This window comes from Clostridium frigoris (genome assembly GCF_018861865.1).
GTDB lineage: Bacteria > Bacillota > Clostridia > Clostridiales > Clostridiaceae > Clostridium_AD > Clostridium_AD frigoris.
Genome location: NZ_JAHLDV010000007.1, coordinates 57672 through 115342, shown reverse-complemented (window position 1 = coordinate 115342; position 57671 = coordinate 57672). Strand labels below are relative to the sequence as shown.

At 28.9% G+C, this 57671-nt stretch carries 49 protein-coding genes and 2 pseudogenes (2 of these 51 cut by a window edge); 45 read left to right on the top strand and 6 right to left on the bottom strand.

Annotation, left to right across the window (positions count from 1 at the left end; genetic code table 11):
- The 21 genes and pseudogenes from infB to msrA form a co-directional block, all read left to right on the top strand.
- Positions 1–2007: the 3' portion of a translation initiation factor IF-2 gene (gene infB, locus KPL37_RS05640; RefSeq protein ID WP_216146438.1), read on the top strand. It extends 69 nt beyond the left edge of the window; the window shows 2007 of its 2076 coding nt (coding positions 70–2076); the start codon falls outside the window, past its left edge; it ends in the stop codon at positions 2005–2007.
- 20 nt (positions 2008–2027) lie between these two features.
- A pseudogene (gene rbfA, locus KPL37_RS05635) lies at positions 2028–2387 on the top strand (30S ribosome-binding factor RbfA); the annotation flags it as partial.
- 161 nt (positions 2388–2548) lie between these two features.
- On the top strand, positions 2549–3418 hold the full coding sequence (truB, locus tag KPL37_RS05630; protein ID WP_216146436.1) for a tRNA pseudouridine(55) synthase TruB: 870 nt from the start codon (positions 2549–2551) through the stop codon (positions 3416–3418).
- A 12-nt stretch (positions 3419–3430) separates the two neighbouring features.
- Positions 3431–4354 carry a bifunctional riboflavin kinase/FAD synthetase gene (locus tag KPL37_RS05625; protein WP_216146435.1) on the top strand — a complete coding sequence of 308 codons (924 nt, stop codon included), beginning with the start codon at positions 3431–3433 and terminating at the stop codon, positions 4352–4354.
- A 131-nt stretch (positions 4355–4485) separates the two neighbouring features.
- Positions 4486–4749: a 30S ribosomal protein S15 gene (gene rpsO / locus KPL37_RS05620; protein ID WP_071613203.1), complete on the top strand. Its 264-nt coding sequence runs from the start codon at positions 4486–4488 to the stop codon at positions 4747–4749.
- 124 nt (positions 4750–4873) lie between these two features.
- Positions 4874–7000, top strand: a complete 2127-nt coding sequence (locus KPL37_RS05615) for a polyribonucleotide nucleotidyltransferase (RefSeq protein ID WP_216146434.1) — start codon at positions 4874–4876, stop codon at positions 6998–7000.
- Positions 7001–7098: 98 nt separating this feature from the next.
- On the top strand, positions 7099–8373 hold the full coding sequence (locus KPL37_RS05610) for a M16 family metallopeptidase (RefSeq protein WP_216146433.1): 1275 nt from the start codon (positions 7099–7101) through the stop codon (positions 8371–8373).
- An 85-nt stretch (positions 8374–8458) separates the two neighbouring features.
- Positions 8459–8734 (top strand): YlmC/YmxH family sporulation protein, encoded by a 276-nt coding sequence (locus KPL37_RS05605; RefSeq protein WP_216146432.1) that lies wholly within the window; start codon positions 8459–8461, stop codon positions 8732–8734.
- Between the two features lie 61 nt (positions 8735–8795).
- On the top strand, positions 8796–9986 hold the full coding sequence (gene dapG / locus KPL37_RS05600) for an aspartate kinase (protein WP_216146431.1): 1191 nt from the start codon (positions 8796–8798) through the stop codon (positions 9984–9986).
- A 151-nt stretch (positions 9987–10137) separates the two neighbouring features.
- Positions 10138–10821, top strand: a complete 684-nt coding sequence (locus tag KPL37_RS05595) for a ClpP family protease (RefSeq protein WP_425514026.1) — start codon at positions 10138–10140, stop codon at positions 10819–10821.
- A 194-nt stretch (positions 10822–11015) separates the two neighbouring features.
- Positions 11016–13313, top strand: coding sequence for an FtsK/SpoIIIE family DNA translocase (locus tag KPL37_RS05590; protein WP_216146429.1), 2298 nt, complete (start codon positions 11016–11018; stop codon positions 13311–13313).
- A gap of 190 nt (positions 13314–13503) precedes the next feature.
- Entirely contained in the window at positions 13504–14841 is a 1338-nt protein-coding gene (gene rimO / locus KPL37_RS05585) for a 30S ribosomal protein S12 methylthiotransferase RimO (RefSeq protein WP_216146428.1), read from the top strand.
- Positions 14825–15400, top strand: a complete 576-nt coding sequence (pgsA, locus tag KPL37_RS05580) for a CDP-diacylglycerol--glycerol-3-phosphate 3-phosphatidyltransferase (RefSeq protein WP_216146427.1) — start codon at positions 14825–14827, stop codon at positions 15398–15400. Before rimO ends, pgsA begins: the two co-directional genes overlap by 17 nt.
- A gap of 161 nt (positions 15401–15561) precedes the next feature.
- Positions 15562–16617 carry a recombinase RecA gene (recA, locus tag KPL37_RS05575; protein ID WP_216146426.1) on the top strand — a complete coding sequence of 352 codons (1056 nt, stop codon included), beginning with the start codon at positions 15562–15564 and terminating at the stop codon, positions 16615–16617.
- Between the two features lie 297 nt (positions 16618–16914).
- Positions 16915–18468 carry a ribonuclease Y gene (rny, locus tag KPL37_RS05570; protein WP_216146425.1) on the top strand — a complete coding sequence of 518 codons (1554 nt, stop codon included), beginning with the start codon at positions 16915–16917 and terminating at the stop codon, positions 18466–18468.
- 242 nt (positions 18469–18710) lie between these two features.
- Positions 18711–19901, top strand: a complete 1191-nt coding sequence (locus KPL37_RS05565; RefSeq protein ID WP_216146424.1) for a pyridoxal phosphate-dependent aminotransferase — start codon at positions 18711–18713, stop codon at positions 19899–19901.
- Positions 19902–20003: 102 nt separating this feature from the next.
- A complete protein-coding gene (locus tag KPL37_RS05560; protein WP_216146423.1) occupies positions 20004–20264 on the top strand; it encodes an HPr family phosphocarrier protein in 261 nt (86 codons plus the stop codon).
- A 91-nt stretch (positions 20265–20355) separates the two neighbouring features.
- Positions 20356–21333 (top strand): tyrosine-type recombinase/integrase, encoded by a 978-nt coding sequence (locus KPL37_RS05555; RefSeq protein ID WP_216146422.1) that lies wholly within the window; start codon positions 20356–20358, stop codon positions 21331–21333.
- Between the two features lie 265 nt (positions 21334–21598).
- Positions 21599–22861 carry a UV DNA damage repair endonuclease UvsE gene (uvsE, locus tag KPL37_RS05550; protein ID WP_216146421.1) on the top strand — a complete coding sequence of 421 codons (1263 nt, stop codon included), beginning with the start codon at positions 21599–21601 and terminating at the stop codon, positions 22859–22861.
- A gap of 393 nt (positions 22862–23254) precedes the next feature.
- A complete protein-coding gene (locus tag KPL37_RS05545; protein WP_216146420.1) occupies positions 23255–23584 on the top strand; it encodes a single-stranded DNA-binding protein in 330 nt (109 codons plus the stop codon).
- Positions 23585–23649: 65 nt separating this feature from the next.
- On the top strand, positions 23650–24129 hold the full coding sequence (msrA, locus tag KPL37_RS05540) for a peptide-methionine (S)-S-oxide reductase MsrA (protein WP_216146419.1): 480 nt from the start codon (positions 23650–23652) through the stop codon (positions 24127–24129).
- Positions 24130–24218: 89 nt separating this feature from the next.
- Here msrA and KPL37_RS05535 read toward each other — a convergent pair whose 3' ends face one another.
- Entirely contained in the window at positions 24219–25319 is a 1101-nt protein-coding gene (locus KPL37_RS05535) for an iron-containing alcohol dehydrogenase family protein (RefSeq protein WP_216146418.1), read from the bottom strand.
- Between the two features lie 412 nt (positions 25320–25731).
- On the opposite strand from KPL37_RS05535, the gene KPL37_RS05530 reads away from it, so the two are divergent.
- From KPL37_RS05530 to KPL37_RS05505, 6 genes and pseudogenes are all read left to right on the top strand, one after another.
- Positions 25732–26442 (top strand): pseudouridine synthase, encoded by a 711-nt coding sequence (locus tag KPL37_RS05530; protein WP_216146417.1) that lies wholly within the window; start codon positions 25732–25734, stop codon positions 26440–26442.
- A 255-nt stretch (positions 26443–26697) separates the two neighbouring features.
- A complete protein-coding gene (locus KPL37_RS05525; RefSeq protein ID WP_216146416.1) occupies positions 26698–27576 on the top strand; it encodes a MurR/RpiR family transcriptional regulator in 879 nt (292 codons plus the stop codon).
- 141 nt (positions 27577–27717) lie between these two features.
- On the top strand, positions 27718–28944 hold the full coding sequence (locus KPL37_RS05520) for a BaiN/RdsA family NAD(P)/FAD-dependent oxidoreductase (RefSeq protein ID WP_216146415.1): 1227 nt from the start codon (positions 27718–27720) through the stop codon (positions 28942–28944).
- Between the two features lie 43 nt (positions 28945–28987).
- Positions 28988–29641 carry a (d)CMP kinase gene (gene cmk, locus KPL37_RS05515; RefSeq protein ID WP_216146414.1) on the top strand — a complete coding sequence of 218 codons (654 nt, stop codon included), beginning with the start codon at positions 28988–28990 and terminating at the stop codon, positions 29639–29641.
- 47 nt (positions 29642–29688) lie between these two features.
- Positions 29689–30525 (top strand): annotated as a pseudogene (locus KPL37_RS05510) (4-hydroxy-3-methylbut-2-enyl diphosphate reductase); the annotation flags it as partial.
- Positions 30526–30759: 234 nt separating this feature from the next.
- Positions 30760–31650 (top strand): GNAT family N-acetyltransferase, encoded by an 891-nt coding sequence (locus KPL37_RS05505; protein WP_216146412.1) that lies wholly within the window; start codon positions 30760–30762, stop codon positions 31648–31650.
- Positions 31651–31682: 32 nt separating this feature from the next.
- Here KPL37_RS05505 and KPL37_RS05500 read toward each other — a convergent pair whose 3' ends face one another.
- The gene (locus KPL37_RS05500) at positions 31683–32876 is read right to left on the bottom strand and encodes a pyridoxal phosphate-dependent aminotransferase (protein WP_216146411.1); all 1194 of its coding nucleotides are present in this window, start codon (positions 32874–32876) and stop codon (positions 31683–31685) included.
- A 29-nt stretch (positions 32877–32905) separates the two neighbouring features.
- Positions 32906–33067: a hypothetical protein gene (locus tag KPL37_RS05495; protein WP_216146410.1), complete on the bottom strand. Its 162-nt coding sequence runs from the start codon at positions 33065–33067 to the stop codon at positions 32906–32908.
- Positions 33068–33359: 292 nt separating this feature from the next.
- Between KPL37_RS05495 and miaB the strand changes: the two genes are divergently transcribed.
- The 15 genes from miaB (at position 33360) to KPL37_RS05420 (ending at position 50760) form a co-directional block, all read left to right on the top strand.
- Positions 33360–34685, top strand: coding sequence for a tRNA (N6-isopentenyl adenosine(37)-C2)-methylthiotransferase MiaB (gene miaB, locus KPL37_RS05490; protein ID WP_216146409.1), 1326 nt, complete (start codon positions 33360–33362; stop codon positions 34683–34685).
- A 113-nt stretch (positions 34686–34798) separates the two neighbouring features.
- The gene (gene mutS, locus KPL37_RS05485; RefSeq protein ID WP_216146408.1) at positions 34799–37492 is read left to right on the top strand and encodes a DNA mismatch repair protein MutS; all 2694 of its coding nucleotides are present in this window, start codon (positions 34799–34801) and stop codon (positions 37490–37492) included.
- Positions 37493–37533: 41 nt separating this feature from the next.
- Positions 37534–39483 carry a DNA mismatch repair endonuclease MutL gene (gene mutL / locus KPL37_RS05480; protein ID WP_216146407.1) on the top strand — a complete coding sequence of 650 codons (1950 nt, stop codon included), beginning with the start codon at positions 37534–37536 and terminating at the stop codon, positions 39481–39483.
- 13 nt (positions 39484–39496) lie between these two features.
- The gene (miaA, locus tag KPL37_RS05475) at positions 39497–40435 is read left to right on the top strand and encodes a tRNA (adenosine(37)-N6)-dimethylallyltransferase MiaA (RefSeq protein ID WP_216146406.1); all 939 of its coding nucleotides are present in this window, start codon (positions 39497–39499) and stop codon (positions 40433–40435) included.
- Between the two features lie 46 nt (positions 40436–40481).
- Complete coding sequence (hfq, locus tag KPL37_RS05470) at positions 40482–40715, top strand: RNA chaperone Hfq (RefSeq protein WP_216146405.1); 234 nt, start codon at positions 40482–40484, stop codon at positions 40713–40715.
- 101 nt (positions 40716–40816) lie between these two features.
- Positions 40817–41710 (top strand): MYG1 family protein, encoded by an 894-nt coding sequence (locus tag KPL37_RS05465; RefSeq protein WP_216146404.1) that lies wholly within the window; start codon positions 40817–40819, stop codon positions 41708–41710.
- Between the two features lie 345 nt (positions 41711–42055).
- On the top strand, positions 42056–42220 hold the full coding sequence (locus KPL37_RS05460; RefSeq protein ID WP_216146403.1) for a hypothetical protein: 165 nt from the start codon (positions 42056–42058) through the stop codon (positions 42218–42220).
- Between the two features lie 278 nt (positions 42221–42498).
- Positions 42499–44001, top strand: coding sequence for an NAD(P)H-hydrate dehydratase (locus tag KPL37_RS05455; RefSeq protein WP_216146402.1), 1503 nt, complete (start codon positions 42499–42501; stop codon positions 43999–44001).
- A 221-nt stretch (positions 44002–44222) separates the two neighbouring features.
- Positions 44223–45104, top strand: coding sequence for a L,D-transpeptidase family protein (locus KPL37_RS05450; RefSeq protein ID WP_216146401.1), 882 nt, complete (start codon positions 44223–44225; stop codon positions 45102–45104).
- A 152-nt stretch (positions 45105–45256) separates the two neighbouring features.
- Positions 45257–46522: a hypothetical protein gene (locus tag KPL37_RS05445; RefSeq protein ID WP_216146400.1), complete on the top strand. Its 1266-nt coding sequence runs from the start codon at positions 45257–45259 to the stop codon at positions 46520–46522.
- A 331-nt stretch (positions 46523–46853) separates the two neighbouring features.
- Positions 46854–47504, top strand: coding sequence for a hypothetical protein (locus tag KPL37_RS05440; protein WP_216146399.1), 651 nt, complete (start codon positions 46854–46856; stop codon positions 47502–47504).
- Positions 47505–47934: 430 nt separating this feature from the next.
- Entirely contained in the window at positions 47935–48615 is a 681-nt protein-coding gene (locus KPL37_RS05435; protein WP_216146398.1) for a YczE/YyaS/YitT family protein, read from the top strand.
- A gap of 47 nt (positions 48616–48662) precedes the next feature.
- Positions 48663–49619 carry a carbohydrate kinase family protein gene (locus KPL37_RS05430; protein ID WP_216146397.1) on the top strand — a complete coding sequence of 319 codons (957 nt, stop codon included), beginning with the start codon at positions 48663–48665 and terminating at the stop codon, positions 49617–49619.
- Positions 49620–49910: 291 nt separating this feature from the next.
- Complete coding sequence (locus KPL37_RS05425; RefSeq protein WP_216146396.1) at positions 49911–50432, top strand: flavodoxin domain-containing protein; 522 nt, start codon at positions 49911–49913, stop codon at positions 50430–50432.
- 121 nt (positions 50433–50553) lie between these two features.
- Positions 50554–50760, top strand: a complete 207-nt coding sequence (locus tag KPL37_RS05420; protein WP_216146395.1) for a DUF1737 domain-containing protein — start codon at positions 50554–50556, stop codon at positions 50758–50760.
- A 104-nt stretch (positions 50761–50864) separates the two neighbouring features.
- Here KPL37_RS05420 and KPL37_RS05415 read toward each other — a convergent pair whose 3' ends face one another.
- Complete coding sequence (locus KPL37_RS05415) at positions 50865–51287, bottom strand: universal stress protein (RefSeq protein ID WP_216146394.1); 423 nt, start codon at positions 51285–51287, stop codon at positions 50865–50867.
- Positions 51288–51450: 163 nt separating this feature from the next.
- Here KPL37_RS05415 and KPL37_RS05410 point away from each other — a divergent pair, with 163 nt between their 5' ends.
- A complete protein-coding gene (locus tag KPL37_RS05410) occupies positions 51451–53208 on the top strand; it encodes a helicase-related protein (protein ID WP_216146393.1) in 1758 nt (585 codons plus the stop codon).
- A gap of 153 nt (positions 53209–53361) precedes the next feature.
- Here KPL37_RS05410 and KPL37_RS05405 read toward each other — a convergent pair whose 3' ends face one another.
- Positions 53362–54261, bottom strand: coding sequence for a flavodoxin family protein (locus KPL37_RS05405; RefSeq protein WP_343216216.1), 900 nt, complete (start codon positions 54259–54261; stop codon positions 53362–53364).
- A 238-nt stretch (positions 54262–54499) separates the two neighbouring features.
- On the opposite strand from KPL37_RS05405, the gene KPL37_RS05400 reads away from it, so the two are divergent.
- Complete coding sequence (locus KPL37_RS05400; protein WP_246578139.1) at positions 54500–56038, top strand: PucR family transcriptional regulator; 1539 nt, start codon at positions 54500–54502, stop codon at positions 56036–56038.
- 140 nt (positions 56039–56178) lie between these two features.
- Here KPL37_RS05400 and KPL37_RS05395 read toward each other — a convergent pair whose 3' ends face one another.
- Positions 56179–56379, bottom strand: a complete 201-nt coding sequence (locus tag KPL37_RS05395) for a DUF1450 domain-containing protein (RefSeq protein WP_216146392.1) — start codon at positions 56377–56379, stop codon at positions 56179–56181.
- A gap of 514 nt (positions 56380–56893) precedes the next feature.
- On the opposite strand from KPL37_RS05395, the gene KPL37_RS05390 reads away from it, so the two are divergent.
- Positions 56894–57671, top strand: the 5' portion of a protein-coding gene (locus KPL37_RS05390; protein WP_216146391.1) for an SNIPE associated domain-containing protein. 383 nt of this gene lie beyond the right edge of the window; 778 of the gene's 1161 nt are visible here — the first part of the coding sequence; the start codon lies at positions 56894–56896; its stop codon lies beyond the right edge, outside the window.

Sequence of the window (57671 nt, the reverse complement as noted above, 5' to 3'; positions counted from 1 at the left end):
CTATTTGAAGAGTTTAGTATAAAGGCCAAAAATCATATGAGTGTGATTGAGGAAGAAGATGCTGAATTAATAAAGGAACTTTATAGTGACGAAAATTCAGGACTTAAGGATAATAAAAATGAAACAGTAGAACACTATGAAAACTTAGCTAATGAAGATGCTAATAAAGTTGTCATTAGAAAAAGAGGTAGAAAAGGTAGAGACGAATTAGGAAGTGGTAACAATGCTGTTGAACCAATCGATGACGAAGTTGTAGTAATTGATAGTACTATTACAGTTAAAGATTTGGCTGATACGTTAAAAAGACCTTATGTTGAAGTAATAAAACAACTTATTTTCATAGGTGTTATGGCCGGAATGAATCAGGAAATAGATTTTGCAACAGCTGAGAAAGTAATAGAAAAATATGGCGCACTTGCAGTACTCAAAGATTCTGAAGCAGGAAAAATTGCTGATGATGAAGATATTGAGGAAAATGACGCTGAAGTAGCTACAGATAAAAAACCAGCAGTTGTTACAGTTATGGGTCATGTTGATCATGGTAAGACATCATTACTTGATTGTATTAGAAAATCTAAGGTTACAGAAACAGAAGCTGGCGGAATAACTCAACATATAGGAGCATATACTGTTAATATTAATGGAGAAAAAATAACATTCTTAGATACACCTGGTCATGAAGCGTTTACAGCGATGAGAGCGCGTGGTGCTCAAATAACTGATATAGTTATACTAGTAGTTGCGGCTGATGATGGTATTATGCCACAAACTGAAGAAGCTATAAATCATTGTAAAGCTGCGAGTGTTCCAATAATAGTTGCAATAAACAAGATAGATAGACCAGGAGCTAATGTAGATAAAGTTAAGCAAGAACTAACAGAATTCGGACTTGTAGCAGAAGATTGGGGTGGAGACACAATTTGTGTTCCAGTGTCAGCTCATACTAAGGAAGGTATTGATACTTTACTTGAAATGATACTAATTACTGCAGAAATGTTAGAGCTTAAGGCAAATGCTAAAAGACGTGCAAAAGGAACTGTAATAGAGGGAAAACTTGATAAAGGTCGTGGACCACTTGCTACATTACTTATACAAAATGGTACGCTTAACACTGGAGATTCTATAATAGTTGGATCAACTTATGGAAGAATAAGAGCAATGTTTGATGATAAGGGTAAAAAAATAAAAACAGCAGGACCATCTATACCAGTAGAAATACTTGGATTATCTGATGTACCATCGGCTGGAGATAGATTTAATGTAACTAAAGATGAGAAAACTGCAAGAAATATGGCTGAAGCTAGAAAAGCAAATTTAAGAGAAGAACATTTTCAAGCTAGTAATAGAGTTTCTATGGAAAATTTATACAACCAGATACAAGAAGGATCTGTTAAAGAACTTGGCGTAATTGTTAAAGCAGACGTTCAAGGATCTGTAGAGGCTGTTCGACAATCACTTGAAAAATTATCTACTGATAATGTTAAAGTAAGAGTTATACATTCTGGAGTTGGAGCTATAACAGAGACTGATGTTGTACTTGCGGCGGCATCAAATGCAATAATTATAGGTTTTAATGTAAGACCTGATAATAATGCTGCGATAGTTGGAGAAAAAGAAAAAGTAGAAATTAAAACGTACAGAATAATTTATGATGCTCTTGATGATATAAAATTAGCAATGCTTGGAATGCTCGATCCTGTATACAAAGAAGTTGTTTTAGGTAGAGTAGAAATAAGACAAATATATAAAGTTTCAAATGTAGGAACAATAGCAGGATCTTACGTATTGACTGGTAAAGTCACTAGAAATAGTAGTGTTAGAGTTCTTAGAAATGGAATAGTTATAACTGAATCTACTTTAGCTTCATTAAAGAGATTTAAAGATGATGCAAAAGAGGTTGCTGCAGGATTTGAATGTGGATTAAGTATAGAAAAATTCAATGACCTTAAAGAAGGAGACATCATTGAAGCATTCATAATGGAAGAAATAAAACCAAAACTAGTATAAGATAAGGAGTAGTGGATTGTATGGTTAATTATAGAAATGGTAGAATAAATGAAGAAATTAAAAAAGATGTAAGCAATACAATTCAAAACAAAATAAAAGATCCAAGATTAAGTGCTATGGTTAGTGTAACAAAAGTAGATACAACTAAAGACCTAAGTTATACAAAGATTTATGTTAGTATATTTGGAAATGAACTTTCAAAAAAAGAAACAATTCAAGCACTTAAAAGTTCAACTGGTCTTATAAGAAAAGAAATAGGAATTCATGTTAAGTTAAGACATGTTCCTCAGGTTATTATAGAGATAGATGAAACTATTGAACGTGCAATACATCTAGAAAAAATCTTTCATCAAATAAAGGCAAAAGATAAGAATGAAAATGAAAAACATAGTGAAGAAGAAACAAAGATTGAAGATGAAGTAAAGAGTGAAGATAACAATGAAGGCTAACCATATCATTAGCAAGATAAAAATATTGTTAAAGTAAGTTTTGATAATACTAAAGTTAAATTAATGGAAATTTTAGAAAAAGAGTTGATGAAATGAATGGTATATTAAATGTATTTAAACCTACAGGAATTACTTCTTTTGATGTAGTGCGTTTAATAAGAAAAATCAGTAATGTAAAAAAAGTAGGCCACGCTGGCACTCTAGACCCAGAAGCTAGCGGGGTCTTACCTGTTTGTATAGGGAAGGCAACAAAGGCTATAGATTATATAATGGGAGACTTTAAAATTTATGAAACTGAATTGAAATTGGGCGTTATTACAGATACTTATGATAGAGAGGGAAAAATTTTAAAAGAAAGTGAAGTTAATTCAGACATAGATGAAATTACTACAGTTATTAATTCATTTATAGGAGAAATAAAGCAAGTTCCGCCTATGTACTCTGCTCTAAAGGTTAATGGAAAAAAACTTTATGAGTTAGCAAGGGCTGGAATAGAGATAGAGAGAGAGCCAAGACCTATAGTAATTTATGATATAAATATTACGGATATTAAATTACCTTATATAAAATTTACGGTAAAATGTTCTAAGGGTACGTATATTAGAAGCTTGTGTTATGATATTGGGGAAAAATTAAAATGTGGTGGCATGATGTGGAATTTACAAAGAACGGCTACAGGCCAATTTCATATTGAGAATGCTATAAATGTTAATGAATTAAATGAAGAAAATATAAACAAATACATTATGCCTATAGAAACTATTTTTAGTGCAAATGCTAAAATTATAATAGAGGATAGATTTGTTAAGTTCTTATTAAATGGTGTCATAGTTAAGGATAAGGCACTAACTTGCATGTTTGAATCTGGCATTATGTATAGCATATATAATAATGAGGATAATTTTATTGGAATTGCTGATAGAAGTGATGATGGTGTTAGGCTAATAAAGTCATTTATATAGGAGTAAATTAAAATGTTAATTATAGAAGATAATTTTAAAACTAATCTTAAATATCAAACGTTTATTGCACTCGGAAGTTTTGATGGACTACATTTAGGTCATATGCATCTTATAAATAAAGCAGTGGAATTATCAAAAGCAAATAATGCAAAAAGTATGATCTGTACTTTTAAAAATCATCCTTTGTCTGTTATTAATAAAGAGATTTGTCCAAAGCTTATAATGGATAATGATACTAAAATAAAATTACTGAAAGACACAGGTATAGATATAGTTAATTTAGCTAATTTTGATAAAGAATTTATGAAGATAACCCCTGAAGAATTTATAAGAAATATGGTTAAGTGTTATAATGCTAAGGGAATAATTGTTGGTTTTAATTATAGATTTGGTTATAAAAATTTAGGTGATGTAGAAATGCTTAAGGAATATAGTACAATACTTGGATATAAACTATATGTTTGTGATGCAGTTAGTGTTAATGATGAAATTGTAAGCAGTTCTAGAATACGTCATCTAATTGCTGAAGGTAATATTGTTAAAGCAAATGAACTTTTAGGACGTCCACACACTATTATTGGAAATGTGGTTAAGGGTAAACAACTTGGTAGAACTATTGGTTTTCCAACTGTGAATCTAAACTACAATAAGGACTATATTCTTCCTAAGGGAGGGGTATACTATACTATAATTGAATATAATAATTGTTTTTATAAAGCTATAACCAACATAGGATATAATCCTACTGTAGAAGGCGGTAAATTATCAGTAGAAACGTATATTTTAGATTTTAACAAGCAAATTTACAATGAGGTAGTTAAAATCAACTTTATAAACAGAATAAGAGATGAAGTTAAATTTAATAATGTAGATGAACTAAAATGCCAGCTTGTAAAGGATAAAGAGTATGCTTATAATCAAAAAATAGAATTATAAGTGTAAATATACAAAAAATAATTTACAATTTAATCTTAGTTTGTTATAATTGATTTGAACCTTATGCTAAGTTAGCCGATTCACCAACGGTGTACTTGGAATATGGGGATTTTATTCGGAGGTGTTGTAAAATGACAAAGACTACAAAACAAGAAATAATGGTAAAACATGCAAGACATGAAGGAGATACCGGTTCTCCAGAAGTACAAATAGCACTTTTAACTGAAAGAATTACAGAGTTAAATGAGCATTTAAAAGTTCATAAAAAAGATAACCATTCAAGAAGAGGTCTATTAATGATGGTTGGTCAAAGAAAAGGTATGTTAGGTTACTTAAAGAACAAAGATATTGAAAGATATCGTGCAATTCTAGCAGAACTCGGACTAAGAAAATAATTCGGAGCGGCTTAGCCGCTCTATTATTTTAGGTTAAGGGCAAAATATATACGATTAACTACTAATATTATACGAATATTGGTAATTCAAACATGAGTAATTTAAATTGAGGGGAGGCAAATATATGATTCATACTATAGAAACTACGGTAGCAGGTAGAAAACTTAAAGTTGAATATGGTAAGGTTGGAATGTTATCAGATTGTGCAATTTTTATGAGTTATGGTGAGACAGTAGTTTTAGTTAATACAAATGCTTCAGAAAAACCTAGGGACGGTATCGATTTTTTTCCATTAAGTGTAGAATATGAAGAAAAACTTTATGCTGTTGGTAAAATTCCTGGTGGCTTCATAAAAAGAGAAGCAAGACCATCAGAAAGAGCAATTTTAACTGCAAGAGGTATAGATAGGCCTCTAAGACCACTATTTCCTAAAGGTTATAAAAATGATGTACAAATTGTTTGTACAGTACTATCAGTTGAACAAGATAATTCACCTGAAATACTTGCTATGAATGGAGCGTCACTTGCATTATGTATATCAAGTATACCTTTTACTGATGCTGTTGCAACGGTTTCAGTTGGGCTGGTTGATGGTAAATTCATATTAAGTCCTACGCAGAGCGAGAGAAAAGCAAATTCTATGAAGCTTACAGTTTGTGCTACAAAAGACAATGTAACAATGATAGAAGCTAGTGGAGACGAAATAGCTGAAGATATAATGATAGATGCAATCGACTTTGCTTTTGAAGCATGTAAAAAAATAGTAGCTTTCCAAGAAGAAGCTATAGCTAAATTTGGAAAGAAAAAAAACATTCCTGAGTTTAAGAAAATAGATGAAACTCTCGAAAGTGAAGTTAGAAAATTCTCATTTGATATGGTGAAGACAGCAATGTACATAATGGATAAGGATGAGAGAAATGTAATGGTTGATCAAATAAAATCAAAAATAAGTGCTGAATTTGATGAAAAGTATGCTGATAAAAAATCAGATATAGGTGAAATTTTCTATAATATCCAAAAAGAAATAGTTAGAAATATGATGTTAAATGAAAATAGAAGACCAGATGGAAGGGCTTTTGATGAAGTTAGGCCAATAAGTTGTGAGGTAGGAGTACTTCCAAGAACTCATGGAACAGGTCTTTTCACAAGAGGACTTACTCAAGTTATGGGAGTTGCAACACTTGGAGCATTAAAGGAAGCACAGATACTAGACGGAATAAGTGATGAGGATACTAAAAGATATATGCATCATTATAATTTCCCAGCTTACAGCGTAGGAGAAACTAAACCAATGCGTGGACCTGGAAGACGAGAAATCGGACATGGTGCACTAGCAGAAAAAGCAGTAGAACCACTTTTACCATCTGTAGAAGAATTTCCATATGCAATTCGTGTGGTATCAGAAGTATTAAGTTCTAATGGTTCAACATCTCAAGCAAGTGTAAGTGCAAGTATTTTGGCACTATTAGATGCTGGAGTTCCAATTAAGAGACCTGCAGCTGGAATTGCAATGGGATTAATTACAAATGATGATTTATCTAAAGAAAAAGTTATAACTGATATTCAGGGTATAGAAGATTTCTTTGGAGATATGGATTTTAAAGTAGCTGGAACTGTTAATGGTATTACAGCTATACAAGTCGATACAAAACTTCATGGATTATCTAATTATTGCATTAAAACTGCAATTATAGATGCGAAAAAAGCTAGACTTCATATAATTGGTAAAATGAATGAATGTATAGAAGCACCAAGAATTGAAATGTCAAAGTATGCTCCTAGAATGTACGTGCTAAATGTTGCACCTGACAAGATTAGGGATGTAATAGGTAAAGGTGGAGCAACTATAAAGAAAATTATAGCAGAAACTGGTGTTAAAATAGATACTAGTGATGATGGAAAAATTGTAATTATGTCTAGTGATAGCGTGAGTGCAAATAAAGCAGTTAAAATAGTTGAACAGTTAACTAAATCTGTTAAAGTTGGAGAAATATATTTAGGAAAAGTAACTAAAATTGCTGCTTTTGGAGCATTTGTAGAAATTTTACCTAATAAAGAAGGTTTAGTGCATATTTCTAAACTTGATTTTGAAAGAGTTAATAAAGTAGAAGATATTGTATCCGTTGGCGATGAAATATTGGTAAAAGTAATGGAAATAGATAATCAAGGAAGAGTAAATCTTTCAAGAAGAGATGCTATGAAAGATAGCGAAAATGAAAAAAAAGAGAATGAAAAAAAATTGAATGAATAATAATAGAGGGGCTTAGATGCCTTTTTATTTTTTTTTTTAAATAAAATAACACTAATATGCACATAGTAAATATAAAATCTCATTAAGGAGAGGCGCATATGTATAATTTGATCAAGCTAGACAATGGTTTAAGAATCGCAGTTGAAAATATTGAATATGTGAATTCTGTAAGCGTAGGCTTATGGGTGGAAAATGGGTCGAGAAATGAAAATGCAGTTAACAGTGGAATATCACATTTCATTGAGCATATGCTTTTTAAAGGAACGACAATTAGAACTGCAAAACAAATTGCTGAATCTATTGAGGAGGTGGGTGGTCAGATAAATGCTTTTACAAGTAGAGAAGCTACATGCTTTTATATAAAAGCGTTAGACACTCACCTGGATCTATCATTAGATATTATTTCTGATATGTTATTCAACAGTACCTTTTGCGAAGCTGATATTGAAAAGGAAAAAGGCGTAATTGTAGAGGAAATAAATATGAGCGAGGATTCACCAGAAGATGTATTAGCTGATTTGCATACAAAAGCAATTTGGAAATCAGATTCTATTTCGCTCCCAATTTTAGGAACAATTGATACTGTGAATTCATTTAATAGACAAATGATAGTGGATTATATAGATTCATATTACATACCAGAAAATTCAGTAATATCTATTTCGGGTAAATTTGATATGGAAAATATAGAAAAGGTTGTTCAAAAATATTTTGGTAAGTGGATGTATAAAAATAAACAGATTACTAAATATAGTAGTCCAAAAATATTTAATAATCATTATTTTAGAAAAAAAGATATTGAACAACTTCATATAAGTCTAGGAATCCCAGGTGTAGGTCTTGGAGAGGATGATATATATACACTTATATTATTAAGCAATATACTTGGTGGTGGAGCATCTTCATTATTATTTCAAAAGGTTCGTGAAGAGTTAGGCCTATGTTATTCTATTTATTGTTATATATCAGCATTTAAAAATACAGGAATTGTAAGCATTTATGCTGGGCTTAACCCCAAATATGCACAAGTTGCTATTGATGTTATAAAAGAAGAAGTTAGTAAATTTGCGAAACTCGGAATTACTAATGAAAAATTAAGTAAAGCTAAGGAACAGTTAAAAGGTAGTTATATTTTAGGACTTGAAAGCACGAGTAGTAGAATGTTTAGCAATGGAAAATCTGCTTTGTTTATGGACAAAATAAATACGCCTGAAGAAATATTACAAAAGATAGATGAAATAGATATGATAAGAGTAAACACTGTAATGGAAAAGACTTTTAAAATAGGTATAATAAATTCAGCATATGTAGGAAGAGAAAATGAAATGCTTAAAAAAGCTTTTAATGGCAATGTTATTTCAATGGATAAGTAAATTTATTGATAAAAATATAAAAATCATGCATATCTCCTTAATATAATCCATAGTATTTTATGAGAATTGTTAAGGAGATGGTTATATGGAAGATAATATAAAACTATATAGTGAAATGGAAAGGTATGAAATTATAAATATTAATGATGGGGATAAATATAGTAATTTAGGTAGCAATGATGTGGTTATTGATGAGAATGGCCTTTTAAAATTTTTAATTATAAACGATGGCAGTTCTAAATTCAGTTTTTTTCGTAATAACGATATTATTGAAGTGCCTTGGGAATATGTTAAAAAAATTGGGTCTAGAACTATAATAATTGATGTTGATAATGAATTATTAAAAAAGGCTCATATTTAATGTCATTTCACAAGCCGTTAGTATTGAAGCTTAGACAAATGATTATTCAGGGAGGTCAGAAATGAAGATATTAGTTCAAAAGTTTGGAGGTACATCTGTTTCAACTAAAGAAAAAAGAAAGCTTGTAGCAAAAAAAGTAATAAACGCAAAGGTTAAGGGATATTTCCCGGTGGTAGTAGTATCTGCTATGGGGAGAAAAGGAGAGCCTTATGCTACTGATACATTGTTATCACAATTAGATAATGATTTTAAAGATGTAAATCCATTAGCAATAGATTTACTAATGAGTTGTGGTGAAACTATAAGCACTGTTATAATGTGTAATGAGTTAAATAATAATAAAATTGATGCTGTGCCTTTAACTGGAGGACAAGCAGGCATAATTACAGATAGTAGTTATACAAATGCTATGGTACTCAATGTAGATACAAAAAGGATATTAAGTATTCTTCAAAATGGAAAAGTACCTGTCGTTGCTGGATTCCAAGGTATGGATGATGAGGGCTATGTTACGACCATTGGGAGAGGTGGGAGTGATGTTACGGCAGCACTTCTTGGAACGGCGCTTAACGCAGTAGAGGTGCAAATATACACTGATGTAGATGGGATTATGACGGCAGATCCTAGAATAGTTTCTGAGGCAACATTGATAAAGGAAATAAGTTATGATGAAATATTTCAATTTGCGGATCAGGGCGCAAAGGTCATACACCCAAGAGCAGTTGAGATATGTAGAAAATACAATATGCCACTTGTAATAAAAAATACAATGAACGAATGTGACGGAACTGTAATTTCAAATTTTGAAAGTGAAGATGAAAATAATATAATTACAGGAATTACACACATGGATAAGAGAGTTCAAATAAAAGCAACTAAAAATTCAGGATCTAGCTATGATGACCTTTTTGATATCTTAGCTGAAAATTTTATAAGCATAGATCTTATAAATGTTTTCCCTAAAGAAAAAATATTTACTATTGATGACAAAGATTTTACTGAATTTACCAATTTAATAAAAGAATTTAATATATCTTATTCTTTTGTGAAGGATTGTAGTAAGCTTGCAATTATTGGTTCAAAAATGAGAGGTATACCTGGTGTTATGGCGAGAATACTTAAGGCATTAACAAAACAAAAAATTGAAGTATTGCAAACAGCAGATTCTCATATGACTATATGGTGCCTTGTAGAAACAAGAGATGCCCAAAAAGCTATTATCGCACTACATAGGGAATTTAAATTAGGTTAAATCATCTCCTGCGGAGCTGCAGATTAACGACTTCAGAAGGAAATTTATACTCCCAATTATAGAAGGGGGAGACTTTCCTTCTGAAATGTCGTTAAAAAATGTATATAGTTTCTCTTAATGCACAAAATAAAGTGAATTAGGAGGAATGCAAATGTTAAAAACTCAAAAAAACAATGAAGATAAGAATAATGATCAGGTAGAAAGTATCAAAGAACTTGGAACAACTAATGTTGCAACTCAGGATGATAGAATTCAAGTTTTGCCAATTATTGGTCAAATAGAAGGACATATGATGTTATCTCCACAAACAAAGGCTACTAAGTATGAGCATGTTATTCCAGAACTTATTGCTATGGAGAGGGATGAAAAAGTAAAAGGTATCCTTATAGTTCTAAATACTGTGGGAGGAGATGTGGAAGCAGGACTTGCGATAGCCGAGATGATTCGCAGCGTAAGTAAGCCTACTGTGTCACTAGTAGTCGGTGGAGGGCATTCAATAGGCATACCACTAGCTACAGCTGCTGAATACTCATTTATTTCTCCATCTGCAACTATGATAATTCATCCTATACGAATGAACGGTTTAATAATAGGAGTACCTCAAACTTTTGAGTATTTTAATAAAATGCAAGAGAGAATCACAGAATTTATAATTAGAACCTCAAAGATTGACAAGGAAACGGTAAATAGATTAATGATTCAAACTGATGAGCTTTTAAATGATATGGGTACTATACTCATAGGAAAACAAGCAGTGGATAATGGATTAATAGATGAAGTAGGTGGAATAAGTGAAGCTTTATCAAAACTAAATGAAATGATAGATAAAGCATAAAAACAGATATAAATAGGTCTAAATGACCTATTTATATCTGTTTTTATTGACTATTTAGTATAATGAATAGAATCTAATGGTAATTCTTATAGAATTAGTTTAAAATACATTTATAAATCTATTTAAAGTTAAAGGAAATTTATAAAGTTTGTAGAAATAATAAAGATAGAACTAATAAAAATTGAGGTGATACTTTGGCCAGAAAAAAGACTAAATCTAAAGGTTCTAAGATTGTAGATAGTGATAGTGAAATTTTTGGAATTATATTAATAACAATAGGCATATTAATGTTATTAAGCATATTCTCAACTATATTTTCAAATTCTAATTCAGTATCAGGTATGATTGGTAATTTTATTAATCATTTACTTTTTGCGACTTTAGGGTTAGGTGCATATCTTTCTCCGTTCTTAATATTATTTATAGGTGTTTGTGATATTGTTAAGCAGGGTAAGATAAATTTTAGTAAAAAGTTTTATGGAATAATTCTTAGTATAATTAATACATTGCTATTTATACAAATATTAACTTTGGATAAGTATTATGTTAAAGGAGATTTTTTGCTTGGAATAAATAAAATATACAAGTCACCAAGTGTTTTACATGGAGGCATTATTAGTTATTCTATTGATGTACCAATGTACACACTATTTGGTGCTGTGGGAAGTTGTATAATTTTTATAGCAATTTATGTTATTTGTTTAATTTTAATATTAAATGTATCGCTAAATGATATATTTATGTATATTAAGGAAAAATTCATGGCTAAAAGAGATACTAATAAAAATGATAATAAAGAGCTATATATAGAAAATAACGATATTCAAGAGGAACTGGCAGTTTCAGGTGAAGGAAAAAATAAATTTATTAAGGATATTAGCAACAAAATCAAAATAATTGATTTTATAAAGTCAAATGATATTGAAAGTGACGGGCAAGTGCCAAATCAAGAAGAAGACTCTAGTAGTAATAATACAAGAGGTACAAAAGTAAAGCATATAGATAATTCTATAAAGCAAGAACTTGAACAAGAAATTCAATTAAATAGTGTTCAAGTAAAGCCTAACTATAAATATGAATATCCTACTTTAGAGTTATTAAATGAAAATATTACATCAAAAATGAATAAAAATGATAAAAAAGAACTACTTAACAATGCAAATAAATTGCAAGAAACATTAAGCAGCTTTGGAGTAGAAGCAAAAGTTATTCAAGTTACTAAAGGACCTTCAGTAACAAGGTTTGAACTTCAGCCAAATGCAGGTGTTAAAGTAAGCAAAATTGTGAATTTAGCAGATGATATTGCATTGAATTTAGCTTCATCGGGTGTAAGAATTGAAGCGCCAATACCTGGTAAGGCAGCTGTAGGAATTGAAGTGCCAAATAAAGAGTTAAGTGCAGTCTATTTAAGAGAAGTAATAGAGTCCAATGAATTTTTAGCAACAAACAAAAATTTGTCTTTTAGTTTAGGAAAAGATATAGGCGGTAACTGTGTTGTTTCAGACTTAACAAAAATGCCACATTTACTAGTAGCAGGGGCTACAGGCTCCGGAAAGAGTGTTTGCATAAATTCATTGATAATAAGTTTACTTTATAAATATTCGCCAGAGGAAGTTAAGTTATTACTAATTGACCCCAAGGTTGTTGAATTAAATATTTATAATGGAATACCTCATTTATTAATACCAGTGGTAACAGACCCCAAAAAATCAGCAGGTGCTTTAAATTGGGCTGTGAATGAAATGTCAAGAAGATACAAAAGTTTTGCGGAAAATAATGTGCGAAGTATTGAGGGATATAATGAATTAGTTAATAAAGGTATCCTTGAAGAAAAATTACCATGGATTGTCATAATAATTGATGAGTTAGCGGATTTAATGACGGTTTGTGCAAATGATATAGAAGAGTATATTGGTAGGTTAGCACAGATGGCAAGAGCGGCAGGAATGCATTTAGTAATTGCGACCCAAAGGCCTTCGGTAGATGTTATCACAGGCGTGATAAAGGCCAACATCCCGTCACGAATATCATTTGCAGTTTCAAGTCAAATAGATTCAAGAACAATTTTGGATTCGGCTGGTGCAGAAAAATTACTTGGTAAAGGGGATATGCTTTTTTATCCGTCTGGAGAGGCTAAACCAATTAGAATACAAGGGGCTTTTGTATCAGAAGAAGAAGTTGAACGAATTGTTAATTTTATAAAAGATCAGAAGACAGAAGTGAATTATGAAAAAGAAATAATAGATGAAATAGAAAGTAGTTCGGTAAAGAAAGATGATAATGAAGGCATTGATGAATTATTAAATGAAGCAATTAGAATAGTTATTGAAAATGGGCAAGCATCCACTTCTTTATTGCAACGAAAGCTAAAAATAGGTTATAATAGAGCAGCAAGAATTATAGAACAAATGGAGGAACGTAGGATTATATCCGGTAGAAATGGAAGTAAACCTAGAGAAATATTAGTAAGTAATGCAGAGCTTAAGAATTAATAAAATGAATTTTTATAAGAATAATTGTAAATACCCTTGTTTAATTTGTAAATCACATTTACAATAATTTATGTATACAAATATAGATGGATAATAGGTTAACGGTTATTATTTGTTTTCAGAACCAAACAAGGAGAATTAAAGTTAAAAAATTGGAATTGCCCGCAGAGACAAACAAGGAGGATGACCGGTGGAAAAATTGAAAGTTGGAGTTATAAATCTAGGTTGTGATAAAAATAGGATTGATAGTGAGATTATAATAGGTAGTTTAAGTGAAAAATATAATATGACAACGGATCCTAAGTTAGCAGACATAATTTTAGTAAATACATGTGGATTTATAGAATCTTCAAAACAAGAGTCGATAGACACTATTCTAGAAATGTCTGAATACAAGAAAAAGTATAAGTGTACAGTGTTAATTGCGACGGGTTGCCTGACTCAACGTTATGGCTCAGAATTGCTTGAACTTATGCCAGAACTTGATATTATGCTCGGAGTTAACGATTATAACAAGCTATTAAGTAGTATAGAAGAGGTGCTCTTGAAAAAAAACAAAGTTCAATATTGTAGTTATAGTGATGAAAATATCAATGAAGGACAAAGAGTATTAACTACAGAAACCTATTCTGCTTATGTCAGAATCTCAGAAGGGTGTGACAATGCTTGTACATATTGTGCAATACCCAAAATCAGAGGGAAATATAGAAGCAGAAAGATGGAAAATATAGTACAAGAAGTTAAGGAATTAAGTGAACACGGATGTAAAGAAATTATTTTGGTAGCTCAAGATACAACGAGGTATGGAATTGATCTTTATGGTAAAAAGAACTTACATACACTGATAAGCAAAATTTCTGAAATAAGTACAATTGAATGGATTAGAGTACTTTACTGCTATGCAGAAGAAATTACAGACGAAATAATTAACGAAATAGCGTCAAATGATAAAGTTTGCAAATATGTAGATATACCAATTCAACATATAAGTGATGATATTCTTAAATTAATGAAAAGAAAAGGTAGAAAAAATATCATAACAGAAAATATAAATAAGATGAGAGTAAATATCAATGGATTAATACTTAGAACTACTCTGATTGTAGGATTCCCAGGAGAAACGCAGGAAAATTTTGATGAGTTAAAACAATTTATTAAAGAAACCAAATTTGATAAACTAGGTGTGTTTCAGTACTCTAAGGAAGAAGGGACTGAAGCCTGCGAAATGGAAAATCAAATTTCACAAGAAATAAAAGTTAAGCGTGAAGAAGAGTTAATGATTATTCAACAAAGTATATCAAAAGAAATCAATAGTAAAAAAATAGGAAAGATTTATAAAGTTTTAGTAGAAGGCTTTAATGGTGAAACTTATTATGGTAGAAATTATGAAATGGCACCAGAAGTAGACGGAACTATTTTCTTCGAATCTAATGAAGTTTGTAATAAGGGAGAATTTGTTAAGGTAAAAGTTACTAAAGCTTTAGAATATGATTTAATAGGAGTTGTGTGCTATGAATCTTGCAAATAAACTTACAATGATACGGATATTTTTAGTACCAATATTTTTACTGTTTATAGCAGCGAAAGGTATACCTTATGGAAGAGAATTAGCTACAGTTATTTTTATAGTGGCTTCTCTTACTGATAAATTAGATGGGTATATAGCAAGGAGTAGAAATCAAATAACTACTTTTGGTAAATTTATGGATCCACTAGCTGATAAATTATTAGTAACTGCTGCACTGGTATCATTAGTAGAACTTCAAATTGTGTACGCTTGGGTAGCTATGATTATAATTGCTAGAGAATTTGCAGTTACAGGTCTAAGAACTATAGCAGCGGCTGATGGAAAAGTAATTGCAGCTAGTAAATGGGGAAAACTAAAAACTGTTATCCAAATAGTAGCTATAATTACTGCATTGATAAATTTATCTTACGGGAATAGAACTGTTAATATGGTGGTTAATGTAAAAGAAACCTTGAACATATTAACAAATGTTTTCATGGGCGCTGCTGTAATTATTACAATAATATCGGGTGTTGACTATTTTGTGAAAAATAAAGGTACAATTAGAGTTGATAAATGATTAGATTATTAAATGTTGTTAATAATAAAAATATGAACTTACTATAGTGTGGTAAAAATGGAAATATTATATTGTATCTTGACCATGTAAAATAAATAGTGTATACTTAAAGTAGAACAAATGTTCGTTAATAAAGGATGGTGAGCCCGAAGGGGAAATTTATGAATAATGAGAAATTAAAAGCATTAGAGGTTGCTATGGGTCAAATAGAAAAACAATTTGGAAAAGGATCAGTAATGAAACTTGGAGAAAATAGTAAGTTAAATATAGAGGCTATTTCTACTGGCTGTTTAGGACTTGATATAGGACTTGGTATAGGTGGAGTACCAAGAGGAAGAATGATTGAAGTTTTTGGACCAGAATCTTCAGGTAAAACTACAGTTGCACTTCATATAGTTGCAGAAGCTCAAAAAAATGGTGGTACAGCTGCATTTATAGATGCAGAGAATGCTTTAGACCCTGAATATGCTAAGGCTCTAGGAATAGATATAGAAAATTTAATAGTCTCACAACCAGATACTGGTGAGCAAGCTTTGGAGATTACAGAGGCACTAGTTCGCTCAGGAGCTATTGATGTTATTGTTGTGGATTCAGTAGCAGCATTAGTACCTAAAGCTGAAATTGAAGGCGAAATGGGAGATTCTCATGTCGGATTACAAGCAAGACTTATGTCTCAAGCGTTAAGAAAACTTGCAGGTTCTATAAATAAATCCCAATGTGTTCTTGTATTTATAAATCAATTAAGAGAAAAAATTGGAGTTATGTTTGGTAATCCAGAGACTACACCAGGTGGAAAAGCATTGAAATTTTATGCATCTGTTAGATTGGATATTAGAAAAATAGATACAATCAAACAGGGCGATGAATTTATGGGGAATAGAACAAGAATAAAAATAGTTAAAAACAAAGTAGCACCTCCATTTAAAAAAGTTGAATTTGATATTATGTATGGTCACGGAATATCTCGTGAGGGCGATGTTCTAGATATAGGCGTTGCAGAAGAAATTGTACAAAAGAGTGGAGCTTGGTTCTCATATGGGGACATACGACTTGGACAGGGAAGAGAAAATTCAAAAAATTATTTTAAAGAAAATCCTTTGGTTATGCTTGAAATAGAAAATAAAATAAGAAAGAAACATGATTTGCCATTGTCTAAGGATTCAGTAGTTTCTAAAAAAGAAGTTAGTAAAAAGGATGTTACTAAGAAAGAAGCATAAAGCAAGTTTATACTTGCTTTTTTCTTTAATAAATTATTAATTAATTATTTATTAATTTTATATAATTTTAATTAAACCTATAACTAAATAGTATTGTGATAGTACTGGATGTATAACGATAAAATAGATTATTTAATTCTTATAATCTTGACATTAATTGAAAAGTAATATAAAATAAATACAAATACTGGTTTGCATATTTTAATTGCTACCAACTAAATAAATATAGCACCTTTTCTAGCTTTCATATTTACTCTTAAATAGATTTGAAATAAGCAAGGGAGGTGTTGATAATCAATGGATGCTAAAGGTCAAACAATATTAATAGCAGTTTGTGCTATTTTCGTTGCTTTTGTAGTTGTTTTTGTTGTGATTTATTGGAGAAAAAATATATCTCAAGCAAATATTTCTGAGGCTGAAAAAGAAGCTAAAAAAATTCTTGATGATAGCGTTAAAGATGCTGAGACAAGAAAGAAAGAGGCTATTTTAGAAGCTAAAGAAGAAGTTCACAGACTTAGAACTGATTTAGAAAAAGAATCAAGAGAAAGACGTAATGAAGTTCAAAGGTTAGAAAGAAGAAATATCCAAAGAGAAGAATCTTTAGATAAAAAAAGTGATGTGTTAGAGAGAAAAGAAGAAAATCTTAATAAAAAGCAACAAGAAATTGAGACGGTAGAAACAAGTGTACAAGATTTATACACAAGACAAAGGGGAGAATTAGAAAGATTATCAGGATTAACATCTGATGAAGCAAAACAGGTATTGTTAGAAGAAATAAAGAAAGAAATTAAACACGATGCTGCAATTATGATAAAAGAAATTGAAACTAAAGCTAAAGAAGAAGCAGATAAAAAGGCAAGAGAAATTATTACTTATGCTATCCAAAGGTGTGCAGCTGATCATGTTGCAGAAACAACAGTTCATGTGGTTTCTCTTCCAAATGATGAAATGAAGGGAAGAATAATAGGCCGAGAGGGTAGAAACATTCGAACGCTAGAAACACTTACAGGCGTAGATTTAATAATAGATGATACTCCTGAAGCAGTAATTCTTTCAGCATTTGATCCTATAAGACGAGAAGTTGCAAGAATAGCACTTGAAAAGTTAATAGTGGATGGAAGAATTCATCCTGCAAGGATCGAAGAGATGGTAGAAAAAGCTAAAAAAGAGGTTGATAGCGATATAAGAGAAGAAGGAGAACAAGCAACTTTCGAAACGGGAGTTCATGGGCTTCATTCAGAAATTATTAGACTACTTGGAAGACTTAAATACAGAACTAGTTATGGTCAGAATGTATTAAAGCATTCTATAGAAGTTTCATACTTAGCGGGACTTATGGCATCAGAACTTGGAATTGATCCAACACTTGCTAAAAGATGTGGGTTGCTTCATGATATAGGTAAGGCTGTGGATCACGAAGTTGAAGGCCCACATGCACTTATAGGTTCGGAAATTGCAAAAAAACACCATGAGTCTCCTATTGTAGTTAATGCTATTGCAGCGCATCATGGAGATGTTGAACTACAATCTCTTGAGGCGATACTAGTTCAAGCAGCAGATGCTATATCAGCTGCAAGACCTGGTGCAAGAAGAGAAACTTTAGAAGCATACATTAAAAGGTTAGAAAAATTAGAAGAAATTGCAAATTCTTATGAAGGTGTGGAGAAGTCATATGCGATCCAAGCTGGAAGAGAAGTTAGAATTATGATTAAACCAGATGTAATAGATGATGCTGGTGCTATCGAAATGGCAAGAAATTTAGTTAAGAGAATTGAAAATGAACTAGAATATCCAGGGCAAATCAAGGTAAATGTTATTCGTGAAACACGAGCTATTGATTATGCGAAATAAAAATATATAATAATAAATCCTCTTGAAATCTAGAATATTTCTAAATCTTAAGAGGATTTTTTTCGCGCAAAGTATTAACCACATATTAAATGGAAAAACATGTAGTTAAAAATAAATTGTTCCATTTACATCATAAAAAAATAATGATATATTAATAGAATATGAATTATGTCATTTATTTAAAATAACAAAGTTATGTTAATATAAAACATACAATTAATATAGATATCGGGGGTAAAAAAATGGTATTATCTAAAAAAGCTGGTAAAATATCAACATCTTTAACATTAGCTATAACTGCAAAAGCAAAAAAAATGAAGGCTGATGGTATCGATGTAATAGGGTTTGGTGCCGGTGAACCTGATTTTAATACACCAAAGAATATTAGGGAAGCAGCTATAAAAGCCATAAACGAAGGAATGACAAAATATACGGCGGCGTCTGGTATTATTGAACTAAAACAAGCAATAATTAAAAAACTTAAGAAAGATAATTCTTTAGAATATACAACAGATCAAATTATAGTTTCAACTGGAGCAAAACAATGCTTAGCTAATGTTTTGCAAGCTATATTAAACCCGGGAGATGAAGTTATAATTGGAGCTCCATATTGGGTTAGTTATCCTGAATTAGTTAAAATTGCGGATGGGTTACCAGTTTTTGTTCAAACAGAGGAAAGTAATAAATTTAAGTTAACAATTACAAATCTTAATAAGGCGATAACTTCTAATTCTAAAGCAATAATATTAAATAGCCCAAATAATCCTACAGGAACAGTCTATTCAAGGGAAGAACTTATGAATATTGCTGAGTTTGCAAAAATTAATAATTTAATAATAATATCAGATGAAATATATGAAAAACTATTATACGGGATTAATGCACATATTAGTATAGCGAGTCTTTCACAAGATGCTTATAAAAGAACTATTGTAATTAATGGTCTCTCTAAGGCGTATGCTATGACAGGATGGAGAATAGGGTATGCAGCGGGTAGTAAAGAAATCATAGTATTAATGTCAAACATACAAAGCCATACCACCTCTAATCCAAATTCGATTGCTCAATATGCATCAGTTGAAGCTTTAAACGGTGAACAGGACGATGTTTATAGTATGATAAAACAATTTGAATTGCGAAGAAATTATATGGTAAAAAGAATCAATAGTATTAATAATTTATCTTGCATAGAACCAGAAGGTGCTTTTTATGTAATGGTGAATATAAATAAAATATTAAATAAATTAATCGATGGAAAAGTGATAAAGGATTCAATTTCTTTTTCAAAGCTTTTACTTGAAAAGGAAAAGGTTGCAGTTATACCGGGCATAGCATTTGGAGTAGATAATTTTATTAGACTATCATATGCTACTTCTATGGAAAATATAAAACAAGGACTTAATAGGTTAGAAAGTTTTGTTAGTAACATTTAAAATTGATTTACATACTTATTAATGATATTATGATAGTATGAGCTAACAATAATTTGTTTTATGTTAGTTCATACTAATAATAAAATATTGAGGTGAAGTAAATTGGTAACAAAGGAAGTTATAGTCAATAATCCTAAAGGATTGCATGCTAGACCAGCTACGTTGTTAGTAAGAAAAGCAGCTTCTTTCAAATCAGATATAGGTATAGAATTTATGGGTAAAAAAGCTAATATTAAAAGTTTAATAGGAATTTTATCATTAGGTGTTGGGTCTAATGCAGCTGTAAACGTTATAGCAAATGGTGTTGATGAAAAATTAGCATTAGAAGAAATAGTGAAATTAATCAACTCTTTAGAAGAATAATTAAGACGTGTATATTTTAAAAAGCTGCTAACCTAACGTTTGCAGCTTTTTAAAATTTATAGGAGAGTGAAAGTTTTAAAGGAGAATATTTATGCAAAATGAAATTATTGGATTTAATTATAATTCAGACTTAATGTTAAATAATGAAAATTTTATAAGATATTTTCTTGAGATTAAATCTAGAAAAAGTATTTATACAGCTAAGAGTTATGAAAGAGATATAAAGGATTTTTTCTGTGTAAGTTCTATTTCGGATATTAGCATAGATGATATCAAAAAAGTGACTATATTACATACACAAAATTTTATTATGAAATTGATGGATAAAAATATGTCATCCGCAACTATAAATCGGAAAGTATCTTCATTAAGCGCTCTCTATAGATGGCTATTAAAATATCAAGATAATTCTACAGATATTCATATAATCAAGTATAATCCATTTGGAAATCTGAAAGAAGAAAAACCAGTGATAAATAATAAAGAAACTGAGTTTTTAACAAAAGAAGAGTGTAAAATTTTATTAAACAGTATAGATACAACCACTATATTAGGACATAGGAATAAAACAATATTAGTGCTTGCGTTAACTACTGCACTAAGAAAATCTGAAATTATAAATATTAAAATAAAGCATGTTACTATATACACTGGTTATAATGTAGTAAAGGTGAGAAGAAAAGGTGGTAAAGAAGATATAGTGAAATTGCAACAAAATGTTCTTACTATGATTAATGAATATATTAAGTTGACTAAAAGAAATAGGGAAACTAGTGGTGAGGAGTATTTATTTATTGGTCATTCGACTAATGGAAAGAATAAGGAAAAGTTAAATGCAAGCACTTTAAATTACATGATAAAAAAAGTGTGTAAAAATGCAGGTATAGAAAAAGATTTACGAGTTCATTCTACTAGACATACAGCAATAACACTTGCTATACTTGCAGGAGCTACGGTAGAAAAAGTTAGAGATTTTGCGGCACACAAAAATTTGGCAACTACTAATAGGTATATTCATTCAGTAGAAAAATTGAAAAATAATGCTGGAGATTTAATAGATATATTTTAATTATTGTAATGCAGTTAAATATATCTATTAATAACCCTATATAAGCAGAAAAGATATGAGTTGTTAATTCATACCTTTGGCTTAGAATTTTGCTTTAAAGAAAGAGTAAACACTGTTTAAATGGGTAACATGAGGTTAAGTATAGCGATAAAAGCTGAAATGCGTTATAATCTTAAATTAGAAAGCATTTAAATATTAAAATTTTGTACAATCTAATATTAATTGAAAAAATTATAAGTATAATAAAATGGGAGTAAAAGAAAATATGAAAATAGGATATGCATGCATTCCATTAACAATAAATGAAAGAACATCAAGAGGACTTACACTAAAGAAATTTTCAAAAGACATTTTTTTAGATGTGGTAAAACAAAATATAGTAGGATTAAAAAAAATTTTAGAAAACAATGAGAAACTTAATATAAAATTATTTAGAATAAGCTCAGATATAGTTCCACTGGGTAGTCATATTATTAATGAAATTGAATGGTATAAATATTTCGAAAATGAACTAAATGAATTAGGGGAATTTGTAAAGAAATGTGGTATGAGAGTTTCAATGCATCCAGGACAATATACTGTACTCAATGCTTTGAAAGAGGATATTGTAGAAAATGCAATTAGAGATTTAGAATATCATAGTAGGTTTTTAGACTCTTTAGGTCTGAATTCAAATAATAAAATAATACTCCATATAGGTGGAGGGTATGGCGATAAAAATGCAGCTATAAATAGGTTTATCGAGAATTTTAAAAGATTATCATCTTCTGTGAAAAAGAGGCTTGTAATTGAAAACGATGGAAATATATTCAATATTGAAGATGTTCTTTATGTGAGCAGTAAAATTGGTATACCAGTTATATTTGATAACCTTCATCATGAGTGTAATCATCAAAAGGATGAATCTATAAAAGAAATAATGAAAAAAGTAATAAAAACATGGAAAGAGAAAGATGGCAATGTAAAAGTTCATTATAGTCAGCAAAATTTAAAAAAACAGATAGGAGCACATTCAATTACTATAATGGTCAGACCCTTTTTAGAATATTATGATGAAGTAAAAGAGTTTAATCCTGATATTATGCTAGAGGTAAAAGATAAAGACATTTCGGCTGTAAAATGCAATCTTATAATAAATAATATAAATAATGTAAATAATATAAATAAAAAATCATATTTTACAGTTATAGAAAAACAATGGGCAAAATACAAATATGTTTTAATGGAAAGAAACTATAAGTATTATAAAGAATGTAGTAAAATGGTAAAAGAAAAATGTAGTTTTAAAGAATTCTACGAGTATATCGATGAAGTTATAAATATTGATGTAGAAGATGGAAGTTTTATAAATACTGCAGAGCATGTTTGGGGTTACGTTAAAGATGAGGTTACTGACAAAGAAAAAGTTCATTTTGCAGAACTTCTTTTGGATATGCAGCATAAAGAGAAGGCAAAGCTTTATTTAAGAAAACTATGTGATAGATATAATGCTGAATATATTCTTAACTCATATTATTTTTTTTACTAAAAGCTTCATAAATGAATTATTTATTTTTATACTAACAAAAAACATATGTTTACATATGTTTTTTTGTTAGTTAAGGAGCATACAAGAATTGATTATAGAGAAAACTGAAATTAATGTTGTATTTTAGTTTACATAAGCATAATTATGTAAGTAGTATTTAAAATGTAAACCAAAATTATAACTTATAACTAATAAATAAAAACGATTTATAATAACAATGTGCAAACATCAGAAATAAATAAATAAAATTAATAAAAGAACATACGTTTGTATAAAAACTATTTTTATTGTCAATAATCTTAAAAAGTTATTTAATTACACGGTAAAAACAAAATTATATTAAGTGTCGATTAATTAGCTAAAGTAAATTCTTAAATAAAAAGGAGATAATTAATGAATACTGTATCAATGATTGGCAGATTAACAAGAGATTTGGAACTTAAGACTTTTAATGAAGGAAAAGGGTTTTACACTAGATTTACATTGGCAATTAATAGGGTACAACATAAAGATATGCAAGCAGAAGCGGATTTTATAAATATTGTCGCATGGAGTGGTTTGGCAGAAACTTTATGTAAACATTTAAAAAAAGGAAGCCAAATTGCTATAACAGGGAGATTGTCAAGTAGTAGTTATATAGATAAAGATGGAAATAAAAGATATAGTACAGAAGTTGTAGCTGAGGATTTTAAATTCCTAGATAATAAGCAGCAAATTGTATAACTCATATAATATTATGACTGTGGTATAATTTATAAACAGTAATAATAAAAAGGTGAGGTGTTTTAATGAAGACTATAGTTGTAGCCGGAGGATGCTTTTGGGGTGTAGATGCTTATATGTCAAAAATAGATGGTATTGTTGAAACTAAGGTGGGGTATGCGAATGGTATAAAGAAGGACCCTACGTATGATGAGGTTTGCAGCGGAAATACTGGTCATGCAGAAGCCTGCTTAATAAGGTATGATGAAAAATTAATATCTTTAGAAAAGATATTAAATAAGTTTTGGAGAATAATTGATCCTACTGCTGTTAACAGGCAAGGAGCTGATGTAGGTAGTCAATATAGAAGCGGTATTTATTACTTAGATAAAGGTGATTTAGATATTATATTAAGTACAAAAGATAAAATTCAAAGTAAATATGAGAAGGTTATAGTTACGCAGATAGAGCCTCTTTCTTGTTTTTATGATGCTGAAGATTATCATCAAAAGTATCTACAAAAAAACCAAGGAGGATATTGTCATATTGATTTAAATATCAATTAGTACAAAAATACAAAAACAAGAAAGTGTAAAAGCTACACTTTCTTGTTTTTAATAATTTTGTTTATTAATATATTATTAAATAAAACTGTTTATAAATTTAATGAATCTTTGTACATTTTTAGTATATTTTCTTTCCCAACAGGTGTGGGATGATTTTTTAATTTATCTTTGTTTAATGCCATAATTTCAGCATAAGAACATATATCTTTATAACTTACATTATCAATTTTTCCAAGCATATTCTTTAAAAAATCACCGAGTTCATCTAAATTTTCTATAGTTAATAGGTATAAAATTTTTCTAACTCTATGTTTATTTTCAGAAAACTGTAAATAGGATTTTAAAAGAACTCCATTTGCTTTTCCGTGTGGTATATTATGAAAATATGTAAGAGAATAACCCATTCCATGTGGAAGGGATGTGCCGGATTGTGCAATTACCATACCAGCTATGGTAGAGGCAAACATTAATTTTTCTCGAACAACATAAGTAAAATCTTTTTCTTTTATCATATTTAAACATTCACCGAATAATTTTAGACCTTTTTCGGCTAGTGCATCGCTTATTATATTTGATTTTGATGATAAATAACCTTCTATTAAGTGAGATAATGCATCTATAGAAGTATTAATAGTTATTTTCTCTGGTAAGGACATTAAATATTTTACGTCTAATAAGGCATATTCAGGAAATACTTTTTGACATATACAATGTTTTGTTTTTAGCTCATTATCTGTAAGAATTGCATAAGGTGTTGTTTCGGTTCCTGTTCCGGCTGTTGTAGGAACTGCAATCACAGGTATGGATTTAAGGGCTGGATTATCAAATAAATTGAATCTTGTGGCATTTGGGTTGTTTATTAACACTCCCGCTGCTTTTGCAGAATCAATGGGAGAACCTCCTCCAATACCTATAATAAAATTGGAATTTTGTGTTCTTCCAAGTTCTGCAATTTTTTCAACAGTTTCTAAAGATGGGTTTTCTTCTACATTATTAAAAACAGCATATACAATGCCTTCTTTTTCTAATGCATTAGTAACATCTTTTAGTGAACCGTTTATTATGGATGAGGTTTTACCAGTTACAATCAAAGCCTTTTTTCCATAAGAAGAAAATAGGTTACTGTTTTTTAATATTACTTCTTTATCTGATATTATTTTTGTTGGCATATAGTAATTAATAAAATTCATTACGTATCCTCCTTTTATAATATTACATTCTGTATATAGTATAGCATTAGAGACATTAAAATATATTATGATATTGATTTTTTATTGTTTATTAAAATTATTTTATAGTTAAATAATGATTTATGCTTTTATAGATCTATTTCCTTGGAAATATATTACAAATTTATCGGGATTACAAAAGTAAAATGAAAAATTGATTTATCAGCAATTGATTTTTTATTAATATACTTATATAATTCTTTATGAAGGCTTATTTATATATATTTCAATTTAAATTTTAAATCATGTTTTTTATTTAGTAACAGATTATAAAATTGCCTTAAAATTATTTAACAAGAGAGTTAATAAATAATTTTATAATAGAAAATTTATATTTATATAGTAACTAAAAATAAAATTAGGAAGTGTTATAGTGGAAGAACGGTTGCAAAAATTTATGGCAAGATGTGGTGTTGCATCACGAAGAAAGTGTGAAGAAATAATTACTGCGGGTAGAGTTAAAGTAAACAACTTGGTAGTTTCAGAGCTAGGAAATAAAATTGACCCTGAAGAAGATAGTGTCGAGGTAGATGATAAAATTATTAATATAGAAGAAAATAAAGTTTACATTGCATTAAATAAACCAGAAGGGATAGTATCTACTGTAAAAGATGAAAAAGGCAGAGAGACTATTTTAGATTTAGTAAAAACAAAAGAAAGAATATATCCTATAGGTCGTTTAGACTATGATACATGTGGTTTGATTATTTTGACAAATGATGGAGATATCTATAATAAAGTGATTCATCCAAGGCAGGCCATTAACAAAGTCTATATGGCAATACTTGAAGGATGCCCAAATGAGGAAGAAATAGCTACATTCTGTAATGGAGTAGATATTGATGGGTACATTACTGCTAAAGCTGGTTTTGAAATTACTAAAAGAATCGGATTTAATTGCAGGGCTACTATTACAATACATGAGGGTAAGAATCGTCAAATCAGAAAAATGTGCGATGTTATAGGTCATCCAGTTATTGCATTAAAGAGGATTTCTGTTGGTAATATTTTGCTTGGGAATATGGAAAAGGGAGAATGGAGAAACTTAACTTTTGATGAAATAAATTATTTGAAGAATTTATAATTTACGGATTCACTATATGATGGATCTAAATAATAAAATAATGTATAATAACTATTAAAGATTGCCTTCTATTAGATGAATTGCATAGATATTGATGATAATTTAATTATTCATAATAAAAAAGTATTATACAAATGAATAATTCGTTGAAAATATCTTCAAAAGATGATAAAATGAAATAAAAAATTCATTTTATCATATTTTGAAATTTTTATTTCATTTATTTGGATTTGTATAGGAAGGATTGAGTTAATTATGGTAGATAGTAAACAAGATTTGATGAGAACTATTCAAATTAAATTTCCGCGTTTAAGTAAAGGACAAAAATTAATTGCAGAATATATTCTAAAGCACTATGACAAAGCAGCATTTATGACAGCAGCCAAATTGGGAACTAGTGTAGGGGTAAGCGAATCTACTGTTGTAAGATTTGCTAATGAATTAGGATTTAGTGGTTATCCTAAACTACAGAAAGCTCTTCATGAACTAATTAAAAATAAATTAACTACTGTGCAAAGAATTGAGTTATCAAATGATTTTATTACTCAGGAAAATGCATTAAAAGGTGTATTAAAAGCTGATATGGAAAATATTAGAGCAACACTTGAAAAAATTAATCATAAAACTTTTGAGGATATAGTTAATTCATTATTTAAAGCTAGAAAAATATACATAATTGGACTTAGAAGTTCAGCAGCGCTTGCAGAATTTTTAGCATTTCATTTAAATCTTATTTTGGATAATGTTAAAGTAGTTGCTTATGGTGTCAGTGATATATTTGAGCAGATGCTTTATGTTAATGAACAAGACATAGTTATTGGAATAGGGTTTCCTAGGTATACTACAAGAACAATTGAAGCTTTAGCTTTTGCTAAAAGTAAAAATGCAAATGTTGTAGCAATTACTGATAGTTTATTATCTCCATTAGCTACTAGAGCAGATTATACATTAATAGCTCAAAGTAATATGGCATCATTTGTTGATTCTTTAGTAGCACCACTTAGTGTAATAAATGCATTAATTATTGCTGTAGGCTTACGAGAAAAAGAAAAAATTTCAAGAACATTTTCTACTTTAGAGGACATATGGGAAGAATATCAAGTTTATTCTTTTAAAGATAAGGACAGAGAATGAAAGATATATTCTTAATTAAACGGTTTGAAGAGAATCCTTTCATTGGGATTCTCTTTTGAGGTTGTGTTTTACATATACAAAAAATGATTTTAAATGTATTATAATGAATTATAATTGTAAATATTATAGGGGAGTGATTGTGTGGCAAAAGTAATTATTATTGGAGGAGGACCAGCAGGCATGATGGCAGCTGTAACGGCTTCATCAAAACATGAGGTGGTTCTTATTGAAAAAAATGAAAGATTAGGAAGAAAACTTTATATAACGGGTAAGGGTAGATGTAATATTACAAATGCTAAGGATATTGGTGACTTTTTTGAAAATATACCATGTAATCCCAACTTTTTATATAGTTCTTTATACTCATTTACAAATGAAAATACAATGAACTTTTTCAAAGAACTAGGAGTTAACCTTAAAGTAGAAAGAGGAGATAGAGTATTTCCAGAGTCCGATAAATCTTCAGATATTATAAAAGCTTTCGATATTGCATTGAAAAATAAAAATGTTGAAGTCTTATTAAATTCAAAAGTAAAAAGGATAGTTCGAGATAATCAGAAAGTTATAGGTGTCGAACTTGCTTCTGGAAATAATGTATATGGAGATTACATTGTATTATGTACCGGCGGTTTATCATACCCACAAACAGGATCATCAGGTGAAGGATTAACTTATGCCAGAGGACTGGGACATAATATAATTAAACCTAAAGCATCACTTGTACCAATCGAGATTGAGGAGGAGTGGATTAAAGATTTACAGGGACTTTCTCTAAAAAACGTAGAACTTAATATTACAAACAGTAAGAATAAGAGTATATATAAAGAGTTCGGAGAAATGATTTTTACTCATTATGGAATTTCAGGGCCTATTGTCCTAAGTGGAAGTTGTTATGTAAAAGAAGGAGAAAAATTAAAAGCTTTTATTAATTTAAAACCAGCATTGAGTGAAATTCAACTTGATAAACGAATTCAAAGCGATTTCTTAAAGTACGCAAATAAAGATTTTAAAAATTCATTAACTGATTTACTCCCTAGCAAACTTATTAATACAATTATTCAATTATGTAATATTGATGAAAATAAAAAGGTGAACTCTATTACTAAAGAGGAAAGAAAAATCTTAGTTAATTTACTTCAAAAATTACCACTAACGATTAAGAGGCTTCGCCCAATTGATGAAGCAATTATAACTAGTGGTGGTGTAGATACTTTGCAAATAGATGCGTCTACTATGAAATCAAAACTAATAGATAATCTTTATTTTGCAGGTGAAATGATAGATGTAGATGCATATACAGGGGGTTATAATCTTCAAATAGCATTATCTACAGGATATTTAGCTGGAAATAGTGTAGGCGTAGACTAATTATACTTAATGTAGCTTTTTGATTGATGGAGGGTGAATTATAATGGAAATTTCGATTGCTATAGATGGACCTGCAGGCGCAGGAAAAAGTACAATAGCTAAAATGATAGGTAAAAAATTTAATCTAATGTATATTAACACGGGTGCAATGTATAGAGCAGTTACACTAAAAGCTATGGATGCAAATATATCAGAAAAAAATATTCGCGATTTAGTTGAATTAGTGGAATCTTTAGAAATGCATTTTGTAGAAGATCGTTTATATGTTAATAATGAAGATTTAACGAATATGATAAATATGCCTAATATAAGCAATAATGTCTCAAAGTATGCGGCTGTTCCTGAAATTAGGAAAATTCTTGTTAAGTTACAAAAGGATATAGCAAAAAAGTATAATGTTATAATGGATGGACGCGATATAGGTACGGTGGTATTAAAAGATGCTACTTTTAAATTTTATTTAACGGCTAGTAGTGAAGAAAGAGCAAAAAGAAGATATGAAGAATTAATGTCAAAAGGTATAGATGTTGATTGCAATACTATTTTAAATGATATTATTAAAAGAGATTTTATTGATACCCATAGAGAGGTTAATCCACTTACAAAAGCGTCAGATGCTATAGAAATAGATTCTTCTGCGTTAGACATTGATGGAGTAGTAAATGTAATAGTATCTTATATTAATTCGAATATTTAAAAACAAATCAAAAATTTATAAAATATTTTATCTATATGAGGTGAAAAATGAAAAAAATAACACTTGCAGATTCAGCTGGTTTTTGTTTTGGAGTTAAGCGTGCAGTAGACAAGGCTTTAGAAATAAAAGAAAAGTATAACAGAAAAATATATACGCTCGGACCACTTATCCATAATAAAGATGTTGTGAATTTTTTGAAAGAAAACTTAATATACCCAATAGAGCTTAAAGAAATTACAAGCTTAGAAGACAATGACACAATTATTATAAGATCGCATGGCGTATCTGAAGAAACATTAAATATTTTGAAGAAAACTAATCTTAATATAGTAGATGCGACATGTCCTTATGTAGCAAATATTCATAAAAAGGTAAAAAAATATTATGATTTAGGATATCATATAATTATTGTAGGAGACAAAAATCATCCTGAAGTTATTGGAATTAATGGATGGTGTAATAATTCCGCAGTAATACTTAAGAATGGTATTGATATAGATACTACCGTAAATAAAGTATGTGTGGTAGCTCAGACAACTGAAATGCAATCTACTTGGGAAAATGTATTAACTAAAATTATAAAAATTGGTAAGGAAATAGTTGCATTCAATACTATTTGTAGTGCAACAGAAGTGCGTCAAAAATCTGCAGAAGAACTTTCAAAGAATGTTGATGCCATGGTTGTTATCGGTGGGTTTAATAGTTCAAATACTACAAAGCTTTATGAAATATGTAAAAAAAATTGTAAAGATACAATTCATGTAGAAAACATATTAGATATATCAGATGAATTTATAAAAAATGAAAATGTTAAGACGATAGGGGTAACAGCAGGTGCATCAACACCAGATTGGATTATTAAAGAAGCTATTTTAAAAATGAGTTAGAAGAAATGTATGGCATAGAATTATACATACACGTTTCTTTACGAACTGTAACACCTAGTGTTATCAAAATAGCACCAAATAAGTTATACATAAATGTCTTAAAAATTATACATCTATTTTTAGAAATTGCAGAATACTAAATAAGAAATAATAATATAATTTAATAGTACTAATGTAGGGAGATAAAAATAATAATTTATTTAAAAATAAGAATTTATGGAGTAAAGCTAAATGTATAAGTCAATAGGTCTAACTTTAAAAAACATTGATAACTTTCGGGAAATCAATAAATTTAATACTAATTTTAGTTTATCAAATAAAAATTTTTTTGCTCTGTATGATAACAGTAATATTATTCAAAAATTATTTATGAGAAAAAATGTGAATCTACTAATAGAAGACAATAATTATATAGGATATATATGGTTCGAGAAGCAAAATAAATATCACAGCTGTATAAATTCGATGAATGTAATACAAGAGAACAATTTGATTTATTTTTATAAAAAAATAATTGGTTCAGTTGTAAATAACAATCTAATAACTTATGAATGTGAAGATAGCAACGTAAATATTAATATTTTAAGAGAGCTAGGATTTAATAAGGCTAAGGGGTTTCGACAACTAGAAAAACCGTGTACAGAATATTTTAATACCTTTGTGACCGGTGGAATTACTTTTTCTATAGTGAAAAGGAATAAAGATGAAAAATTACGTTGTTTATTACAAAATGAAATATTTAAAAATGATGAGAGAATACCAATAAATATAGAAGATATATATTATGATGAGTTACAAGAATACTATTTTGATAAAGGTGCAATATTTATTAAATATAATAATGAACCAGTTGGTTATGGTCAGATTATAGTTGAAGAAAAATCTGCTATAATAGTAAATTTTGGAATAATAAGAAGGTATAGAAGGGCGGGATATGGAAAAATATTATTAGGGTATTTGCTAAATATAGCTATGGATAATAATTTTTCTAAAGTATCACTTCGAGTGGATGCAGATAATATTGCTGCATTTAACTTATATAGTTCTCTGGGTTTTAAGATTAGAAAAGAATTTTATACTTGGGAAAAACTAAAACCTGAGGATAAAAAAATGGATAGATGATGTACATCTATCCATTTTTTTATTTTAATTATTTAGTTTAATTTAACATATTCCTTAATTGCTATACCTAAAATTTCCATAGCATCTCTTAATGCGGTAGTATTTAAACAATAAGATAATCTAATTTCGTCTACTCCAAGTCCTTTCGTTGCATAGAAACCTTGTGCAGGTGCAACCATAACAGTCTTATTATTATAATTGAAATCTGTTAATAGCCATTTAGCAAAATCTTCAGCACTTTTTATAGGAAGCTTGGCTACTATATAAAATGCTCCAGTTGGTTTCTCACAAACGACACCTGGTATTTTTAATAAGTATTTATATAAAATATTTCTTCTTTCTTCGTATTCTTTTTTTACCTCTGTAAAGTATGATTTAGGTGTGTTAATTAGGTTTGCAGCAGCTAATTGCTCTAGAACAGGTACACAAAGTCTAGATTGACCTAATTTAAGCATTTGAGCCATAAGATATTTGTGTTTTGATGCAACCAAGCCAATTCTAGCACCACAAGCACTATAACGCTTAGATATACTATCAATCAATATTACTTTATCTTCGATATCTTTCATATATAAAGCAGAAGTGTATTTTAAATCATCATAAACAAATTCTCTATATACTTCATCAGAAATTAAAAATATATCATTCTCTTTAACAATGTCGGCAAGCATTCTTATTTCCGCTTTAGTATATACTACCCCTGTAGGATTCCCAGGATTTGATATCATTATTGCTTTAGTTTTCTTTGTGATTTTGCTTGTAATCTCCTCTTTGCTAGGTAAATGAAAACCATCTTCGGCTTTGGTGATAAATGGAATAACTTTAACTGAAGCTAAATCGGCAAGTCCATTGTAATTTGTATAAAATGGTTCAGGAATTATAATTTCGTCACCTGGGTCACATATAGCCATAAAAGCGAAAAGGATAGCTTCAGAACCTCCATTAGTTACTAAAATGTCACTTTTAGATAGCTCTATACTCCACTCGAAATAATACTTTACAAAACTTTCAATTAGTGGATCTATTCCTTGAGAATTTTCATACTTAAGTATTTTTTCCGTGAAGTTATTGATTCCTTCCATAAATGTAGAAGGAGTGTGTATATCAGGTTGACCTATGTTAAGATGATATACACTAACTCCTCTTTTTTTTGCCTCATCAGCAAAAGGTGTTAATTTACGTATTGTTGAAAATTGCATTGATTCCAGTCTATTAGATAAGTTCATAATATTTCCCCCCAACCCAAATTTAAAAACTAACTAAACTCTTTTACAATGATTTCTACAGGTGAACAGGATGCTTTTACATTTACCATGTTAGTATTATGAGTACACATGGAAAAATAACTTCTATCACCTATACAATTACATTGCAACTGTCTATCTCTAATATTTTCATCTTTTTTTGCATCATACATATTAAATCACTCCTTTTAGGTATGTTATCCTAAAAGGCGAAACTTATTAAAAAAAGAAAAAGACAAGTATTAGAGAGATTTATATAATCAAAGACACACAGCAATGTGTAGATTATTTGATATATTATAACACATAATCATCAATTAATATTATATTCTGATTTATTCATAAATTTCAATTAAAATAAATTTATGATTAATTATATTCAATTAGTAAAAATGACTTTAAAAAAGTTTATAAATTATATATAATGATAGATAGTGATATTTTTTTATAAAGGAGAATGAACTAATGAATGAAACTATTAAATACTATATAGAAACTTGGGGCTGCCAAATGAATGAGGAAGATTCAGAAAAATTGTCTGGTATGCTAATACCAGAGGGATATAAAAGAACTCTTAATAAAGGTTCTGCTGATATAATTATATTTAATACTTGTTGTGTTAGAGAGAATGCAGAGCAAAAGGTTGATGGGAATATAGGAGCCTTAAAAACAATGAAAAAAGAGAACCCAAAGCTTATAATTGCGGTTATTGGATGTATGATGCAGCAAGATGGTATGGCAAAACATATAATTACTAAATTCCCATTTGTAGATATTATTATTGGAACTCATAATGCATATAAATTTCCTGAGTATTTAAAAAGAATACAAGGCGGAGAAGCATCTATTGTTGAAATTTGGGACAAGGAAGAAAAGATTATAGAAGGAATTCCAATTGAAAGGGAAAATACTCTAAAAGGTTTTGTTACCATTATGTACGGTTGCAACAATTTTTGTACATATTGTATAGTACCTTATGTAAGAGGGCGTGAGCGTAGTCGAAATCCAGAAGATATCATTAATGAAATAACAGATATGGTTGCACAAGGTTACAAAGAAATAACATTACTTGGTCAAAATGTTAACTCCTATGGCACGGGATTAAATCCTGAAATAAATTTTGCTCAGTTACTTCGCAAAATAAATAAAATTGAAAATTTAGAGAGGTTAAGATTTATGACATCTCATCCAAAGGATTTATCGAGTGAAGTAATAGAAGTTATTGCCGAGAGCGATAAGATTTGTGAACATGTTCATTTACCAGTACAATCAGGTTCATCTAATCTTCTAAATAAAATGAATAGACATTATGATAGAGAGCAATATTTGGAGTTAGTTAAAAATATTAGAAATACAATACCTAATGTAGGAATAACAACTGATATAATCGTAGGATTTCCAGGAGAAACTGAGGAAGATTTTGCGCAGACTCTAAGTCTGATGGAAGAGGTTAAATTTAATTTAGCATTTACATACCTTTATTCTAAAAGAAAAGGAACCCCGGCAGATGAAATGCTAGAACAAGTACCAGAGGCTGTTAAGCATGAGAGGTTTAATAGATTGGTAGAAGTTGTTAATAGAAATTGTGCAGAAAGAAACAAAGCATGTGTAGGAAAAATTGTAGAAGTGCTAGTCGAGGGTTATAGTAAAAAAGATGAAAGTAAATTGACTGGTAGAACTAGAAATGGGAAAGTGGTGAACTTCGAGGGAAATGGCAATGTTGTCGGCGATCTCGTATCAGTTTTAATAACAGATGCACATTCTTTTTCACTTTTTGGTGAAGAAATATAAACTAACAAACAAATTACAGTAACTAATTTAATATCTGTGATTATTTATAAAGATTCAATTTATGAGTGTAAGGCAATTTATATAATCACAGAGAAAAACAAAGGGGAATGGCAATGGCATTAACTCCAATGATGATACAATATTTTGAAGTAAAAGAAACATGTAAGGATTGCATTTTATTTTTTAGATTAGGTGATTTTTATGAAATGTTTTTTGATGATGCACAGCTTGCAGCAAAAGAACTCGAGCTTGTGCTTACAGGGCGTGATTGTGGGCTTGAAAAAAGAGCACCTATGTGCGGAATACCTCATCATGCAGCAAATATCTATGTAGGTAGGCTTATTGCAAAAGGATATAAGGTTGCTATATGTGAACAAGTAGAAGATCCTGCACTAGCTAAGGGAATCGTTAAAAGAGAAGTAATTAAAATAATTACTCCAGGAACTTACACTGATTCTGGCTTTTTAGAAGAAACTAAAAATAATTATATTATGAGTATATACATTAATAAAGAGACTAATTTTTGTGGCTTATGTTTTTGTGATGTATCCACTGGTGAATTTACTTGTACTGAGACTAAACTTAACATTGTTACAATATTAGATGAAATTTCAAAGTTTACACCAAAAGAAATTATTGTCTCAGAAGATATAGCTGATGAAATATTAAAGGTTATAAAAGAAAGATTTAATGTGTCATATTCGGCATACCCTAATGACTTTTTTATTATGAAAAATGATAATATAATAAAAAATCAATTTCATAATTATAGTGAGAAAACTTTCTCACAAACTTTACTAAGTAGCATTTCAGGGCTACTTAGTTATATTATAGATACACAAAAAAAATCGCTTTCTCATATAGATACTATAGAATACTATGATATTTTAGATTATGTAAGTTTAGATGCAAATTCTAGGAGAAACTTAGAGCTAACAGAAACTTTAAGGGACAAAACTAAGAAAGGTTCTTTATTATGGGTACTAGATAGAACTAATACTGCGATGGGAGCTAGAAGACTGCGTAAGTGGTTAGATCAACCTTTAATAAACAAAAGGTCGATAGATGAAAGATTAGAGGCTGTAGAAGAAATTAAAAATAATACAACTTCTCATGAAGACTTAAAAGATGTGCTTGTTGATATATATGATATTGAAAGATTAGTTGGAAAAATTTCTTCAAAAAACGTTAATGCCAAAGAATTAATTTCTCTAAAAAATTCTATAGAAAAAATACCAAAAGTGAAATCAATTATATCAGTGTTAAATAGTAAATTAATGAAAAAGGTATATTTAGAATTGGATGATTTAAAGGATATACATAATATATTAGAAAAGTCTATTATAAATAGTCCAGCTATTTCAATTAAAGAAGGAAATATTATTAAGGAAGGTTTTAATAGCGAAATAGATGAGTTAAGGATTGCTAAGTCTCATGGTAAGGAATGGATTGCTACCTTAGAAAGTGATGAAAAAAGAATAACTGGAATAAAATCATTAAAAGTTGGTTACAACAGAGTGTTTGGTTATTATATTGAAGTAACTAAATTAAATATTCCATCTATTCCAGAGGGTAGATATATAAGAAAACAGACTTTATCTAATGCAGAAAGATATATTACTCCTGAACTTAAGGAAATGGAAGATAAGATTCTTGGTGCACAAGATAAATTAGTAAATATAGAATATGATATATTTACAGGTATACGAGAAGAAATTGAAAAACATATAGAAAGAATGAAAAACACAGCGAAGCTAATTTCAGAAATAGATTGTTTAAGTTCGCTTGCTACAATTGCTTTAGAAAATAATTATACTAGGCCTAAGATAAATAAAAATGGAATTTTAAACATAATAGGTGGAAGGCACCCAGTAGTTGAAAAAATGATGCCTACGAATACTTTTATTGAGAATGATACCTATATGGATGAAAAAGATAACCAATTATTATTAATTACAGGACCTAATATGGCAGGTAAATCCACATATATGCGTCAAGTAGCTTTAATAACTATTATGGCTCAAATGGGAAGTTTTGTTCCTTGTACATCTGCAGATATATCAATTTGTGATAAAATTTTTACGAGAATAGGAGCATCTGACGACCTTGCTGCAGGTAAAAGTACATTTATGGTAGAGATGTGGGAAGTATCAAATATATTAAGAAATGCAACTAATAAAAGTTTAGTTTTACTCGATGAGGTAGGTAGAGGGACAAGTACTTATGATGGACTAAGTATAGCTTGGTCAGTAATTGAGTATATTTGTAAAAATACTAATTTAAGGAGTAAAACCTTATTTGCAACGCATTATCACGAGTTAACAAAACTAGAAGGAATAATCAAGGGTGTAAAAAATTATTCTGTAGCTGTGAAGAAAATAGAAAATGAAATTGTATTTCTAAGAAAGATTGTACCTGGAGGAGCTGATGAGTCCTATGGTATTGAGGTAGCAAAACTTGCAGGCCTACCGAAGGATGTAATAAATAGGGCAAATGAGATTTTAACGTCACTAGAGAAAAATAATGCTAGTACGGAGATTAACTTTATTACCAAGAAAACTGAAAAAATGGAGAAATCTACTAAAGCTAATGCAAAAGTTAATGAGGAAAATATTGTGGAGAAAGAATCAGCTGTAACTTATGAAGCTGATACGCCACAAGATGAGGTTACTCAAATAAGTTTTACAGATATAGAAAAGGAGAATATATTAAAAGAAATTAAAAATATAAATATTCTTAATCTAACACCTATGGATGGTTTTAATAAGTTATATGAATTAGTTAATAGGGCGAAGTTGTTATCATGATGTCTGAGTTATTATAAGAATAGCAAAGGATGTGAGTTATTATGAGAATTAATTTATTAGAAGTTGAAACTTCAAATAAAATTGCCGCAGGTGAGGTGGTAGAAAGGCCATCATCTGTAGTGAAGGAATTAGTTGAAAATAGTATAGATGCGGGTGCTAAAAATATTACCATAGAAATATTAGAGGGCGGTCAAAAATGTATAAAGGTAATTGATGATGGCTCGGGTATTCATGTAGATGATATCGAAAAAGCTTTTTTACCTCATGCAACTAGCAAAATAAAATATGTTGAAGACATATATAAAATACATTCATTAGGGTTTAGGGGAGAAGCATTACCTAGTATTGCTTCAGTATCTCGTACCACATTAAATAGTAGAACAAAAGAGTCTCCATTTGGCATGGAGATATCTCAATCATCAAGTGATATACTCTCCATTAAAGAAGTTGGATGTAATGTTGGCACAACAATAGAAGTTAAGGATTTGTTTTTTAATGTACCAGCAAGGCAAAAATTTCTAAAGTCACCTCAAAGAGAAGCTGCTTTAATATCGGATATTTTAGGAAGACTTGCTTTAGCTAATAATGAAATTTCTTTTAAATTGTCAAATAATGATAAAAAGGTATTCTCTACCTTTAGTTCTACACAGCCTCGAGATACCATTAGATACATATACGGCAAAGAGGTTGCAGAAAATATTACGGGTTTTGAAAAGTATAATGACATAATGTCTGTACATGGTTATATTGGTAACGCGCAGATAAGTCGCGGAAGTCGCAATAGGCAAAGTATTTTTGTTAACAAAAGGTATATTAAAAGTGGCTTAATTACTGCTGCGGTGGAAAATGCTTTTAAATCTTTTTTGACTATTAATAAATTTCCGTTCTTTGTAATATTCTTAGACATTTTTCCAGAGTATATAGATATAAATGTTCATCCACAAAAAACTGAAATTAAATTTCAGGAAGATAAAGCAATATTTAAGTTTATTTTTGATGCAGTTCATATAGCAATTGGAGATAGTTTAAGAGGTAATTTTGATGTTACAGAAGATGAAAATAAAGATAATAATAATGATAGTGAAAAAGAAGTTGAAAAGAATACCATAAAAAAAGATGTTTATGATTTCAATAGAATAATTATAGATGAAAAAGTCAAAGAGGAACTGGAAAAGAGTGTTCAAATTCCAATAGACTTTAAATATAAAAGGCAAAATAATGAAGCGGATAATTTTATGGAGTCTTCTTATGCACATTCAAGCCTTCCTAAAGTTACAAGTAATTCAGGTAGTGAACTTACAGGTGGGACTAAAGAATTACAGGGCACAAGTGAAAATGTCAAAGACAATGTTAACATAAATCATGAGACAGGTGAAATTACAACATTAAATGAAGTTTCTAAAATATCAAAGTTTCCGGAACTTCGAATTATAGGACAATTTAATAAAACTTATATAATTGGTGAGGCATACAATGAACTTTACCTAATTGACCAACATGCAGCTCATGAAAAGGTGTTATTTGAGAAATATAGAAAAGAAATAAAAAACGCTCAGGTGGTATCTCAAATTTTAGTGGTACCTACTGTAATAGAACTAAGTGTGGATGATTATGCTTATTATAGTGAAAATATAGATGTATTTAATAATACTGGTTTTAATATTATTGAATTTGGGGAAAATACAATTAGTATAAAGGAAGTTCCTATAATCCTTGGTAAACCAGATATTAAAGATCTTTTTAATGAGATATTAGATAACCTTAAAAATATGGGTAGTGGTGAAACTGTACAAATTAAATATACTCGTATAGCCTCGCTTGCATGTAAAGCAGCTGTAAAAGCTAATAATCTATTATCAGATTTAGAAATGAATAAATTAATTAATGATTTAAGATACATTGATGAACCTTTTACTTGTCCACATGGAAGACCTACAATAATAAAAATCACACTTAATGAACTAGAAAAAAAGTTTAAAAGAATACAATAGAAAAGGTGAAAATATGAAAGATTTATTTATTTTAGCAGGTCCTACAGGTATTGGTAAAACAGAGATTTCTATAAAACTTGCACATAAACTAAATGGAGAGATTATATCAGCTGATTCAATGCAAATATATAAATATATGGATGTTGGTTCTGCTAAGATTTCAGAGCAGGAGATGATGGGGATTCCTCATCATCTATTGGATATAATAGAGCCAAGTGTTGCTTTTAGTGTAGCCGATTTTAAAGAAAGATCAGAGAATGCCATTTTTAATATAACAAATAGGAATAAACTCCCAATGATCGTTGGTGGAACTGGGTTTTACATAAATTCTTTAATTTATAATTACAGCTTTGCCGATACCAATAAAGATGAAACATACAGAGAACATCTTACAAAACTTGCAGAGGAAAATGGGAAAGAATATGTCCATAACTTACTTAAAGAAATTGATAAAAAAACCTATAATAAACTCTTCCCTAATGATCTGAAAAGAGTTATTAGAGCTTTAGAAGTATACAAGGTTAGTGGTAAACCTATGAGTGAATTTGCAAAGGAGCAAGACATTTTGGATATTCCTTATAATGTACATTATTTTGTATTAAATATGGATAGACAAAAATTATATAATAGGATAAATTTACGCGTAGATATTATGATGAAAAATAATTTGGTTGATGAAGTTATAAAATTAAAGAAAATGGGCTATAATGCAGATATGCAGTCAATGAAAGGTATAGGTTACAAAGAGATATTATATTACTTAAATGATGAAATATCCTTAAATGAGGCTTTAGAAAAGATTAAACAAGGAAGTAGAAATTATGCTAAAAGGCAACTTACTTGGTTTAGAAAAGATCCAAGAGTAAACTGGATTAATAAAGATGATTTTAGCAGTGATGATGAGATTGTAGACTACATAAAGAGTAAATTGACTCCTTTTAGTAAGGCCTAATGAACTGTTTTTTATAAAATTAAAATACAATTGTGGAGGAACATTTGTGAGCAAAGCTATTAATAATCTGCAAGATATATTTTTAAATGATGCAAGAAAAAATAAAATTCAAGTTACTTTATATTTGATAAATGGATTCCAATTAAAGGGAAATGTGACTGGTTTTGATACATTCACTGTAGTATTAAATTGTGATGGGAAACAAATGATGGTATATAAGCATGCTATATCCACAATAACTCCACTTAAACCAATATTACTCGGTAGTGAAGAAAGTTAAAGTTATAGTATGTCGTTAAAGGCCTAAGCTTAGAGTAAACTAGCTTGAGGCTTTATTTTTAAAATGGGCTAATTCATAATATAATATGAAAGAGGTAAATGATGATAAATGAAAAGAATATTAGAACTTTAGGAACACATAGTGGTAAATTCCATGCAGATGATGTTATGGCTACAGCTATGCTAAGATTATTGTTAGGAGATATAAAGGTAATAAGAACAAGGGATGAAGAGGTACTTAAAAAACTAGATTTTGTTTATGATATTTCCCTTGGAGAATTTGATCACCATCAATTAGATAAAGAAATAAGAGAAAATAATATTCCATATGCAGCTTCAGGTCTAGTTTGGAGAGAGTTTGGCTCTAGAGTAATACAAAAGTTTAATTCAGACTTTAATGAAGCTGATATATTATCAATTTTTGATTATATTGATAAGACTTTAGTGCAGGGGATTGATGCTATAGATAATGGCATAGATTCTAAATCAGAATTTAAAGTAACTTCAATAAGTGATATTATACAAAATTTCAATCCTACATGGGATGATGACTCATCTAAAGATAATGCATTTGAAGAAGCAGTCGAATTTGCAACTGTTGTTATAAAACGGATAATAAGTAGACAGGTTTCTGTTATAAAAGCAAGAGATATAGTAGATAAGGGTTTTGAAAATAGAGATGTTAATGAAATAATGGTTTTGAAAAAGGGGTGTCCTTGGCTTCAACAGTTACTAAAAATAGATATAAACAGTGAGGTATTGTTTGTAATCTCGCCTGGTGATAATAACATAGAGTATAAGATTCAAACAGTAAAGAAAACAGCTGGGACTTTTGAAGCAAGAAAAGATTTAGTAGAATCAATTAGAGGAAAATCAAGTGATGAGATAAATTCAATAATAAAAATAGATGATGCTATTTTTTGTCACAAAGCAGGGTTTATAGCGTCAACTAAAAGCATAGCAAGTGCTCTGAAAATAGCAAAATTATCAGTTTAAAATATGAATTAATGAACCCAATAACAATTGTTGTTATTGGGTTCATTTTTTATAAAATAATTAAATATAAGATGTTAAATTTTTGTTGAAGATATAATTCAAGAGGAAAGATAAAATTTCCATGCCATCTAGAAAGGATTATCTTAAAAAATTGGATATATAATCGCTTTGTAATATTTAAAGACATATGTATACAATAGTAATTAATATAATTTTATATGATTTTAACTAAGTAAACGTATTACCACCAATTTGAGAAGTTGCTAAGCAATTATATATCGTAGTATAATTTAATTTAGGTTAAAAGTTAAAATTATGAGCCGTTTTAGGAGATGAAAGAATTATATGGGATCAGATATTATAGTAGGAGTTATATGCATCATGTTAATAACAATGGGTATAATGGGATTTGTAAAAGAAATGACATTACTTAAGATGGAATGTGAAGGAACAAAAATAAAAAATAAAAAAACTAACATATGTAATTGGCCAAAAATATTATCAGTATAATAGGTAGAAGTAAAAAAGCTTAGCAATTCCGCTAGGCTTTTTTATTTTTTTGTACATATATAAAGCTAGGTTGTTATTAATATTATAGGGGTATGCTAATTTACAATTAAATATATATTAAAATAAAATTCGAATTATAAACATAACCCATTGATACTATGATTTGAAACTGATATTATTAAAATTGAGAAAATATGGTTAACGAATCTATTACAATGTTAAAATGTAAGGTCGAGTTTATTGTAAAAAATTGTTTTGTAGTTTTGGAGGGAAATGAAATGAAAATCGCAACAGCACAGATGATGGGAAAGATTGATCGCTATTGTATAGATATTTTAGGAATTCCAGGTATTGTACTAATGGAAAATGCAGCACTAAAGGTAATGAAAAATATACCAGAAGATACTATGAAATTCGTAATTGTTTGTTCTAGTGGGAATAACGGTGGCGATGGTTTAGCAGTAGCAAGGCATCTTTTAAATAGAGAAAAATACGTCGAGGTATTTTTTCTTGGTTCAGAGGAAAATATGAGCGGAGATGCGGTTGTTAACCTTAATATTATAAGAAATATGGGTGTGAAAATAATAAAAATAAATAACAATGAAGATTTGAAGATTTTAAAGGAAAGTATAGTTAAATGCGAAAATACAATTGATGCAATTTTTGGTACAGGATTATCTAGAGAGGTTAAAGGTATTTATTCTTTAGCAATTACAATTATGAATGATAATAGTAAGTTTATTTTATCAATTGATGTCCCATCAGGATTTGAGTGTAATAGTGGAAAAGTGATGGGGAATTGTATTAGAAGTAATAAAACAGTTACATTTGAACTTTATAAAAAGGGTTTTCTTTCATATGATGCAGAGGCCATCACCGGAGAAATTGTTATTGAGAATATTGGAATACCAAAAGGGGTAGTAGATAAATTTCAAGAATATGAATACGTAATGGATATAGATTTTATTAAAAGGTTGATTAAGAAAAGAAACAAGTGTTCGCATAAGGGCGATTATGGAAGAACACTAATTCTTGCAGGATCACTAGGGTTTACTGGGGCTGCATATATCTCAACTCAGGCTGCTGTTAGAAGTGGGGCTGGCCTTGTTACGCTAGGATGTGATAGCTCAATTCAAAACATACTAAGTGGAAAATTAGTTGAAGCTATGACTGCCTCAACTAATGATGAAAAAATATTGGATTCATTAATAATTAAGAGCGATTGTATTGCAATTGGTCCAGGACTCGGAAATAATATGGGTACTTTGAATTTACTTGAAAAAGTTTTATTAAATTCTAAATGTCCTATTGTAATTGATTCAGATGGTTTAAATGTGCTGCAGGGAAATCTTGAAATACTGGAGACTAAGAAATATCAGATAGTTCTTACACCTCATATGGGGGAAATGGCAAGAATATCTGGGTTTTCAATAGATGAAATAAATGAAAACAAGATAGAAATAGCAAAAGAATTTGCAAAGAAACACAATGTTGTTTTGTTACTTAAAGGATTTAATACAATAATAACAGATGGAAAAACGGTGCAAATTAATCCTACTGGAAGTAGTGCAATGGCATCAGGTGGAATGGGAGATTGCTTGACAGGTATTATAGCATCTTTCATATCTCAAGGTTATGACATCATGACTGCAGCATGTGCTGGTGCATATGTTCACGGATATGCTGGGGATAAACTTTCAAAGAAAATGTTTTGTGTAAATGCAAATCATATTTTAGAGGCACTCCCTTCTATAATAAAAGAAATTCAATATTTAGAATAAAATTATCAGTGATACTTATAGCTCAAAGGAGCTTTTTGCAATACTAAAATGAGAATAATGTATAAATAAATGACAACTATAAATATAATTTATATTATTGCACTTTTGTTGCAACTAAAAGGATGTAAGTAGCGTTTATAGTATGGTATATAAGTGAAATTATAATAATTCTTAGGGTAGTAACTATTGTAAAACTGATTAGGTTGATGGGAGTGCGTGATATGAGAAGTATGAGAAATAAAAAAACTTTTTTTTTAGGAATTATTGGTATGGTAATAATTGTAGCTAGCATTGGTTATAAAATAAAATCCAATTCTATTATTAAAAAAAACACTTTAATAGTATCAAGCAATAAGAGTAAAATTGTCCATAAAACTAAAGTTGAACTAGACAGTGAGAGACCAGATAAATCTATAATAAAGTCACCTGATAAAGGTGAAGATGTAAGGAGAATACAAACTAGGTTAAAAAAATATGGCTATAATGTTGTTGTGGATGGGGATTATGGTGAGGGTGTAATCTACGCAGTTATGGATTTTCAACAAAGACATAATTTTATACCTAGTGGTAAAGTAATAGGTGAAACAATAGATGCTATGTACAAAATGCCTACAAAAGATAATATGTACAAGCCAGCTACTCAATCGGTATTAAGCGCAAATGATGTTGCTATAGAATCTACTTATGAAAGTAAATTAAATAGTGGCGAGAATACAAGTTCTACGAATAATTATATTTTAGTAGATCTATCGCAGCAAAGAGTGTATATTTTTTATGGATTAGTACATAATTGGAAATTAATTAATACCTTTTCTTGCGGTTCTGGTAAAGCTGAAACTCCAACTATAACTGGGTATTTTCGTGTTGGGGTGAAGGGGCTAAAATTTAAATCGGGTACAGACGCTGCACCGGTTTATTGTAAGTATTTTACTCAAATTAGTGGTAATTATTTATTCCATAGTATTTTATATGATAAGAGTGGAAACGTAATAGATGGTAATTTAGGTGCAGTTGAATCACATGGATGTATAAGGCTCGCTCTTGAAAATGCAAAATATATTTATGATAATATACCTATAGGATCTACAATTCGGGTAAAATAAATATTGATTATTAATGTACTCCGAGAGTAATATCTCGGAGTTTTTAATATTTTATTAAAATATAAAAGGATAATTATAAGTGAATATTGAATTATGTAAATAAATGTTTTAAACAGAATGAATCAGTTTTCCTTTCAAAGGAGGAATTATTTATGAAAAGAGAATATTTAGAATTAAAAACATGTCGTACAGAAAAAGCTGAATTTATAAAAGAAAAGGAATATATTGTACTTGATACAACAACTGAATATACCTACGAATATGATTTTAATATATTACCTTGCTATAGGGTTATAAATGAAAAAGGTGGAGTTGAAATAGTTGTGCCTGATCAAATTTTTTATCCAACGCATAGGTTAATGCAATCTATAAAAGATGTAGTGTATACAGGCGTTTTAGATATAGATGGTTTATTGGAAGGTGAAGTATATTCTGTTTTTAAAATGAACGAAGAAAAAGAAGAACCCATTTATACTATATTTGATGATTCAAACAAACTAATGTCATATTATGCTTCTTTATTTGTAACAGAAGATAAGTATCTTAAAATGACTAAAGAGGAACTTTCTGATTTTAAAAAAGTAAAAAAAGAAGAATTATTACAATTTGAGGATAAGAGAGAAAAAGAAAATGAAAAGTTTTTAAATCAACAATTGGAAGTCGAAAACACTAAAAAAAAGGAAATTCAATACTCTTTAGATGAAAAAGAAAGGCTACGAAATGTAAAAAATTCGAATAATCTTGAGATAGAAAAATTCAAGGAGCTTATAAAAATTTTAAGACCAAATAAAGTAGAAAATATTACTAATCCTTTGATGTTTGAAATTTATAAAATAAAAAATAAAGTTAGTAAACTTTCAGCATTATTTATTTTTGGATGTAGCATAACAGTTGTTTCCTCAATATTTGGTAAGGTGTTGTTAAGTTCAGTAATCAATATAATATATTTAATAACAGGTGTGTTAACTTACTTATATTTAAAAAAGAATCTATTTGAGAATTTAATTAAAGACATACCTATAAGTAAGAAATTAGATAAAGAATCACTAAATTTAATGATTTCTTTTAGTGACGATATATTGCTTAAATTAAAGAAAATCGAATTAAATATATTGATATTAGAAACTGGAGCTACAATAAGTAGTGGAACTGTTTCACTAATAAGGGAGTCGGTCTCATTTTGCTTAGAAAGTTATAAAACCAAAGATATTAATTTACTAAAAGATATATACGTATTTTTAGATAAAACGCTTGAATATATATATAGTCTTATAGAGGGAGATAATTTAGCAGAAGAATATATAGAAAAGCAGATTTATGAGAATGTATCTTCTATTATAAAGAGAAATACTGATGTTTTTGAACTTATGATTTCAGATAATAAAGAAATTAAAAAAATATTAAACAAAGTTGATTAATCTAATAGGATGAAAAATGATGAATCATCTTAAAGGGTGGTCATATTGGTATTGCCGCTCAGGATATAGGCATCTCATAAGGCATATATGAGATGCCTTGGAGTATTTAAAAGAAAAGGTATAATAGTTTTGGGATAGATAAAATATCATTTTTAGTATTTATCTTTCCTTATGTTCTTATTTTTGTTACAATTAGTAATAAGAGGATTGATAAGGTCGAACTCAAAATTATCATATTTATTTAGAAAGGCTGTTATTATGATATATTGTACGGTTTTATTAACTTAATAGTAGGATTATTATTAAATAAATTATAAAGGGGTATTGCAGAATGGAAATGATATTATTAAAGAATGATTTTAATGGTGCTCTAAATGCTTTATTAGAAAACATGGTAGACAATCATATTAAAGAATGTAAAGAGAAATATCCAACAGAGACGAAAGAACAGTTTAAAGTTGACATTTCATCAAATGAAGACTTAACAAAAGAACTTGAAAATATAGAAAAAATGATAAGTAGGGATTTATCCTCAAAGGAAATAGTTATATTTAAATACCTATTTAATCACAGCTTAACAAGAAAAATATATTCAAGTGACAAAATTGTTACGATACATAAACATAACCTAAAAGAATGGGAAATAGATGGATTAGGAAATTGTCTAGAGGTATATGTTAATAATGAAAATTATGTTGCAGTTAAATGTGAACTGGGAATAATTTATTTATTAGTAGCGGGGAAAATAGGTGAAGATAGATATATTTCGGTATCCACTGAAAATAGAGATACAATCTCAGACAATGTTTATCAAATTGAATGTGGTGTGCAAGTTGCAAACATAGATATATGTACATCTGAGGGAAACATTATCTTTACTAATGGTAAAAAGTTACATATAAAGCTAAATAGGGACATTGATCTTGTAGATACTGATGATTACAATCGCACAGTAAAAGGTATTATAACCGAATTTAAGTAAGATAAAATGAAAACTATGGTTAAGTGGAGAATGTAGTAATGTTACATAGGCTATAAATAAACATACATAATTAACTTAGCATTTTATACTGATACATGAGGGTAATATATAGAAAAATTAATTAGATCGTATGATAGATATAAGAGGTAAACAAATGTCGTGAAATTATTTTTCACGACATTTGTTGTTGTACTCTTTATCATTAGATACTTTTTATGTAGATACAAAGCTAAAAGCTAAAAAAATGATTAGGGGCGAGAATGAGGTAGATTTATTACAATATAAATAATATTTATGGCTTCAACTGTTGACACCGTTTACTAAAGTATAGTAAACTGAAAACAAGCGAAACAAAATGAAATAAAAACAAACGCAAACGAACATAGATAAACCTTAGTTTCTAAAATATTATAAAAAAGGGATGGAAAATATGACTAAAAAGATAAATCTAATTAAAAGACTAATTATATTTTTTGTAGGAATGAGTATTATACAGATTGGAGTAGCTTTGTTTTTAAAAACTAATATTGGCTCTGATCCATTTACTTTATTCACTCAAGGATTAGCGTTTTTATTAAATAAAACACCTGGAAGTGCTAATATGATCATTCTATTTGTATTGTTTTGCATAATACTTATAGTTGAAAGACATCGTATAAAGATAGGAACAATTATATGTGTTGTTGGAGTAGGACCAATCATTGACCTTGGAGTAAAGGCTGTTTCATTTTTCCCAATAGCATCATTAAATATTGGTATAAAAATACTTTTAGTTGTAATGGGTTGCGCTTTAATTGCAATTGGATTGTCTATACTTAAAGCAAGTAACTTAGGTGTTGCACCAAATGATATTATTCCATTTATTATAAAAGATAAAACTAATTTAGAATATCGTTGGATTCGTATGGCATTAGATGCTAGTTTTTTAATAATGGGATTTGCACTTGGCGGAGTATTGGGAATAGGTACAATAATATCTGCATTGTTAATAGGTCCATTTATACAATTTTCGCTTCCCTATGGAGAAAAGTTTGTAAATGTTATTGTTAAAAATCAAACTGAAGATGAAATTGAAAATGAAAATGAAGAAAGTGTATCTTTAAGGGCTTAACTTGTGATAAAGCTAATAGATAATAATTAGAATTAGGAGGCGTACTTTTGAATAAAATACTATGTATTGGTGAATTGTTAATTGATTTTATTTGTTCAGATATTAATAGTGGTTTAACTAAAGGAGAAAATTTTGTAAAAAAAGCAGGAGGTGCACCAGCAAACGTATCAGCAGCTATATCAAAGTTAGGAGGGCAAGCATATTTTGCAGGGAAAGTTGGTAATGATAACTTTGGTATCTTCTTGAAGGAAACATTAGAGGAGGCTGGAGTAGATACTTCTATGCTTATACTTGATAAAAATTCTAAAACTACTTTAGCGTTTGTTTCTCTAAATGAAGATGGGGAAAGAGAGTTTATTTTTAATAGAGGTGCAGATGAATTATTAACTTTAGATGAGTTAGATGGTGATAAACTAAAATCTTTTAAAATAATGCATTTTGGCTCCGCAACTGCACTTTTAGGAGGGCCTTCAAAAGAAACTTATTTAAAATCTATGGAGCTTGCTTTCAAAAATAAAGTTTTTATTTCTTTTGATCCTAATTATAGAATAGATTTGTGGAAAAATAGAGTGAGTGACTTTGTAGAAATATCAAAACAATGTCTCAAATATTCAGATTTTGTTAAAGTAAGTGATGAAGAAATAAAAATAATTTCAGGTAAAGAAAATATAGATGAAGGTGTTAAGTTTTTTCATAGCTTAGGTGCAAAAGTTGTAGCTGTTACACTTGGAGATGCGGGTACATTAATTTCTACTAATGAAGGAAGTAGCATAATCAATAGCATAAAAATTAAATGTATTGATTCAACAGGAGCTGGGGATGCATTTGTAGGCGCATTTCTTTATAAACTTGCACAGTTAAGTAATCCAAAATCATTCATGAATAATCCCGATATTATTAAAGACATAATACTTTTTAGTAATAAAGTTGGCGCTGTTACATGTACAAAACTTGGAGCTATAGCATCTCTACCAACGCTTGAAGAAGTACAAATGTTAAAATAGTTTAAAGAACAAATTTAAACTACTTTTATATTAATATGTGAATTATGAAAGAAAAAAGGAACAATTAATTTTGTTCCTTTTTTATATAGCCGATAATCTTGTATAAATAATATACAACATTTAGTATCCTTATATTTTTCCAGCTGGAGCGGAGTGGAATTGTCAATGCCTTGGATGATAGATGCAATAAACATATTAGAATTTTTATATGGAAAATAAAAGGAAATTATGAATGTCTGTTGAATTATGTTAAGAGGGAATATTATTAATATATTGTAAGAGGTGAAAACAATGAAAACTGTAGTAATATACAAGTCAAAAACAGGTTTCACAAAAAAATATGCAGAGTGGATTGCCAAGGCATTATTAGCGGACATTTTTGATGTTTCAAAGGTTGATATAAATGTAGTTACCGACTATGATACCGTGATTTATGGTGGCAGTTTATATGCTGTTGGTATAATTGGAGTAAAATATATAACACAAAACCTCAATAAACTTAAAGGTAAAAAAATTGTTGTTTTCGCAACGGGGGCATCCCCATCGAGTGAAGGGGTAATATCTGAAGTGAAAAATAAAAATTTTACACTCGAGGAACAGAAACATGTACAGTTCTTTTATTTAAGAGGTGGCTTTGATTATAGTAAAATAAAATTGCTTGATAAAGTACTTATGACATTACTAAAATGGAAGATTAAGATGAAAAAAGAATTAACCCCTGAGGCAAGAGGTATGTTAGCCATGTATGATAATCCCGTAGACTTTACAAGAAAAAAGAATATCGATGAAATAATAACTTATGTTAATTTGTAATATGTAGAACTATCAGCGCAATTATTAATATGACATACATATAAAAATTTAAAACAGGAAAGGAAGTGGATATTTAGTGAGAGAGTGTATTTATAGTACACTCTCTCACTAAAGAAAATTTATGGAAAACAAACTTAAATATCGATTAATTACTGGAAAAGATGATGAAAATTTTTGTGATAGGATTTCTGAATTACTTGATGAGGGTTATAAATTATATGAATCTCCTTCGTGTACTTTCAATGGGCAAGATGTAATTGTGGCACAGGCAGTAATTCTTAATGAGTGTGACAACCTTGATATTGGGTTCAAAAGAACAGTTAAATAAAACTCTTATATAGGGAAAAAAATACGAAGTAACTAAAGAAGAACTGATAGAATAATACTTTTGGTATGAAATCATTATATCAAAGGAACTTTGGCTAGTAACTACTAATCAGGAATAACGATTACAGATACTTTAGCATTTCTAACAACTTTACTTGTTACAGAACCAATTATTCTATATAAACCTTTTTTACTACACTTTGTCATTATTATTACATCATAGCTATCTTTTTCAGACTTTTTTAATATTTCATCTCCAGCATATCCCAAAATCGAAAATTCTTTAATTTTATAGCCGTCTAGTTCCTTTATTGCTTTATCTAAAATTAATTTACTGTCATTTGTTAAATAGTCAAATTCATTTGGAATTGGCATTGGAATCATCATATCATCAGTTAAAATGATCTCCATTACATTCATTAGCGTAACAGAAATATCATCCTTATTAAAAAAACTTTTCAAGAAGTTAATAGAGTGCATGCTTCTTTCTGTACCATCTAATGGAACTAAAACTTTTATTTTTTTCATATACAACGCCACCTTAATTTATTTATATATTATAATATTAACACATATTACTAATAAAGTTAAATGTAGAGAAATTCAAGGAAAATTTATAGTTTCTGTAACATTAGGAAATAATATATTTTAAATGCACGATTAATTAGGAAGTTTAGTTGGAGGAGACAAGATGAAAAAGAATGAATTCCAAAGAGAATTTAAAAAATTAAAGAATCAGATTAGTCAAATTGCAGAAATAGTTCATCATTCTAAGCCCGGAGCTCTTATTGAACATGAAACCGCAATAAGAAAAAAGTTGAAAAAGATTAAAGAACTGGAAAATGAAGGTTTCAAGGATTTTAATAAGGTATATGAGAAATACAAGGAATTATTAGAAGATATATCAAAAAGAATGCTTGAGGATTATAACAACAGGAATAGTACTGATTTTGATTTCTATCAAGTTTTGAGAGAAAACTATAACACTTTTTTAGATTATGGGTTCATGATATTACTTACGAAACACCATATACCTAAGTTAGTTATTAAAGAGTTTGAAGAAAAATTTCCAGCTAACCCTAAAGATGAGTATATAGAAGCTAGAGGCATGGACAGAATGATTTATATTCATTTAGGTGATACCAATACAGGTAAAACTTATAATGCTGTAGAACGTCTGAAAACAGCAAAAAAAGGAATATATTTATCACCACTAAGGATTCTTGCTCTAGAGAATTTTGAAAAATTGAATAATGAGGGAAAAATTTGTGACTTATTAACTGGAGAAGAACAGATATTAAAGATAGGTTCAACCCATGTTTCTTGTACAATAGAAATGGTTAATTTAAATGAATATTATGATATAGCTGTCATTGATGAAATTCAAATGATTAAAGATCAACATAGAGGAATAGCATGGAGTAAGGCATTACTCGGATTAAAATGTGGCGAGATTCATATATGTGGAGCTACTAATGCAAAAAACATACTAGAAACAATTATAAATGACTGTGGAGATAAGTATGATATAAAAGAATATACAAGAGATATTCCTTTAAAAGCTGAAAATATAGATTTTAATTATAATGATATTCAAGAGGGCGATGCAATTGTAGTATTTTCTAAAAAGAGAGTATTAGAGATAGCAGAGAGATATTCCAGTATAGGTATCAAAACTAGTATAATATATGGAGATTTACCACCAGAGGTTAGAAAAATTCAATATGAACAATTTACCAATAAAGACACAAAAGTTTTAGTAACTACTGATGCAATTGGCATGGGAGTTAATTTGCCAATTAGAAGAATTATTTTTATGAGTATAAAAAAATTTGATGGTGAAGAAGTACGAGAACTAACATCACAAGAAGTAAAACAAGTTAGTGGGCGTGCAGGACGAAGAGGTATCTATGATGTAGGGTATGTAGCTAGCACAGGAGATACTCAAGATTTCATTAAATCTAGATTAGAGGTTAAAGATGAAGAAATAAAGAAAGCAGTTATTGGACCATCTGATGTTATAGTTAAAATTAAAGGGTTGCCACTAATTGACAAATTAGTTTTATGGAGTACTAGAGAAGAGAAATTAGATTATTATACTAAAATGGATATTAACGATTATATAATAATTTTAGATAGAATAAGAGATTATAAGTTAAAACAAGAAGTTCAATGGGAGTTATTAAAAGTTCCATTTGATATTTCTAGGGAACAATTAATGAATACATTTGTGCTTTATGTAGAAGAGATATTTATTTATAAACAAGATAGTTTATTTAAACCAGAATGTTTAAAAAATAGCTTAGAGGATTTGGAAATATATTATCAAAAGATAAATATGTATTATTCATTCTCTAAAAAATTCAAATTAAAATTTGATGTAGATTGGATATATGACGAAAGAGTAAAGGTCAGTAATGATATAAATGAAATACTATTGAAGATATAGAAAAGTACAATCTGATAGATATGTAAGGTTGTACTTTTCTATAATCTAATCAAATACAAATGATTCTTTTTTTACTTATAACCAAACGCCCTTTATTTAGTCCCCAGAACTTTTTGATTTAGTGTCTACTTAAGGGGGTATATTTAATAATTATTATCTATCAATTTCTATTGTAGGAAATTTCAAATTTTTATATTTAACGAATTTTTCTTTAACAGTTGATAAGTTCTCATCTGTGTAAAATCCACCTTGTGTATGATAAATTTCTTCTAAATGGTGCTCTCTTCCTTTAATAGTAGTACGATCACGACTTAATCCATCTTTAGCAATAACAAATTTCCATTTACCAGTTTCAGTTTTTTCTAAGTCTCCACCAGCACCACAAACTTGACATTCAATTGGGAAGTGCAACCCATCCCATTGAATTTCTCTCAAACTTAATGAATTAGAATGACAATTTGGACACCACCCCATATTTTCATCACCTAACCACACTCTTTTTTCTGCTGTAGTATTTAATGATTTCATAACGTTGTTGCCGATTTCTTCAGCACGTTTTATCATATAATCATGTAATAAACATTGTTTTGGAGCTGGCACACGAGTAGCCAAATACATATCAATAATTTTAAAATCATTTGTAAAACAAGTTGCCTGCATAGCTTCTAATGCCATCGACTGCCATGAACGAGTAGATCCTCCAACAGCAATTAAAGCACCAACTCTATCTTTATGCTCAATTTCACCAATTGATTCTAAAAATGCTGATTCATAACTTAAATTTCTATGCATAAACTTTAAAAATGTTGCAGTTAGCATTAAATCATATGTAGGTGCTGAAAAAATAACAGCATCTTGATTTAACATAACTTCCATAATTGCTTTTTTATCATCCTTCTTATCTAAGGTGCATCCAACGTTTTTACCAATAGTCATACCATGTGTACATGCAGTGCATCCTGTACAATCCATAATGTTATAATTTCTTAGATTAATCATAGTGATTTCTGCACCTTGTTGCGCACAAGCTAAAAGTGCTTCTTTTAATAAAATTTAAGAATTTGAATCTTTTCTACCAGCTGTAACTCCCATTATTTTAAAAGTCATAATAAAATCTCCTCTTTATATATCATATATATTGTTAATACATGTTTTTTTTGTTACACAAACTAATGAACATTTATAATATTAACATAAATTAATGAACCATTCATCAGAAAAAATTAGGAAAATACTACACTTTAATAGTATAATTTTAGAATTTTTTCTAATGCACAAGAGGAGGTAATTTTTGGCTAAACTAAAAACATTATTAGATTTTCTTGAAAACAAACCAAATATTAAAATTTTAGCAGCACATAATACGGATATTATTATTGATGAAGTTTTATTTTTACAAGACAATATAGAGATTTCTCCAACCACTTTGTATCTGACAACAAGAGTACCTAAATCTTTATTAATTAATAAAAAAAATATTTTAATTATTTTAAATAAAGCAAGTGAAGATATTCCTTTTGGTCAGATTGAGACTAAAAATAGTATAGAAGAAATTTATAGACTAATTTGTGAATTTATGTTTATAGAATATAAACTGTCCACAAAAAAACTTAATATATATAATAGTTTATCTGCTTGTAATGATATTAATAAGACTATAAATTTATGTGAAAACTATTTAAATAATCCAATTTTTATTTTAGATACTAGTTATCGTATTATTGGTCGTTCAACTCTAGCTAATACGATTACATCTAGTATTGAAACTTATAATGAGCAGACTTATCTTTTAATTGATACTGTTAATATTATGAAAAAAGATAAATGTATAGATAATATTTATAGTTCAAGAACATCATTTTTTCACTTTTCTGATAAAAATCTTATTTTTTGTGGTATTCGTATTAATAATGTTACTGTTGCGTATATATGTATTTTACAAGAAAATCGAGAATTTGTTGAACAAGATTTAGAATTAACCAATACTTTGGCACAAACTCTTTCTATAAAAATGCAGAAAGATAATTTGTTTATAAATACTTCAGGACTCGAAGAAGAATATTATTTAATGGATTTATTAAAAAATTCAATAAATAATATTTCATATATAGAAGAAAGACTAAGAAATATAGACTTTAAATTAAATAAAAATATATTAATAATTGTTATACCTTTTCGCCAAACATATCAAGATTACCGACATAATTTTGGACTAAAACAAAAGATTATTACAACTAAGAATATATTTGGTAATTGCATTTCTGCTTATTATGAAGATAGTATAATTCTTCTGGTAAGTAAGGAAGATGATGATGTGTTTTCTAAAAACACAAAAACGAGATTCACAGATTTTTTAAATCTCAACAATCTAAAAGCCGGGATTAGTATGACATTTCAAAATATACTTGAAACAAAGGAATTTTATAAACAAGCTACTTATACTCTAAAATTATCAAAACACTTAAACAATGAAGGTTTCTTATTTTATTTTAATGACTATATAGAATATTATCTGTTTCATATATTGCAAAGCATGGATAATAATTCTGAAAAGATCAAACTGAACACATTGATTGATCCATTGATTACCAAACTTATAAGGATTGATAGAAATAATAATTCAGTATTATTACAAACATTGATAATTTATTTAGAAAATAATAGAAATGCAAGATTGACCTCAGAAAAATTAAATATTCACTCTAGTACATTTTTTTACCGCTACCATAAGATAGAAAAATTATTAAATATATCACTAAGTAATAGCCATATTTTATTTAATTTTGAATTATCATTAAAGATTTTAAAATATCAAAAACAAAAATTTTAATTTTTCTTCTTTTATCATTAATCTTTATTGATATCAATAGCAAATACATTAATTTTTTTACAAAAACACATTAACCTTAACATATATAATAATCCAATGAATAATAATAGAGGATAGATTACTAAATCTATCCTCTATTATTATTTATACTGTTTTATTTTTTTTACAAGCTTTTCTACGCTATCAGCAGAGATAAAATCGCCATGTACTTTGGCAATTGGATGTTTATGGCACAGGCCACATTTGCTTAAGCATTTTTTGTGTTCAAATTCTATATTATTTTCTTTCAATGCCTTACTAAGTTCTTTGTAGCTATCATTTGATTTACATATTTTAATCATTATATATCACATCCTTATATTTATTTTTATTGTTTACTAAGATGAATTTTATTTCGTAATAATATATTACATTGTATCTAGCATTTGTGCAAGCAATTATAATATGTTAATTTATTGAATTTAAACTTAATCTATTATTAATATTATTATAATTAACAATCATCAAATCCGCTAAGAATGTGTAGAAGATATGTCAATTGGTATTAAAAAAAATATAAATTAGAGGTAAAGTGTTTAACGAAAGATATAACATATGCATTAATCGGAGCACTTCAAATTTCAGAATTGATAGTGTGTTCAAGTCAATTATATTACCAACAAAAGGAACTTAATATATCATCAAAATATCAATTAAATTAAGGGAATATATATGCTATATAAATAATTATTAGCAAAAAATTTAATCAATTTATAATTAGTAACATAATAACCGCATTCTTGAGAATGCGGTTACATATTTAGCGAATTTTTTGTGGTATAATGTAGACTGTTAAAGAAATAAGGAGGGTTATCAATGGCAATACTTACATCCATTAAAGACGCTTTAAGTGCTAAGCAATATAAAGCTGAGATTGAAAAATTAATCGAGGAAAATAAAAATTTAAAATATATAAAATTAACTCCAACTCAAATGGGAATGAGTCGGATTTTATCTAAAACAAAAGAATTAGAAGCAGAGCTTGAAGAATATGATAAGCTCATTTTAACAAAAACAAAAGCTATAGAAGAACTCAATATAGAATATGGTAATCAAGCTACTTATCAAACAAGAGAATTTGAAGAGAAATCTATTGAATATGATCATAAAATTGAATTAAAAGATAAGGAACTTGAGGATAAATCAATTGAAAATGATAATATTATTGAAAGCAAAAAGAAAGAATATGATGATTTAATTGAGTTAAAAGCCAAAGAACTTGAAGATAAATCATCAGAATATGATAATTTAATAAATGGTAAGAAGGAAGAGTATGATAATCTAATTGAGTTAAAAGGTAAAGAGCTTGAAGACAAATCAACAGAATATGACGAATTTATTGAAAGCAAGAGCAATGAATACGAAGATATTTTTAAACAAAAGGCTATTGAACTTGAGCAGAAGTCTAGCGAATATGCGGTTTTAATAGAGAGTAAAACAAAATCTATTGAAGAACTTAATTTAGAATATAATAATACAAAAACTCGTGTAGAAGATTTAAATACTCAAATAGTAACTTTAGATGATGATATTTTGATGCAAAGTTTTGGTGTTTATAAATCTGAATATAATTTAATGAATTCAGTCAAATGTT

Excerpts from the sequence above, each read along its gene's own strand:
- rny (WP_216146425.1), top strand. The coding sequence starts at position 16,915 with ATGGATGCTAAAGGTCAAACAATATTAATAGCAGTTTGTGCTATTTTC.
- KPL37_RS05425 (WP_216146396.1), top strand. The coding sequence starts at position 49,911 with ATGAAAACTGTAGTAATATACAAGTCAAAAACAGGTTTCACAAAAAAA.
- KPL37_RS05495 (WP_216146410.1), bottom strand. The coding sequence starts at position 33,067 with ATGTATGATGCAAAAAAAGATGAAAATATTAGAGATAGACAGTTGCAA.
- rpsO (WP_071613203.1), top strand. The coding sequence starts at position 4,486 with ATGACAAAGACTACAAAACAAGAAATAATGGTAAAACATGCAAGACAT.
- miaA (WP_216146406.1), top strand. The coding sequence starts at position 39,497 with ATGAAAGATTTATTTATTTTAGCAGGTCCTACAGGTATTGGTAAAACA.
- mutS (WP_216146408.1), top strand. The coding sequence starts at position 34,799 with ATGGCATTAACTCCAATGATGATACAATATTTTGAAGTAAAAGAAACA.
- msrA (WP_216146419.1), top strand. The coding sequence starts at position 23,650 with ATGAAGACTATAGTTGTAGCCGGAGGATGCTTTTGGGGTGTAGATGCT.
- KPL37_RS05420 (WP_216146395.1), top strand. The coding sequence starts at position 50,554 with ATGGAAAACAAACTTAAATATCGATTAATTACTGGAAAAGATGATGAA.
- pgsA (WP_216146427.1), top strand. The coding sequence starts at position 14,825 with ATGAATCTTGCAAATAAACTTACAATGATACGGATATTTTTAGTACCA.
- KPL37_RS05460 (WP_216146403.1), top strand. The coding sequence starts at position 42,056 with ATGGGATCAGATATTATAGTAGGAGTTATATGCATCATGTTAATAACA.
- KPL37_RS05595 (WP_425514026.1), top strand. The coding sequence starts at position 10,138 with ATGTTAAAAACTCAAAAAAACAATGAAGATAAGAATAATGATCAGGTA.
- KPL37_RS05535 (WP_216146418.1), bottom strand. The coding sequence starts at position 25,319 with ATGAATTTTATTAATTACTATATGCCAACAAAAATAATATCAGATAAA.
- KPL37_RS05395 (WP_216146392.1), bottom strand. The coding sequence starts at position 56,379 with ATGATTAAAATATGTAAATCAAATGATAGCTACAAAGAACTTAGTAAG.
- KPL37_RS05450 (WP_216146401.1), top strand. The coding sequence starts at position 44,223 with ATGAGAAGTATGAGAAATAAAAAAACTTTTTTTTTAGGAATTATTGGT.
- KPL37_RS05525 (WP_216146416.1), top strand. The coding sequence starts at position 26,698 with ATGGTAGATAGTAAACAAGATTTGATGAGAACTATTCAAATTAAATTT.
- uvsE (WP_216146421.1), top strand. The coding sequence starts at position 21,599 with ATGAAAATAGGATATGCATGCATTCCATTAACAATAAATGAAAGAACA.
- KPL37_RS05605 (WP_216146432.1), top strand. The coding sequence starts at position 8,459 with ATGGAAGATAATATAAAACTATATAGTGAAATGGAAAGGTATGAAATT.
- KPL37_RS05440 (WP_216146399.1), top strand. The coding sequence starts at position 46,854 with ATGGAAATGATATTATTAAAGAATGATTTTAATGGTGCTCTAAATGCT.
- truB (WP_216146436.1), top strand. The coding sequence starts at position 2,549 with ATGAATGGTATATTAAATGTATTTAAACCTACAGGAATTACTTCTTTT.
- KPL37_RS05610 (WP_216146433.1), top strand. The coding sequence starts at position 7,099 with ATGTATAATTTGATCAAGCTAGACAATGGTTTAAGAATCGCAGTTGAA.
- KPL37_RS05455 (WP_216146402.1), top strand. The coding sequence starts at position 42,499 with ATGAAAATCGCAACAGCACAGATGATGGGAAAGATTGATCGCTATTGT.
- mutL (WP_216146407.1), top strand. The coding sequence starts at position 37,534 with ATGAGAATTAATTTATTAGAAGTTGAAACTTCAAATAAAATTGCCGCA.
- miaB (WP_216146409.1), top strand. The coding sequence starts at position 33,360 with ATGAATGAAACTATTAAATACTATATAGAAACTTGGGGCTGCCAAATG.
- KPL37_RS05445 (WP_216146400.1), top strand. The coding sequence starts at position 45,257 with ATGAAAAGAGAATATTTAGAATTAAAAACATGTCGTACAGAAAAAGCT.
- KPL37_RS05545 (WP_216146420.1), top strand. The coding sequence starts at position 23,255 with ATGAATACTGTATCAATGATTGGCAGATTAACAAGAGATTTGGAACTT.
- KPL37_RS05435 (WP_216146398.1), top strand. The coding sequence starts at position 47,935 with ATGACTAAAAAGATAAATCTAATTAAAAGACTAATTATATTTTTTGTA.
- KPL37_RS05565 (WP_216146424.1), top strand. The coding sequence starts at position 18,711 with ATGGTATTATCTAAAAAAGCTGGTAAAATATCAACATCTTTAACATTA.
- KPL37_RS05625 (WP_216146435.1), top strand. The coding sequence starts at position 3,431 with ATGTTAATTATAGAAGATAATTTTAAAACTAATCTTAAATATCAAACG.
- KPL37_RS05555 (WP_216146422.1), top strand. The coding sequence starts at position 20,356 with ATGCAAAATGAAATTATTGGATTTAATTATAATTCAGACTTAATGTTA.
- KPL37_RS05465 (WP_216146404.1), top strand. The coding sequence starts at position 40,817 with ATGATAAATGAAAAGAATATTAGAACTTTAGGAACACATAGTGGTAAA.
- recA (WP_216146426.1), top strand. The coding sequence starts at position 15,562 with ATGAATAATGAGAAATTAAAAGCATTAGAGGTTGCTATGGGTCAAATA.
- KPL37_RS05500 (WP_216146411.1), bottom strand. The coding sequence starts at position 32,876 with ATGAACTTATCTAATAGACTGGAATCAATGCAATTTTCAACAATACGT.
- dapG (WP_216146431.1), top strand. The coding sequence starts at position 8,796 with ATGAAGATATTAGTTCAAAAGTTTGGAGGTACATCTGTTTCAACTAAA.
- KPL37_RS05415 (WP_216146394.1), bottom strand. The coding sequence starts at position 51,287 with ATGAAAAAAATAAAAGTTTTAGTTCCATTAGATGGTACAGAAAGAAGC.
- cmk (WP_216146414.1), top strand. The coding sequence starts at position 28,988 with ATGGAAATTTCGATTGCTATAGATGGACCTGCAGGCGCAGGAAAAAGT.
- KPL37_RS05615 (WP_216146434.1), top strand. The coding sequence starts at position 4,874 with ATGATTCATACTATAGAAACTACGGTAGCAGGTAGAAAACTTAAAGTT.
- KPL37_RS05505 (WP_216146412.1), top strand. The coding sequence starts at position 30,760 with ATGTATAAGTCAATAGGTCTAACTTTAAAAAACATTGATAACTTTCGG.
- KPL37_RS05410 (WP_216146393.1), top strand. The coding sequence starts at position 51,451 with ATGAAAAAGAATGAATTCCAAAGAGAATTTAAAAAATTAAAGAATCAG.